Origin of the sequence: Streptomyces enissocaesilis, assembly GCF_039533765.1 — a bacterium.
Taxonomy (GTDB): domain Bacteria; phylum Actinomycetota; class Actinomycetes; order Streptomycetales; family Streptomycetaceae; genus Streptomyces; species Streptomyces enissocaesilis.
Genome location: NZ_BAAAUD010000039.1, coordinates 230,163 through 287,833, shown reverse-complemented (window position 1 = coordinate 287,833; position 57,671 = coordinate 230,163). Strand labels below are relative to the sequence as shown.

Here is a 57,671-nt window from a genome sequence, read left to right as displayed (position 1 = left end):
GGTGGCGGGCGTGACGTCCACGCCGACGGTCCCGGGAACGGCGAGAAGGTTCATCAGGGCGAGGCCGCCGGCCCGGTAGACGACGTCCTGGGCGGCCAGCGAGGAGTGACCCGCGCCGAAGGCGAACAGCCGGCGCCCCGCGGCCACGGCGTCGGCGATGGCGGCGCCGGCGGCCGAGATGCTCTCGGCCTCCTCGTCGCGGACCCGGTGCAGCAGCCCGATCGCGGCGTCGAAGAACTGACCGGCCAGTTTGCTTTCGCTCATCGCGGATGAGCCCCTTCCAGCGGTACGTCGTGCGACGGTGGCGCGGATCACGTTGCGGTCTGGACCAGCGCCCTGTCAATACGGCTTCCACCGGCGCGACACGGTTGTCGGTGCTATGCGTCAGAATTGGGTCAGGGCCAGCGCACGAGTAATCGAGGGGCACGTATGTCCGGACTGATCGACACAACGGAGATGTATCTCCGCACCATCCTCGAGCTCGAGGAAGAAGGCGTGGTCCCCATGCGCGCCCGTATCGCCGAGCGGCTCGACCAGAGCGGACCGACGGTGAGTCAGACCGTGGCGCGCATGGAGCGCGACGGTCTGGTGACGGTGGCGGGCGACCGCCATCTGGAGCTGACCGGCGAGGGCCGGATGCTCGCCACCCGCGTGATGCGCAAGCACCGGCTCGCCGAGTGCCTGCTCGTCGACGTGATCGGCCTGGAGTGGGAGCAGGTCCACGCGGAGGCATGCCGCTGGGAGCACGTGATGAGCGAGGCGGTGGAGCGGCGCGTCCTGGAGCTGCTGCGCCACCCGACGGAGTCCCCGTACGGGAACCCGATCCCGGGCCTGGAGGAACTGGGCGAGAAGGCCGAGGCCGATCCCTTCCTGGACGACAACATGGTCAGCCTGAACGACCTGGCGCCGGGCCCGGAGGGCAAGACCGTGGTCGTACGCCGGATCGGGGAGCCGATTCAGACGGACGCCCAGCTGATGTACACGCTGCGCCGTGCGGGTGTGCAGCCCGGATCGGTCGTGAGCGTGACGGAGTCGCCCGGCGGGGTGCTCGTCGGCAGCAGCGGTGAGGCCGCGGAGCTCGGCGCCGAGGTGGCCTCGCACGTTTTCGTCGCCAAGCGCTGACACCGGCGCCCCCGGCGGCAAGGTTCCGTGGTCCGGCGGTGGTTGGGGCCGGTCCGGCGATCCTCCGGAATCCCAGCGACCGGGCGGATCGCGTGCCAGGCTGTGACGGAGGCACATGACGTGAGGGCCGTCGGCCGGTCGGCTCGGGTCAGGCCCGGTCGGCCCGGTTCAGTCGTCCGGTTCGGTGGGGAGGGGCAGGGATGCGCCCGTCGCACCGGCACCCGCTGGGTGCCGCTCGTGTTCACGCTGTCCGCCGGGAAGGGGATGGCTCCGGCGCCCTGAGGCGCCGGAGCCCGTCCTCCCCTGTGCCGACCCGGAGCCCCGAGCTCCCAGGGTCGGCCCCCGCGGTCCGTCTTCCCCGAGCGGCCCGCCTCCCGTTGAAGATCTCCCCTCGGCAGCGGGAGCCAATCCTTGAGAGTGGTCACTCGAACGAGGGGTGTTGCGCGCCAAAACCGTGTTTTCGAATGCGGGTTCGATAGTCTCGCCGAGCTCGACCACTCATCAATGGACCACCCGGGGGACGAAGGGGGTGCCAGGACATATGGTGCGGCGCATCGATGTGACCGGAGCCGACGGTGTACGCCTCGCGGCCTGGGAGTTCGCCGACCCGCCCAAGGGGAGCGGAGAAACCGACCGCGCCTCCGGGGTCTTACTGCTCCACGGGCTGATGGGCCGTGCCGCGCACTGGGCGGGCACCGCGCGCTGGCTCTCCGAGCGCTACCGCGCCGTCGCCCTCGACCAGCGCGGACACGGCCGCAGCGAGAAGCCGGCCGACGGCCCGTACACGCGCGAGGCGTACGTCGCCGACGCCGAAGCCGCGGTCGAGCAGCTGGGTCTCGCGCCCGTCACCCTCATCGGCCATTCCATGGGCGCTCTCACCGCCTGGCAGCTCGCCGCCAAGCGCCCCGATCTCGTCCGCGCCGTCGTCATCTGCGACATGCGGGCCAGCGCGCTCGGCGCCGCTTCGCAGCGCGGGTGGGAGGACTGGTTCAGGTCCTGGCCCGTCCCGTTCGCCACACTGGCCGACGTCCGCAAGTGGTTCGGTGAGGACGACCCCTGGGTGGAGCGGCCGAGCCCGGCCCGCGGAGAGTTCTTCGCCGAGGTCATGGTCGAGCGCGCCGACGGCTGGCACCCGCTCTTCTCCCGCCGCCAGATGCTCACTTCCCGCGAGACCTGGGTGTACGAAGCCCACTGGGAGGAGCTCGCGCTGGTCCAGTGCCCCACCCTGGTGGTCCGCGGCCTCGACGGCGAACTGGGCCGCGCGGAGGCCCAGGAGATGGTCAGGGTCCTGCCGCGCGGGCAGTACGCCGAGGTGGTGGACGCGGGACACCTCATCCACTACGACCGGCCGGACGGCTGGCGCGCCGCGATCGAGCCGTTCCTGGAGGCGACCGCCGAGGAGACCGTCACCCCGCCCCTGAGCCGCCCCTGAGCCGTCTGCGAGCCGCCCCTGAGCCACCTCCGCTCCGAGCCGCCCTTGAGTCACCTCCGAGCCCCTTCGCGCTCCCGGCCCGGCGCGGCCGTCCGGCCGTCCTGTCCGGCGCGGCGGTCAGCCCTTGCTGACCGCCGTCAGGATCTCCGGCAGCCGCGCCGCCGCCTGCGGCGCCGCCCAGCGCACGCCCGCCCACGAGATCAGCGCGCCGTACGCCGCACCCAGCGGCAGCACCAGCCACAGCCAGCCCTGCCCGTCCGCCACGTGCAGCCAGATCGTCAGCGCGATCAGCGGGGCGCACAGCAGTGCCGCCGCGACCATGCCGCCGAGGATCGAGATCCAGGCGAGGCCCGCCTGCCCCGGAGCGACGTTCTTGTGCGCGCTGTCCTGCGGAATCGAGTACGGGAAGCGCACCGAAGTCACCGCTCCCGTCGCCAGCATCGCGCCCAGCAGCGCGAAGGACAGCCCGAGCGCCTCGGGAAGGGCCCGCCAGTTCCCCACCAGCGCCGCCGTGACCACGGTGACCAGCACGGTGTACGGAAGTGTGATCACCAGCAGCGCCAGGGCGCGTGCCCGCAGTTCCTCGTACGCGTCCCGCGTGGTGGAGATCGTCGTCGCGACCATCCAGAAGGCGGACGTGTCCTGCCCGAACTGGTTGTACATCTGGATGCCGAGCATCCCGGCCGCGAAGCACGCGAAGTAGATGGTGCCCGTTCCCTGGAGCGCGTTGAACACCGGGACGATCAGCCCGATCGCCAGCGAAGTCACCCACGCGGCCTTGGTCTTGGGGTCCCGCCGCACGTACCGCAGACTGCGCTCGATCACCGTGCCCGTACGCCCCTCGGGCAGGAACCGGCCGCCGAACCCCGGCGACGGCTCCTTGCCGGCCGGTTCGGCGGCCTGGAGCGTCGAGCCGTCCGGGGACGTCATCAGCCTGACCAGACTGCGCTCCCAGGACCACAGCAGCGCGGCCAGCGCCGCCGCGGCCAGCAGCAGCTGGGCCGCCCCACGGCCGTACGCCCCCTCGCTCACCGCGTCCACGGCGCCGATCGCCGACGCCGGCGGCACCCAGCCCAGTACGTCCGCGACCGGGTCGAGCCTCGCGAGCCCGCCCGCGCCGGAGAGCCGCTGCGCGCCGAAGTTGACCACCTGGATGCCGACGGCGATCACCAGGCCGCTCAGCACGGCCAGATCGCGCCCCTTGCGGCTGGTCAGCAACCGCACGTTCGCCGCCGCCACGGCCCGCGCCAGCGCCACGCACAGGAGCAGCGTCAGCGCCACGGCGAGGACACCGACGGCGACGGCCGCCGCGCCGCGCGCCACGGCGATCACCGACCCCAGCGCCAGACAGAACGTGAACAGCGGCCCGATCCCCACGAGTGACGCCGTCAGCAGCGCCCGGATCAGCGGCCGGGGCCGCAGCGGCAGCATGACCAGGCGGGACGGGTCGAGCGTCTCGTCACCGCTGGGGAAGAACAGCGGCATCACCGCCCAGCCGACCCCGACAAGCGCCGTCAGCAGCACCACGACGGTCACCGCGTGCTCGTTCCCGCGCAGCACGATCAGACCGGTCAGCTGGAGCGCCGCGAAGAGCAGCGCGAACACCGCGGACACGATGTACGCGGCCCTGCGGCCGGACGACTGCCGCAGCCCGTTGCGCAGCAGCGACAGCTTCAGCCGTACGAAGACGGAGGTGATCCCGGGAACGGCCGGCGTGCCCTTCCCGGGAACGGCCGGTCCGCTCCTCCCGGGGACAGCCGTGGCGCCCGCGCTCACCGGGCGCCGCCGCCCAGCCAGTCGAGGCTCTCCCCGCTGTCCCGCCCCTTCGCGCCGACCAGTTCGAGGAAGGCCCTCTGGAGGGAGGGCGCGTCGCCCCGTACCTCCGCGAGCGTTCCCTGGGCGCGGATCTGCCCTCCCGCCATCACCGCGACCCAGTCGCACAGCGACTCGACGAGCTCCATCACATGGCTGGAGAAGACGACGGTCGCGCCGGACGCCGTGTACCGCTCCAGCACGCCGCGGATGGTCTGCGCCGACACGGGATCGACGCCCTCGAAGGGCTCGTCCAGGAACAGCACTTCGGGGTTGTGCAGCAGGGCGGCGGCGAGGCCGATCTTCTTGCGCATGCCGGTCGAGTAGTCGACGACCAGTTTGTGCTGCGCGCCCGCCAGGTCGAGTACGTCGAGCAGTTGCGTCGTCCGCTTGTCGGCCTCGTCGCCGGGCAGCCCCCGCAGCCGGCCGGAGTACGCGAGGAGTTCACGCCCCGACAGCCGCTCGAAGAGCCGCAGTCCTTCCGGCAGTACGCCGATCCTGGCCTTGACCGCGACCGGGTCCCGCCACACGTCGTGCCCGCCGATCAGGACCGTTCCCGCGTCGGGGCGCAGCAGCCCCGTGACCATCGACAAGGTGGTGGTCTTGCCCGCCCCGTTCGGTCCGACCAGACCGACGAACCTGCCCGCGGGCAGCTCCAGATCGATGCCGGCGACGGCGATCTGTTCGCCGAACCGCTTCCACAGGCCCTCTGCACGTACGGCGGCGGGCGGCGCAGTGTGCGCTCCGCCCGCCTCTTCTGGTCCCACTGTCCGGTCACGCATGCAGCACAGCCTCCAAGTGTCCCCGTCCCGCTACGGGGAACACCCTACGGTCGGCGTGTGCGCGCCGCGGCTGCCTCTCGTCCGCAGGAGTAGGCGAGGGGGCTGATCAGTTCCTCCACGTCCGGCAGCCACCGGTTGGCCGGTGTGGGGCGGCGCGCCCACTGCACCGCGCCCATCCCGCCGAGCCGGGTCGGTGGCGCCGCGACGTAATCGCCCTCGCCCCGCGTCGTCAGGTCGATCGCGCTCGGTGTCCAGCCCAGCTTGCGTACCAGGTCGGGCACCTTGGCACCGGCTCCCGGCAGGACGAAGAACAGCATCCTGCGGTCGGGGGTGCAGGTCACGGGGCCGAGCGTCAGCTCCATGCGCTCCATCCGGGCCAGCGCCAGGAACCCGGCCGACTCGGGTACGTCCAGGGCGTCGAAGGAGCGGCCCGTCGGCAGCAGGATCGACGCTCTCGGCTGTTGCGACCACAGGCGGCGTGCCGCGGTGGCGCTGCCCGTCGCCTGGGCCGCCCAGTCGGCGGTGGCGGGGTGCGCGCCGGGCGAGGCGCAGGAGGGGACGCCGCACGAGCAGCGCTCGGCGCCCTCGTCCGCCTCCAGCCAGGTGCCGGGGAACACGTCCCAGTGCCGTTCTTCCGCGTACCGCACGGCGCTGTCCAGCATGTGATCGCCGCGCTGATGGGGGATCTGGGCGGCGTCCGTGACTCCGATGGTCTCTTCCACGAACAGCTCAACTCCCGCCGTCACCTCGGGTTACGGGCGTGCGCCGCCTTGCGGGAGGAGCATCGATCCTGCACACGGGGCGCACCGGTGCATGGCCGGGGGCGCGCATGCGGCAGGGCGGCCGCATGCGGGTAACCACATGTACGGAAGCCCGGGAATGACGGCCAAAACGCCGTCAATACCGTTCTCTTCCGGCATGTTCCGCATTCTCTGCATATCTGCCGGGCAGTGATCAGCGTGATTCAGTCCGTGATTCACGGACCACTGCGGCATCAGGGGGTAGTCAATGGCAGCCAGGCCTCTCGTCGCCCGCCAGCCCAACGAACGGTTGCAGGCGCTCATTCAGGAAGCCGGGTGCTCCAACGCCGGGCTCGCCCGCCGCGTCAACATGTGCGGCGCCGAACACGGTCTCGACCTGAGGTACGACAAGACGTCGGTCGCCCGCTGGCTGCGCGGACAGCAGCCGCGCGGGCGCGCCCCCGGCATCATCGCCGAAGCGATCGGGCGCAAGATCGGCCGTACGGTCACGATCGACGACATCGGCATGGCCAACGGCAAGAACCTGGCCTCCGGGATCGGCCTGCAGTTCGCGCCGACCGTGCCCGGCGCGATCGAGCAGGTCTGCGAACTGTGGCGCAGCGACGTGGGGCGCCGCGACTTCCTGTCGGGCTCGACGGTCGCCGCGTCGGCGCTCGTCGAACCGAGCCGCGACTGGCTGATCACCGGCTCGGACACCCAGGTGGCCAGGACGGCGGTCGGCGGCCGGGTCGGCGCGTCGGACGTGGCGGCGGTACGGGCGACCACGGACGCCCTCGTGGAGCTGGACCACCGCTTCGGCAGCGGACACGTCAGGCCGGTCGTCGTGCACTACCTCAACAGCGTCGTGTCCGGGCTGCTCTCCGGTTCGTACCGCGAATCGGTCGGCCGGGACCTCTTCGCGACGGTGGCACGGCTGACGGAACTGGCCGGCTACATGGCCGTCGACACCGGCCAGCCGGGACTCGCGCAGCGCTACTACATCCAGGCGCTGCGGCTCGCCCAGGCGGCGGGCGACCGGGGCTACGGCGGGTACGTACTGGCCGCGTCCATGAGCCACCTGGCCGCCCAGCTCGGGAACCCGCGCGAGATCGCGCAGTTGGCGCGGGCGGCGCAGGAGGGGGCCCGGGGGCGGGTGACACCGCGCGCGGAGGCGATGTTCTGCGCGGCCGAGGCGCGCGGGCACGCGCTGATGGGCGACGCGCGGGCCTGCGAGGCGATGGCGGCCAAGGCGCTGGGCGCGCTGGAGCGTTCCGGGGACGGCACGGGCGACGACCCCGTGTGGATCGCGCACTTCGACCACGCGTACCTCTGCGACGAGCTGGCGCACTGCCACCGCGACCTGGGGCAGGGGGAAGCGGCGGCGCGCCGGGCCCGGGAGGCCCTGGACGGCCATCCGGACGCGCGGGTGCGGCGCCGGGCGATCGGCCTGGTCGTGCTGGCCGCGGCGCAGGTGCAGCAGCGCGAGATCGAGCAGGCCTGCGACACGGGCACGCGCGCGGTGGAGCTGCTGGGCACGGTGCGGTCGAACCGGGGAGCGGAGTACCTGGAGGACTTCCAGCAGCGGCTGGTGCCGTACCGCGACGAGCCCGCGGTGCGGGAATTCGGCGCCCGGCTGGAGATGCAGGCGGCGTAGGGACCTGTGACGGGGCTCCGAGGGAGATTCCTGGCGGGGCCCTGACGGGGTCCTCAACAGGTCCTTAAGGGCACAACCTGTCACAGGACTCCCCGCTGGGCCTTCGGCGGTATGTGCGGGGACGGTGGGCGCGTGGCAGAGGCGCGGTGTCACCCGGTAGCGTGAACCGACGGTTCCGTAGATCCATACATACGTCCACACGTAGGAGTCCCGGTGACGCAGAGCGGACAGGGTGACGAGTCGCGGCTTCCCGCTGCGCGGCCGCCCGCGCACGAGGGTGTCGTGCTGCCCGCGGACGGCAGTGGTCCCTGGGTACCCGGGGCACCCGAGGAGCGGGTGGCTCCGGCGGGTGGACAGCCGTGGGGCGAGCCATGGGGCCCTCAGCAGCCCGGTGCCGCCCAGCCGCAGCCGCAGCAGTACGGCGCGCCGCAGCCGCAACCGCAGTACGGGACGCAGCAGTACGGCGCGCCGCAGCCCGGCGCTCTGCCGCAGCCGCAGCCGGGGACGCAGCCGCAGTACGGCGCGCAGCCGCAGTACGGCGCCCAGCAGCAGCCGCAGTACGGTTCCCAGCCCGTGCCGCAGCCGCCTGTGCAGCAGCAGTACGGTGCCCAGCAGCCGCACCCGCAGCCCCTGCCCCCGGAGGCCCCCGCCGGAGCCCCGGCGGGCGACGCGGACGCCACGCAGTACCTCCCGCCCGTGCCGCCGGCCGGCCCCGGCGCCCTGCCGCCCGAGAACCCGGCGGACTCGACGCGGTTCCTCGGCCGGCACCAGAACGCGCCCGCGCCCGGCGGAGCCCCGGCGGGCGACGCGGACGCCACGCAGTACCTCCCGCCCGTGCCGAACGCCCAGGGCGTTCCCCAGGCGCCCTCCGGCGCTCCCTACGGCATCCGCCCCGGCGGCCCCGAAGACCGGCAGCCGCCCGCCGAGTTCGACAGCCTCTTCCGGGGCGGCGCCGGGCCGCAGGCGGCGGAGTCCACCCGGCAGATGCCGCACTTCGACGGACAGTCCCAGGCGCAGCCTCAGCAGCAACCGCCCCACCAGCAGCCGCCGTTCGGGGCCGCCCCCCAGGGCCGTGCCGCACGCCGTAACGCCGCCGCGCAGGCTCCGGCCGCGATGCCCGCGCCTTCCGCGGCCCCCGCCACCCCCGCAGGGGGCGCAGGGGCTGCCCCGCGCCGGCGCAACTCGCCCCTGGTGCTGATCGCCGCGGTCGTCGTCGGCTGTTCCGCGCTCGGTCTCGGGGCGGGCGCGCTGCTCAGCGGCGGCGAAAAGGAGAAGCCCGAGGACAAGAAGCCGGTCGCCGCGGTGAGTTCACCGGCGGGCGCGACCTCGCCGCAGGCCGCCCCCGACCCGGCCGAGCCGCAGGCCGAGTCGCTCGACGCGCTGCTCGCCGACAGCAACGACAGCCGCGCCTCCGTCATCAGCGCGGTCCAGTCCATCGGAGCCTGCAAGAACCTGCCGAAGGCGGCGAGCGACCTGCGTGCCGCCGCCAAGCAGCGCAGCGAACTGGTGACCCGCCTCCAGGGCCTGGCCGTCGACAAGCTGCCGAACCACGCCGAGCTTTCGGCCTCGCTCACCAGCGCGTGGAAGGCGTCGGAAGCGGCCGACAACCACTACGCCGCCTGGGCCGACCAGGTCGCGGACAAGAAGGGCTGCAAGAAGGGGCACGCGCGGTCGACGCCGCAGCAGCAGGCGGGCAACCGCGAGAGCGGCAAGGCGTCGCAGGCGAAGAAGGAAGCCGTCGGCATCTGGAACGAGATAGCGAAGCGCTACGGCTTGACGGAGCGCGACGCCACACAGCTCTGACCGCGACCGACAACAGGCGGCAGGACGGCAGGGCGACGAGACGGCAGGACGGCAGGAACAGGGAGGGGGCCGGACGCCCGGATCGGGCGTCCCGCCCCCTCCTCCCGTCTCCCCGTGAGTCAGCCCGCGGAAGGCGCCTGTACCAGCGTCTCGCCCACGTCCACGAAGCCCTCCTTCACCGACACCAGCCGCCCCCGGCGCACCACTTGGAACGTCACGTACCTGTTGACGATGCGCGGAAAGTCCCGCGCCGCCAGCAGGTGCTCCAGGCGCCAGCTGAGCGTGGGGGTGAGGCCGCCCGTCTCCACTCCCTCGCTCTGGTTGAGGGCACCGACCACGTCGGACGCCGCAACGCCGTCCGTGCCGTTCTCCACGAGCGATTCGAGGATCTCCTTGAGCACGGTGTACGCGATCCAGGTGGTCTGCACCCCGGTGTCGGCCGGGTCGATCCGGTTGTCCGCGAAGGCGTGCTCCCGGATCACCCGGCGCATCGGCCCCCAGCGCGCGTCGCTCGCCACCGGGTACCAGCCCGTGACGTACGCGCCCTCGAAGGGCCCGTCCTTGCCGCCCGTGCGGTCGAGGAGCGGCTGACCGACGCTGCCGAGCACCGACGCGACCCGGACGCTCCCGTGGACCTCCGGCTCCAGCCTCCGGAACGAGTCGAAGAACGTCTCCGTACGGTCGCCGAGCACCGCCGTGACGCAGCCGGTTCCGGTCCCGTACGCGTCGAAGGCCCCCGCGCTGCTGAGCGCCTCCCGTGCCTGCGCGGTGTAGTCGTTCGCGTCCTCCGCCGCCAGGATGTCGGTGGCCGCCCCGCGGTCGCCCTCCGCGAGGCCCGAACCGAGGAGCGTCGCCAGGTCGTCACCGGCGACCGTGTCGGGGCGTACCAGGGACACGCGGTCGCAGTCGCGGGCGAGCTGCCTGCCGTTGCCCGCGAGGAGGGCCGCCTGGCCTCCGTTGACGGGGTAGGAGAGCGGGCTGTTGAACTCCTTGTCGGAGGCGCCGTAGCCGCCGAGGTAGGGGATGCCGGCGGTCTCCAGCGGCGCCATGAAGGCCCGGCCGTGCTGGCTGTACGAGCCGACGACCGCGATCACGCCCTGCCGCACGGCCTGTTTGGCGCACTGGGAGGCGCCGACGGTGGTGTTGTGCTCGTTGCAGGTGACGACCTTGAGCTCGTGGCCCGCGAGACCGCCGTTCGCGTTGGCCCAGCGGGCGTAGGCCTTCGCCATGGCGGGCATCCCCGGCATGTTCGTGGCCGGGGTCCCCTCGGGGGCCCACGTCATGACGGTCACGGGCTCCCTGGAGTCCCCCGAGGCCCCGGGAAGCACCGCGCAGCCGGCGAGCAGCGACGCCCCGACCGCCGTCGCCGTACCCGCGGCCATGGACGCTGCGGCCTTCGAGAGGAATGTGCGGGGGGAGGAGGGGCTTCGCCGTCCGGTCATGTGCGTACACACTTCCGCCCCATGGGTAACGGAGGAGTGAGCATGCCTCAACGAAGGGTGACGGTGAAGTGAATTGAGGGGGGTCGTACGCCCGTGCCGTCAGGGAACGTACGATTTGCAACCGTGCAAGGTTCGGTGAACTCTTCCCGTCGCGGCCGTCGCTCCCCCACCATGGGCGGCATGCCGCTCAATGACATGCCGTGGTGGCGCTGGCGCACCAACGTGCGATCCGCGCTGCACATGCTCTCCGACCCCCTCTTCCAGCAGCAGTGCTGGCTGGCGGGCGTCGAGGGCTACGGAGACGTGACAGATGCCGTGTACCGGCTGGTCGAGGACACCTGGCTGGACAACTGGTCGGCCGAGAAGTACGTCGGCACGATCTTCCGGGACTCCCAGGAGGCATCGCTCGTCGATGTCGCCGTCCTGCGGGTGCTGAAGATCATGCACCAGGTGGGCGCGGACGCCCCCGTGTCGGCGTACCTGGAGCACCATGCCTGGCCGGAGGCGGTACGGGCGGCGCGCGAGGCGCACGTACAGCTGGCGGCGAACGACGGGGACGACCCGGACACCGAGCCGCGCACGCTGGAGGTCATCCGCATCCTGACCGGGTCGGCCTGACCTCCGCCGGATATGGAATCCTCGGAGTCATGAGCGCCCCGCAGCCCGCCCCCTCCCTCCTGCCCCCGTCGGACCGGCCCTCCTCGGACCAGTACGTCCTCACCCTCTCGTGCCCGGACAAACAGGGCATCGTGCACGCCGTGTCGAGCTACCTCTTCATGACCGGATGCAACATCGAGGACAGCCAGCAGTTCGGCGACCACGACACGGGTCTGTTCTTCATGCGGGTCCACTTCTCGGCGGACGCTCCGGTGACCGTGGAGAAGCTGCGGGCCAGCTTCGCCGCGATCGGGGACTCCTTCCGGATGGACTGGCAGATCCACCGCCCCGAGGAGCGGATGCGGATCCTGCTGATGGTCAGCAAGTTCGGCCACTGCCTGAACGACCTGCTCTTCCGGTCGCGGACCGGCGCCCTGCCGGTGGAGATCGCGGCGGTTGTCTCGAACCACACGGACTTCGCCGAGCTGGTCGGCTCGTACGACATCCCCTTCCACCACATTCCGGTGACGCGGGACAACAAGGCGGACGCGGAGGCGCGGCTCCTCGAACTCGTACGCTCCGAGAACGTCGAGCTGGTCGTCCTGGCCCGCTACATGCAGGTCCTCTCGGACGACCTGTGCAAGGAGCTGAGCGGCCGGATCATCAACATCCATCACTCCTTCCTGCCGAGCTTCAAGGGCGCCAAGCCCTACCACCAGGCGCACGCGCGCGGAGTGAAGCTCATCGGCGCCACGGCGCACTATGTGACGGCCGACCTCGACGAGGGCCCGATCATCGAGCAGGAGGTCGAGCGGGTGGGCCACGACGTGACGCCGGAGCAGCTGGTGGCGATCGGCCGCGACGTGGAGTGCCAGGCGCTGGCGCGGGCGGTGAAGTGGCACAGCGAGCACCGCGTCCTGCTCAACGGCCGCCGCACGGTGGTCTTCGCGTAGGCCCGTGGGGCGCAGCTCCACAGGTCTGCGGACGGGCCTACCGGCCTACAGGCGGCTCAGGGACGCCGCCGCGAAGAGCACGTCGCGGATCGCCTCCCGGTCGCCGTTCTGCCCCGCCGCCGCGTCCTGCGGCGGTACGTGGCCCGAGGCCAGCTGGCAGAACTCGACGCCGTCCAGAGCGACATGGGCCACCTTGTGCGCGGCCGAGCCGACCGCCGCCGGGGAGTCCAGCGGGATGTACCAGTCGCCGCCGCCCGCGCCCTCGATCTCCAGGTGGAGCGAGCGGCCGGGCGAGCCCGGCGTCACCAGACACCGCGCCGGGGCCGCGAGACCGGCTCTGCGGCGGGCGGCGAGGGTCGCCGGAATCAGCCGGGCGGCCAGGTCGATCATGCGGTTGAGATGCGCGGCGGCCGGCGGTTCGTACGGATAGTGCACCGCGTCCGCGATGTCCTCGGCGTGCACCCAGCACTCGAAGGCACGGTCCAGCAGCGCGTCGCGCAGGGGCAGGGCGAAGTCGCCGTACGAGACGGAGAGCTCGGCCGCGCCGCGGTCAGCGAAGGACACCGTGCGGATGAGGGCGTGGCTCTGCTCGCGCCACGGTTCGCGGACGGTGCGGGTCGGCGGGAAGCGGGAGGAGTGCCAGTACGACTCGGTGCGGTCCGACGGCGATTCCGGTCCTGCCGAGCCCATCGGGTCGTCGAGGCCGAGCGCCTTGGCGACCAGGCCGTCGACGGTCATCAGGTGGCCGATGACCCCGGCGACGGTCGTCTTACGGGTCGTCGCCTCCTCGTCGGCGAACCACTTCAGGCGCACCGGCGCGTGCCACTCCGAGTCGCCGATGTCCCGCAGCAGGGCGTCCAGGCGCGCCGTCTCGGCGTCGTACGGCGTGGCCCAGCCGGGGACGGGGACGCGCGCGGGCCGGCGGCCCAGGCAGCCGTCGAGCACGCGGTTGCGCAGCAGCGGGTCGAGGTCCAGGCTGCGCTCGGTGTGGAGCAGGCCGACCGCGTCCCGCAGCCGCAGGGCCTCCTCCGCGCAGGGGGCGCACTCGGTGAGGTGGTCCTCGACCGCCTTGGTCTCGTCGGCCGCGCACGCGGACAGCGCCCAGGCGCCCAGCAGCGACTTGAGCACGTCGTGGGAGAGGGCCTCGGGGAACTCCGGGACCTCCAGGACCTCAGGAACCTCGGGCGGTGGGGGCGGGGCTGCCGCCTCCAGCACCTCGCGGTCGTCCGCCGCCGCTCTCGGCGCCGGGATGCGCGGAGTCCGGTCCCGCGGCCGCTCCCGTCCGTCCCGGCCGCCGTCCCCGTCCCCGCCTCCGTGCCCATGCCCGTTCGGCTCCCCGGCCCCGTCCGGAGCGTGTTCCCCGCTCATCCGTGCTGTCCGTATCCGGGCGGGGACCACAGGCCGTCCTGGTGACGCGGGTTCGCCGTGGACAGCAGTTGCAGCCCGAGCCGCAGCCGCCTGCGCGCCTCGTCCTCCGTGACCCCCAGGTCGGCCGCCGTCTGCCGGTAGTCCCTGCGCTGGAAGTACGCGAGCTCCAGCGCGGCCCGCAGCGGCGCCGGCATCGACGTCACGATGTAGTCCGCGCGGGCGGCGGCCGAGGCCCTGCGGACCTTCTGCTCCAGCTCCTCCGAGGTGCCCTCGCCGCCGTCCGTCAGCGCCGCGGCCCCGGTCCGCCGCAGCCGCTGCACGGCCTGCCGGTGCGTGAGCCCGGCCACCCAGGACCTCATCGAGCCCTGTCTGGGGTCGTACGCGTCCGGCTTCTCCCAGACGTGACCGAAGACCTCGCGCGTGATCTGGTCGGCCGCCGCGTCGTCGTCGAGCACCCGGTGGGCGATGCTGTGCACCAGCGAGGCGAACCTGTCGTACAGCTCGCCGAGCGCCGCCGCCTCGCCGCGCGCGAGCCGCTGCTGCATCCTGCGGTCCCAGCGAGGCGGTGCGTCCTTCGCCATGCGGCCCCCAGCCCTGTGAGTCTGCCCACCACGTGCCCTGTGCCCCTCGTCACTTCCTTCGAATGTAGTGCGAGCCGCTGACAACGCATGCCCCTTTACGGTAAGTGTGTCCACGTCCCGGTCCGGGATGATAATGATCCCGTCCCCCGATCCGGTCCTCCCGGGACCGTGGTGTTTCGTGGGAGGGCGGCAGGGCAGCCGCGAGGGGAAGGACTACTTCCGCATCGGCAGAACGAAAGGTCCGGACGCGTGACGCTGAAGGTGATCGAGGCCGAGCACAACGCCTGGGCCGTACTGCACGTCTCCGGAGAGCTGGATCTGGTGACCTCGCCCGCCGTCCGCCAGCACGTGCACGAGGCCGTCGCGCACGGCCGCCACCGCGTGGTGCTGGACCTGTCCGAGGTTCTCTTCTGCGATTCCAGCGGGGTCGGCGTCATGATCGCCGCCCGCCGTCTGATGCACTCCTGCGGCGGCGACCTGCGGCTGATCCTGCCCGCCCGCGGCGCGGTCGACGGTTCGCACGTCAACCGCGTCCTCGCGGCCCTGGGCGTACGCCGCCTCTTCGAGGTCTTCCCCGACGTGGCCACGGCCGCCGACGACGAGGCACAGGCCCTCTCCGCCTGAGAGGACGCCGGTCCGCCCGCCCACGCCGTACCCTCCCTCCCATGGACAGCTCAGAGTACGAGCGCAAGACGGCCGCCCGCTTCGCGAGCTTCGACCAGGACGGCAACGGATACATCGACCGCGAGGACTTCAGCGCCGCCGCCGCGGCGCTGCTGGCCGAGTTCGGCACGACGGCCCGTTGCGACAGGGGACAGGCGCTCTACACGGGCGCCGAGGCCTTCTGGCAGGGCATGGCCGGCATCGCCGACGTGGACGGGGACCAGCGGGTCAGCCGTGAGGAGTTCGTCACGGGGGCGGTGAAGCGGCTGGGGGACAGCCCGCAGCGGTTCGCCGAGATCGCCCGCCCGTTCCTGCGCGCGGTGATCGCCGTCGCGGCCGAGGAGGACGGCTCGGGAGTCGCCCCGCAGGCCGCGGCCCGGGCCCTGCGCGTGCTGGGCGTGGCCGAGGACACGGCGCGGGACGTCGCCACCGCGCTCGACGCGGACGGTGACGGTCTGATCAGCGAGGAGGAGATCCTCTCCGCCTTCGCCCGCTACTACTGCACGGCGGCCGGACCCGACGGCCCCGCGGCCCCCGGCACCCCTGCCGCTCCCGGCGCCTAGGACGCGCGGTCCCGCCGCGGCCGCCGGGTCGGTCCGGCGGCTGGTCCTGCGACTGGTGAGCGATTACCGTGCGTCGATATCGGGTTGTGTCCTTCGCGTGACTCGTCACGGCCCGGAGTCGGCGTGTGCTCCGGTACGCTCCGTGGGATGCGAGTGGTTGTGATGCCCAGCTGTCCCGGCGTCGCCCGTGTGGCGACTCCGGGCCGCGGGATGTGCGCCGCTCGCGCCGTGCGGGGGCGCCGTGCGTGCCCCTGTTCGATTCCCCGCAACGTGCGTCGCACAGTATGCATCACGCGTACTCCTTCGCGCTGGAATATGCCTGAAGCGCTTGTTGCGGTGACTGTACGTCAACCATGCTGTCTCGTAAGGGAATCACGTTCCGTGACCCTGTGGAGACGCAAGGCGATGTGTCCGCCGGTTCGGATGGTGTGAGCGGTGCAGGTGCTTCAAGTGCAGTTGGAGGTAGGGGCCGACCCTGCCGAGGTGGGACGGGCCCGGAGGTGGGCGCGCTCGCGGCTCGTCGGTTCCGGGATAAGGGCCGACGAGCCGCTGGCCGAGACCCTGCTCCTGCTCATCTCGGAGCTGGTCACCAACGCGGTCGTGCATACGGGCTGCCCGGCCGTACTGCGGGTGCTCTTCGGCGTCGCCGACGACCGCACGGTCCGGGTCGAGGTCGCCGACACCAGTGCCTGCCCGCCGAAGCCCCGGCACGCGGAGGGCGACGACACCAACGGACGGGGGCTCGAACTGGTCGACGGGCTCGCCGACCGGTGGGGCTGGCAGTCCGAGGGCGCCGGCAAGCGGATCTGGTGCGAGGTCGACCGGGGGGCGCCCGTGGTGACGGCAGGGGCGTACGAGGCGGTCGCGTACGAGCCGCCGCGCGCTGTCACGCGCAGTGCATGACCCGCAGACCACCGAACGGGTGTTGACGACTCGTCAGGCCCTGATGACCCTGGGGCGAGGCGGCCCGTCGTGAGGGGACGTCGAGGATCCGAGGCGTGCTGCACGGCCCGTCCTCGGCGAGTACGGGCCGTGGTGCGGCGCCGGCCCCTCCTGGACGGGAGGGGCCGGGCCTGTGCGCCGGAACCGGGTGGCGGCCCTGGCGCCGCGTTCGGGGCGTGCGGGGGTACGCCGCCACCCGGCTGCTCGAAGCGGACGCGCATCGAGGGGGCGGCGGTGCGCCCCGCGTCACGGCCGGCTCCGTGGCGTACCGTCGGCCGGTCTCAGACGCCGGTGAGGGGGTGCCCGGTCGCGGAGCCTCCGGTGCCGGGGCTCTCGGCGGCGGGGCTTGCGGTGGCGGAGCTTTCGGCGGTGGCGCGGAAAGTGCGGCGGTAGACGGTCGGCGGGACACCGAGAGCCGCCTGTAGGTGCTGGCGCAGCGACGTCGCCGTACCGAAGCCGGAGTCGCGCGCGATCCGGTCGACGGACAGGTCGCTGGATTCGAGGAGCTGGCGGGCCCGCTCGACGCGCTGCTGGGTCAGCCACTGGCCCGGGCTGATCCCGGCCTCCTCGCGGAACCGGCGCGTGAACGTCCGTACCGACATCGATTCCTGCTCGGCCATGTCGCGCAGCTGGATCGGTTCGTGGAGCCGGCGGAGCGCCCACGCCCGGGCGGTGGCCGTGGTCGACAGCCGGGGTTCGGGGACGGGGCGGTGGATGTACTGCGCCTGGCCGCCGTCCCGGTGCGGGGGTACGACGGTGCTGCGGGCCACCTCGTTGGCGGTCCGGCTGCCGTGGTCGCGCCGCACGATGTGCAGGCAGAGGTCGAGCCCGGCGGCGACCCCGGCGGAGGTCAGGACGTCGCCGTCGTCGATGAACAGGACGTCCGCGTCGACCTTGACGGACGGGAACAGCCGCTGGAAGTGCTCGGCGGCCGACCAGTGGGTGGTGGCGGGGCGGCCGTCGAGGTAGCCCGCCGCGGCCAGGACGTAGCCGCCGGTGCAGATGGAGACCATGCGGGTGCCGGGGCGTACGAGGGCGAAGGCGGCCTTGAGGTCCTCGGTCAGCAGGCCCTCTTCGTAGACGCGGCCGAGTTCGTACGAGGCGGGGACCACGACCGTGTCGGCGGTGGCCAGCGCCTCGGGGCCGTGCTCGACGTCGATGGAGAAGTCGGCGTCGGTGCGGACGGGGCCCGGCGGCCGGACGGAACACGTCACGATCTCGTAGAGGCACCTGCCCGACGCGTCCTTCGTACGCCCGAAGATGCGGTGCGGTATGCCGAGTTCGAAGGGGAGCAGCCCGTCGAGTGCGAGGACGACGACGCGGTGCGGCATGGCGTACTCCTGTGCGCGTGCGCTGAATTAAACACTGGCTGGTATAGACCTCTACCTGATACATCTCTGCGCTGTGACGGACAAGCGCGCAAGGTTCCAGGACATTCCCGAGGAGGCCCCGGAGAGGGCGCCAGGGCCGCGAGCGGCCTCCGGAGGTCTCTGGAACCACAACTTCCGGCTCTTCTTCGTGGCCCGTACGGTCGCCGTCTTCGGCGACGGCATGGTCCCCGTCGCCCTCGCGGCGGGACTGCTCGGCGCGGGCCGCCCCGGCTCGACCGTCGGTTACGCCCTCGCCGCGTGGATCGGCCCCTTCGCGGTGCTGGTCCTCTTCGGCGGCGTACTCGCGGACCGCTTCACGCCCCGCCGGATGATGATCCTCGCGGACGGGCTGCGGCTGGTCGGCGCCTCGGTGCTCGCCCTCTCCTTCGCGGCCGGTGATCCGTCGGTGTGGGTGGTCTACGGGCTGAGCGCGGTCAGCGGCATCGGCGCCGCGCTCTTCCAGCCCGGGGTCGCTTCGATCGTCCCGCGCGTCGCGCACGACGTGCAGAAGGCGAACGCGGTCCTGCGCGTCTGCGAGGCGCTGATGACCATGGCGGGGCCGGCCTTCGCGGGGCTCGTGGTCGGTCTCTCCGGTGGCGCGGGCGCGGTCTTCGCCGCGAACGCCGCGACCTTCGGGGTGAGCGGGGTCTGCATGTTCCTGCTGCGGCTCTTCCCGGAGGGCGACCCGGTGAAGCGCGGCTCTCTGCTGGCCGAACTGGTCGACGGCTGGCACGAGTTCACGGCGCGCAGCTGGCTGTGGGGAGTCATCGCGATCTGGACGGTGTACGGACTGACCGTGGCGGGCCCGATGATGCCGCTGACGGCGGTCCTGGTGACCGAGGGGCACGGTGCGGGAACGTACGGCGCGCTGATGGCGGTCAATGGCGCGGGCAGCGTGGCGGGCGGCCTGCTGGCGCTGCGCCTGCGGCCGGGGCGTCCGCTGGCGGCGGGGGCGGTGGCGCTGCTCGGGGTCGTGGTGAACCTGGTGGTCCTGGGGCTCGGCATGTCCGTACCCGCCCTGGGAGCAGGTCAGTTCGTCGGCGGAGCGGCCTTCGCGTTCTGGCTGGTGATGTGGTCGACGACGGTCCAGACGCACGTCCCGGCCGACGCGCTGAACCGGCTGCACGCCTACGACGTGTCCGGGTCGCTGCTGATGATGGCGGCGGGACGGGCGCTGGCCGGTCCGGTGGCGGAGCGGGTGGGCGCGGAGCAGGTGCTGCTGGCGGGGGTGGGGGTCATGGTGGCGGTGGTCGGGGTGCTGCTGGGGGCCCGGCCGATCCGGGAGCTGCGGCGGGTGGAGTGAGGCGTGCGGGGCCCGGCGGGTGGGGTGTTCCGGCCGTGTTCCGGACGTGATGCCTCCCGCTCTTGGTGTCTTCCGCTCTTGGTGTCTCCCGGCCTTGACGTCTCCCGTTCCGCTTCTGCCTCCCGTCCTGCCCTGTCCCGCTGTCCTGCCCTGCCCTGCCCTGTCCTGCGGTCCTGCCCTGTCTCGCTGATCCGCCCTGTGGTCTGTCGCGTGTCCCGATCCTTTCGAACCCTGACCGTCGGGCCACTCGTCCGCTCTCCCCGCGCGCTCGAAGCTGAGTGACGTGACCCAGACAACCGAAGCCGCCCAGGACGCCGTACCGGCTCCCGCGGCCCCCCGCCGCCCCGCTCGCATCCACCGTGCGTGGTTCGTCGCCGCGGTGGCCTTTGTGACGATCATCGGCGGGGCGGCGTTCAACTCCCTGCCGGGCCTGCTGATGGACCCGCTCCACGAGGAGTTCGGCTGGTCGCGCGGCGAGATCGGGGTCGCCGTCGCCATCGACATGGCGCTGTACGGCCTCACCGCGCCGTTCGCCGCCGCGCTCATGGACCGCTTCGGCATCCGCCGGGTGGTGGCCGTGGCGCTGAGCATGGTCGCCGCGGGCGCCCTGCTCAGCGTCTGGATGACGGCCGTCTGGCAGCTGATGCTCTACTGGGGCCTGCTCGTCGGCCTCGGTACGGGCTCGATGGCGCTGGCCTTCGCGGCGACGGTCACCAACCGCTGGTTCGTGGCGCGCCGGGGCCTGGTCACCGGCGTCCTCACGGCCGCGGGGGCGTCCGGCCAGCTGGTCTTCCTCCCGCTCTGCGCCTGGATCGTCGAGCACCACGGCTGGCGGCCCGCCTCCGTCACGGTCGCGCTCGCCGCACTGGTCGTCGTCCCGTTCGTGTGGCTGCTGCTGCGCGACCACCCGGCGGACGTCGGGCTCGCTCCGTACGGCGGGAAGTTCGTCCCGAAGCCGACGCCTCAGCGGGGCGCGGCGAAGCGGACGGTCACGGTCCTCTCCGAGGCGGCGAAGACCGGTCCCTTCTGGCTGCTGGCGGGCACCTTCGCCATCTGCGGCGCTTCGACGAACGGCCTCGTCCGCACCCACTTCGTGCCCTCGGCCCACGACCACGGCATGCCGATCACAGCGGCCGCCTCCCTCCTGGCCGTCATCGGTGTCTTCGACGTCATCGGCACGGTCGCCTCGGGCTGGCTCACCGACCGCTTCGAGGCGCGCCGCCTGCTGGCGGTCTACTACGCACTGCGCGGCGTCTCGCTGCTCTTCCTGCCGATGCTGATGGCCCCGGCCGTCCACCCGCCGATGATCTTCTTCATCGTCTTCTACGGCCTCGACTGGGTGGCGACGGTCCCGCCGACCCTGGCCCTGTGCCGGGAGCAGTACGGCGAGGACTCGGCGATCGTCTTCGGCTGGGTGCTCGCGTCGCACCAGGTGGGCGCGGCGGTGGTGGCCTTCGCGGGGGGTGTGGCGCGGGACGTGTTCGGTTCGTACGACGTGGTCTGGTACGCGGCGGGGGCACTGTGCGCGGCGGCGGCCCTGATGGCCCTGGTGATCCGCCGGAGGCCGGACGACACGTCCGATGACACGTCCGACGCCGCCCCGGTTCCCGCCTGATCCCACCGGGAGAGGTGGCGGAGCCGGCGGGCCCGGGCGACTACGGGGGTGTCGTCACCCGGGGCGCCTACGGCCAGAGCAGTTCCCGCGCCCACTCCCCGCCACCGTCCCGCCGGTACCGCAGCCGCACGTGCCGGCGCCTGGTGTCCCCCTGGAAGAACTCCACCTCGGCGGGGACCACGACGTACAGCGTCCAGGTCGGTACGCCGGCCTCCGGCTCGGCCTGCGCCCGTTCCCACGCCGACTCCGACACCCGCACCAACTCCTCGTACTCCGCCAGGACTTCGCTCTGCCGCCCCACCAGTGCGGAGGCGAGCGCACCCGTCGACCGCGCGTGCAGATCGGTCCGGCTCTCGTCCGGCGTTCCGGTGGTCACCGCGCCCCTGACCCGCACCTGCCTGCCCTGCGCCGCCCAGTAGAACCCGAGCGCCGCGTGCGGGTGCGCGGCCAGTTGGCGGCCCTTGGCGCTGGTGGAGTGGGAGGCGAAGTGCCAGCCGCGGTCGTCCGCGCCGTGCAGCATCACGGTGCGTACGTCGGGGAGCCCGTCCCCGTCCACGGTCGCCAGGCTCATCGTGTGCGGTTCGGGCTGCCCGGCGGCGACGGCCTCGGCGAACCAACGGTGGAACAGGGGGAGCGGCTCGGGCGGTGCGGCGGCCGGATCGAACGCGGGGAGTTCCGTGTCCCATACGCGCTGGGAGCGGAGCAGGTCCTTGAAGGTCATCCGGCCATCTCACACCATGCGTGGCGGCGCGGGCGGAGAATGCCGCAGCGGCGGACCGTGGCGCGGTCCGCCGCTGCGTAGACAGGACTGGGGTCAGGGCCCGGGGCCCAGTGGCTCAGGGGTTCTCGTACTCCGGGGTTCGAGAGCTCGGGGGCTCGGGGGTTCGAAGGTTCGGGGGGCTCGGGTTCTGCTTCGTGTGCTACTTCGTGGGCTTCTTGCCGGTGATGCCCAGATGCACCAACAGGGCCAGATGGGGCTTGAGTTCGTTCTGCTTCACACCCCAGGACTGGAAGCCCTTCTGGTGCGAGGCGACCGCCGCCAGCATCGCGACGAGCGAGCCGGCCATCGCGGCCGGGTTGATGTCCTGGTCGACCTTGCCCTTGGACTGGAGCTCCTTCACCGCGTCGGTAAGGGAGTTGGTCACGGAGCTCAGGATTTTCATGCGGATCTTGTGGAACCGCTTGTCGCCCTCTGCCGCGCCGAGGTCGACCACCCGGAGGATGGCGTCGTTCCTGCGCCAGAAGTCGAGAAAACCCTCGACGAGATCTTCGGAGGTCGCCCAGCCGGCCTTTCCGACCCAGGAACGGCCGGAGGCGAGTTCGGCCAATCCGGCGCCTTCTTTGGCCATTTCTTCCGCGATCTCGAGGACAGCGCCCTCCACATCGGGGAAGTACTGGTAGAACGTCGCCGGTGAAGTACCCGCTTTCCGGGCCACATCGATGACTTTGACGTCCCGGTAGGGTGAGGAGCTGAGCATCTCACTGAGGCAGTCGAGCAGCTTCTGCCGCGTCGCCTGACCACGTCGTCCGGCCACACGGCCATCGACGGTGCGCACTTGTCCTGTCATGCCGTCAGCTTACCGACGGGTGATCGGAGCGCGATTTGGCCGACTGCAAATGGGGAATCGGCCTGCTGCCGCGGCCTGCCGCGGCCTGCCGCACCGGTCCGTCCGCGGGGCGTCCGCGCTCTGTCCGCGGTCTGCCCGTGGCCCGCCTCCGGCCCGTCCGTGAACCGTCGCCGGGGTCCGCGGGCCGCCTTCGACCCGAATAGTCTTATCAACAGCCTGTGGACAACTCTGGTGGACAAGTCATGTGCCCCAAGGCGAATGCCCTCGCGGCCGGCCAATTGTTCGATTCCCTTTCCTGCGCGAAGAGCGGCGGCCCGTTAGTTTTGCGGTGATGGGCGCCACGCATTGCCCCGCCCTGTGTGACGGAAGGATCCGGGCTCATGGCCGTATATGCAGAAGGCATGCCGTGCTGGGTGGATGTGACGCTTGCCGACGTCGAAGCGGGCAAGCGCTTTTACGGTGCGCTGTTCGGCTGGACCTTCGAGGATCCGGGCATCGAAGACCGGGGAAGGGCTGGGCGGGTCAGGTTCGTCGACGCCCTCAGTGACGGCAAGAAGGTCGCCGCCCTCGCGCCCAAACGCGACGGACGCATGCCCACCGCCTGGGGCGTCTACTTCGCCACCGGCGACGCCGTGGCGCTCGCCCGGAGGATCAGGGACGCGGGCGGCCAGCTGGTGACGGATCCGCTGCCCGTTCCCCCGCTCGGCACGATGGCCGTGGCCGCCGACCCGGGCGGCGCCGTCTTCGGGCTCTGGCAGGCGGGCAGCCACGCCGGTTTCGAGAAGCGGGACCTGCCCGGCTCCTTCTGCTGGACCGAGGTCTATACGCGCGACAAGGAACGGACCGACCCCTTCTACGAGACCGTCTTCGGCTTCCAGGGCCACGACCTCGAAGAAGCGGGCCAGGACTTCAGGACGTGGTCGCCCGCCGGTGCCGACCCCGGCCCCGACACCGCCATCGGTGGCCGCAGTGTCATAGGAGACGCCTTCCCGGCCGAGATGCCCGACCATTTCATGATCTATTTCGTGGTCGACGACTGCGACGAGGCCGCGTCGCGGACCGTCGGTCTCGGTGGCCGTGTCCAGGCGCCGCCCTTCGACACGCCCTACGGGCGGATCGCGGTTCTCACCGACGACCAGGGCGCCACCTTCGCCGTACTCGCCGAGCAGACCGAACAGACCGGGCACGCCGAGGCCACGGAGCGCGCCGAGACCAGGGAGCGCGCCGAGGCCGCAGAGGTCACTGGGGCTGACAGGGCCGCAGAGCCCGCCGGGGCTGCCGAGGCCCCCGAGGCCGCCGGGTCCCGAGAGGCCCGGGAAGCCGGAACCGGGGCGTAACGGGCCGGCGCGGAGCGGACCGTCGCGGTTGTGGTGCGCGTGCGCGACCTGTCCGAATCAGGGTGAGACACCCCGTTCCGCCCCCGGGTTCGCCACCGCCGCTCCGGACAGGAAGAATCAGGGTGCGCACCGCTGGGTGGTGCCCAGGGGTGAGACGCTTCACGGGGCTGTGTTTGCGGCCTCGTACGGGGAGGTGGCAGGCAAGTTATGGATCAGCTGACGCAGCACGACCCGCGGCGGATCGGCCCGTTCGAGGTGCTGGCACGGCTCGGGGCCGGCGGCATGGGGCTGGTCTATCTCGCGCGGTCGGCGTCGGGCCGGCGCGTGGCGATCAAGACGGTGAGGACCGAACTCGCCGAGGACCAGCTGTTCCGCGTCCGCTTCACGCGCGAGGTGGAGGCCGCACGGGCCGTCAGCGGTTTCTACACGGCCGCCGTCGTGGACGCCGATCCGCGGGCGGCGGTGCCGTGGCTGGCCACCGCGTACGTCCCCGCGCCCTCCCTCGAAGAAATAGTGAATGAATGCGGGCCGATGCCGGCCCAGGCGGTGCGCTGGCTGGCGGCCGGCATCGCCGAGGCGCTCCAGTCCATCCACGGGGCGGGCCTGGTCCACCGCGACCTCAAGCCGTCGAACGTCCTGGTGGTGGAGGACGGACCGCGCGTCATCGACTTCGGCATCGCGTCCGGCGTCTCGAACACCCGGCTGACCATGACCAACGTCGCCGTCGGTACGCCCGCCTACATGTCGCCCGAGCAGGCGCGCGACTCGCGCAGCGTGACGGGCGCCAGCGACATCTTCTCGCTCGGCTCGACGCTGGTCTTCGCGGCGACCGGGCACGCGCCCTTCCACGGGGCGAACCCGGTGGAAACGGTCTTCATGCTGCTGCGGGAGGGCCCGGACACCGAGGGGCTGCCCGACGAACTGCGTCCGCTGATCGAGTCGTGCATGCAGCGGGAGGCCGTACGGCGGCCCAGCCCGGCCGACCTCCAGGCGCAGCTCTCGCCGCACCTCTTCGCCTCCGGCCAGGACGACAGCGGTACGGCGTCCGCGTGGCTGCCGGCGCGGGCCACCGCGATGATCGAGGAGCGGCGGGGCGGCCGCCCGGCGCTGCCGAGCACACCGAGTACGCCGCCGTCCCGGGCGCACTCCACGCCGCCGAGGCCGCCGGGACCGCCGCCGTTCGCCCCCGCGGCGTCCCGGGTCCAGCCCCAGCCCCAGGCTCATCCCCAGTCCCAGGTGCCGGTCGCTCCGTCTCAGGCGTCTTCCGCCTCCTCCGCCGCTCCGACCTCTCCGGTCCCTTCCGCCTCTCCGGCGCAGGCGTACACCGGTGGTCACGCGGCTCGTCCCCCGCAGCACGCCGTACGGCTGCCCGGGGCCAAGGTGCCGATCGGGCCGGGCCCCCGCGTGGCCGACGGCCGCACCGCCGCGGTCCAGGTGCCGGGCGAGCAGGCCACCGGATGGATCAGGCCCCCGGCCGGGCTCGCCCCGGTGAACGGCGCGGACGCCGTCACCGGCGTCGTACCTCCGTCCGTGTCGTCCGCGCCCCTGCCCCCGCCCCCGCCCATTCCGCCGCCCTCGCCGTCGGTGGACGGCGCCGGTCCCTCCGAAGGGTGGCGGCCGTGGCGGTTCCGCATGTCCAACGACGTGTGGGGGACGCCCGCCGTCGCGGACGACCTCGTCTACGTCACCTCCTTCGAGGTGCACGCCCTCGACGTGGCCAGCGGCCGGCGGAAGTTCAAGACGCGTGACGTCGCCTGGGCGATGGCGGTCGCGAGCGGGCGCATCCACGCCTCCGACGGCCCCACGCTGTACGCCCTCGACGCGGCCGACGGCCAGGAGCGGTGGCGGCTTCAGACCGACGCGTGGGTGTACTCCCTCAAGGTCGACCGCGGCACGGTGGTGACCGGCACGCGGGGCGGCGGCGTCCAGGCCTGGGAGGCGTCCAACGGCCAGAAGCTGTGGGAGCTCACGGGCGCGCAGACCGACTTCGAGACCCCGGAGGCCGGTCCCGCCGTACACGACGACACGGTGTACGTGTGGCAGGACGCGAGGCTGCGCGCCCTCGACGCCCGTACCGGCCTGGAGCGCTGGTCGTACCCGGTCGGCGACGCGGCGTCCTGCGGGGGAGTCCCGCTGCGGCTGACGTCGGCGCCGGACGGCTGTGTGTACGTCGCCGCCGGCACGCGCGTCCTCGCCGTCGACGCGGCCGGCGGCCGGGTGCGGTGGCACTTCGAGGCCCCCGCGGTCTTCCTGAGCCCGCCCGCCTTCGCGCCGGGCCCGGCCGTCACGGGCGGCGGCGTCTACCTCGCCGACTACCTGGGCACGGTGTACGCCCTGGACGCCTCCACCGGCAAGGACCGCTGGCGCATCGCCACCGAGTCCCGCCAGTCCATCGACCCGGTGCTCGTCGCGGCGGGCAACATCCACGTGGGCAGCGGCAGCGCGCTCTACACCCTGGACGCGGTGACCGGCACCCCGAAGTGGCGCTTCGCGGCGGGCGGCGAGGTCGTCGGCGCCCCGGTCGTCTCCGACGGCCGCGTGCACTTCGGCTCGGCGGACCACTGCCTCTACACGCTGGACGCGAGCGGCGGCCAGCTGCGCTGGAAGCTCGCGACGGGCGGGGAGATCACCGGGTCGCCGGTGGCGCAGAACGGCGTGGTGTACGCGTGCAGCAAGGACCGGTGCGTGTACGCCCTGGACGCGGTGAAGGGCACGGCGACGGGCCGCACAGCGGGCACCCGGGCCTGACCCGGCAGCCCTCCGGCAGCCCTCCGACCGGTGGCATTACGGCGTCAACGCGCCTGCGAACACACGTTTGCGGGCGCGTCCGGCGCCGCACTAGGGTGACGTGCGCTCGTCAATCGAGCACCAGGATCCACGATTTCAACGGGGGTTGAAGCGTGCAGCTTCGTCATGTCCGCGCTGTCGCCGTTTTCGGTGTCGCCGTCTTCGCACTGACCGGGGCCCGGGGCTCCGGCGGCGGTGGCTGCGACAACAGCAGCAGCAGTTCGAGCAGCAGTGACGGTTCGAGCTACGACGACGACTACTCCACGTCGGGCGGCTCCAGTACGAGCGGCTCCTCCACGACCGGCTCCACCACTTCGGGGTCCGGTTCCAGCAGCGGCGGCAGCAGGGCCGTCAGGGACGTACGGATCGACTCCTGCCAGTACGACGTCTCCCGCGGCATCGTCGCCGCCGTCAGCGCCACCAACAGCAGCTCCTCCCGGAACTACACCTACACCTTCACGGTCTCGTTCACCGACCCGGGCGGCACGAGCCTCGGCGACCGCGCCACCACCATGCCCATGGTGCTCGCGGGGGCGACCGACAGGCTCGACGTCGCCACCCCGTACGTCCCCAAGGAGGGCGAGACCTCCGGCGGCAGGTGCACCCTGACCGACGTCAAGCGCGTCGTGTCCTGACGCTCCTGGACATGCGGCGGCCGCGGTGGCTCCCCCTCCGCGCCACCGCGGCCGCTCTGCCCCCGTCGGTCCGAAGCCTCAGACCCCCTCGGACCCCGCGTGGTTGTCCTGGGTGGTGACCGCGTCCTTGCCCGTGCCCTCGGACCCCGCGTGGTTGTCCAGGGTGGTGACCGTGCCCCCCGTGCCCTCGGACCCCGCGTGGTTGTCCTGGGTGGTGATCTTTTCGGTCTTCTTGGCGTCGCTCATTGTCGGTGTCTCCCGTTTCGGTGGCGGTTCTCAAGGTGACCAACGCCCGTTCGGCAACTCCCCCGAGGGTCGCCGAACGGGCGTGTCAGGGCCGTTCACCTTAGCGGTGAGGCCCGCGGCGAACCGTCTGCCCCCCGACGCGACGGATCGCTGAACAAGAGAGTGCCGGGCGGTGATAAACGATTGATGAACGTGCCGGTGGGTGGGTTCAGGCGGCAGCCAACGGCGTCAGAAGGTCGCGCACTTCGTCCGCCTCCGCAGCGCCGGTCTGCTCGTAGATGCTCAGTGCCTCGCGCCAGCAGGCCCTTGCGCGGCCCGCTTGTCCGAGCTGGTCGAGAGCCCGGCCCAGGGTGGTCAGGACATTGCCGCGCATCCAGTCGCCACCGATGCAGTGCAGGGCGAGCGCCTGCTCCGCGTGCTGCGCGGCCTGGGCGGGGCGGCGGGCGACGAGGTGTGCCTGGGCGATCCGGAAGTGCGTCGTTCCCTCCCACAGCCGCTGACGGTTGTCCTGGAAGACGAGCAGGGCCTCGCCGAGCTGATCGAGCGCCTCCGCCGGGCGCCCTGCCTGAGTCAGGGCGATACCCAGGGCGAACCGGCCGTTGGCGAGGCGCAGCGTGAGGCCCAGCTCGTCGTATATGTCAATGCCTTGCTGGGCGAGTTCGACCGCGCTGGAGGTCCGGTCCATGGCGACGTGGATACGGGACAGATTGCACAGGGCACTGGCTTCGCCGGGGCGGCTTCCACAGGCACGGAAGTTGTCGATGGCGTCCTGGAGGTAACGCTCGCCGTCCGCGTGGCGGTTCTGGTAGAGAGCGATGATGCCGCGGTCGTTCGACGCCCATGCGACAGGGACCGGGTCCCCGGCCGCGCGTGCGTGGATGGTCGCCAGCCTCGCCTCCTCGTCCGCCGCATCGAAGCGGCCGGACACGAGAAGAGCGGTGGTGAGCGTCGTGCGGGCACGCCCCTCCGCCCGCGTGTCACCAACGGCGCGAGCCGCATCACGCAGGGCCACGGCGGTCGTCTCGTACTGGTGCGAGTTGGCCCCCGACTCGGCGAGGTCCTTCGCTGCCCAGAGCAGGTCGACGGCGCGCCTCAGCGTGTCGCCCGTGGCGGACTGCCGCACACATGCCAGCAGGCAGTCGGCCTCGACGTACAGCCAGTCGACGGCCGCGTGGCGGTCGGTGAAGCGCAGGCCCGGGTGGTGCGCGGGCTCCAGGTGGTCCACCAGCCGGTCCCCCGGCCGCTCCAGCGCGTACACCGCCGCCGCCGTGGCCAGGTAGAAGTCCAGCAGCCGGGACAGCGCCCGCTCGCGCTCCGCCGGGCGCTGTTCGTCGCGTTCCGCGCAGGCGCGGGCGTAGAGGCGGACCAGGTCGTGGTAGCGGTAGCGGCCGGGGGCCGCCGATTCCAGGAGGGACGCGTCGACCAGGGATTCCAGGAGGTCCTCCGTGTCCTGGAGGGGCTGGTCCAGTACGGCCGCCGCCGCGGCCAGGGAGATGTCCGGGCCGTCCGCCAGGCCCAGGAGGCGGAAGGCGCGGGCCTGCTGCGGTTCCAGCTGGCCGTAGCCGAGCTCGAAGGTGGCCTTCACGGCCAGGTCGCCGGCCTGGAGTTCGTCGAGGCGGCGGCGTTCGTCCGCCAGTTTCGCCGCCAGGACCGAGACCGTCCAGGTGCGGCGGGCCGCCAGGCGGGCGGCCGCGATGCGGATGGCCAGGGGGAGGAAGCCGCAGGCGCCGACGACGTCCAGGGCCGCCTCGCGCTCGGAGGCGACCCGTTCCTCTCCCACGATCTTCGTGAAGAGCTGGAGGGCCTCCTCGGGGGACATGACGTCCAGGTCGATCAGGTGCGCCCCCGCCAGGTCCACCATCCGCGCCCGGCTCGTCACCAGCGCCGCGCTCCCCGTCGTGCCGGGGAGCAGGGGGCGGATCTGCGAGGCGTCCCGGGCGTTGTCCAGGAGGACCAGGACGCGGCGGCCGTCGAGGGTCGAGCGGTAGAGGGCGGCGCGTTCGTCCAGGGTGTCGGGGATGGCGGTGTCGGGGGTGCCCAGGGCGCGCAGGAACGCGCCCAGGACCGTTTCCGGTTCCGCCGCGCGCGAGCCCGCGCCCTGGAGGTCGACGTACAGCTGGCCGTCCGGGAAGTGCGGGCGGGCCGCGTGAGCCACGTGCACCGCGAGGGTCGTCTTGCCCACGCCGCCGATGCCGGCCACCGCCGACACCGCCATGACGCTGCTCTCGGCCGCGGCCAGGCGGTCGCCCAGTTCGCGTACGAAGGACAGGCGGCCGGTGAAGTCGGGCACGGTGGCCGGCAGCTGCGCGGGGTGTACGACCGCCGGAGCGGCCGACGGCGGCGGTTCCACCGGGCGGGCCAGGTCCGCGTCGGCCGCCAGGATGCGCTGCTGGAGGTGCGAGAGCTCGGGGCGCGGGTCCACACCCAGCTCGTCGGCGAGCAGGCGGCGGGTGTCGGCGTACACCGCCAGGGCCTCCGCCTGGCGGCCGCTGCGGTAGAGGGCGAGCATCAGCAGCTCGCGCAGGCGCTCGCGCAAGGGGTGCGCGGCCGTCAGCGCGGTCAGCTCCGAGATGGCCTCCGCGTGGCAGCCGACCTCCAGGTCCAGGTCGAGGCGGGTCTCGGTGAGCTGGAGCCGCCACTCCTCCAGCCGGGCGCGCTGGGTCTCGGCGTACGGGCCCGGGACCGAGGCCAGCGGTTCGCCGTCCCACAGGCCGAGCGCCTTGTTGATCAGGGTCCGGGCCTGGCAGCGGTCGCCGGAGGCGCGGCACTTCTCGGCGTCGGCGGCCAGCTCCTGCGCGACGGCCAGGTCGAGGGTGCCGGCGCCCGCCCTTATCGCGTATCCGCCGGACTCGCTGACCAGGACCTCCGGGTCCAGTGCCTTGCGCAGCCTGGAGGCGTACGTCCGTACCGCCGCCAGCGCCTGTGACGGCGGCTCCTCGCCCCAGATGCCGTCGATCAGCTCGGACGCGGTCGCGGTGCGGCCGTCGCGGAGCAGGAGGGCGGCCAGCAGGGCGCGCTGCTGCGGCGACCCGGTGCTGAGGGGTTCGCCGCCGCGCCAGGCGCGGACGGGCCCGAGAACGCTGAAGCGCACGGCGTCGCGCTGTGGAGGGTGCTGCGGGAACTGCTGCGGGGGCCGGTCCTGGTGCCGGCTCCGGGGCCGGCCCTGCTGCGGGGGCCGGTCCTGGTTCTCGTGCTGGTTCTCGTGCCGGGTGCCCTCGCCGGGCTGCGGACCGGATGCCGGAGCCCGCTGCTCCGGTACCCGAGGTACGCCGTCCATCGCACTCCCCCTGCCTCTGCTGCCGCCGACGGTCTGCCCCACCGCCCAGTCGCAACAGTCAGTTTGCCTTGTCCATGGCGAATGCGGCAGCACCGGAAGGTGCCTCCCCATTACCTCCCCACCGCCGGCCACCCGGACCGGACGAGCCCTCCGGAAACGCGTACGGGAAACTTTCGAATGGGGCAAAATGGACAGTGTTGCGGTTTCCGTACTTCGGGAGTTCCTTCGATGGCCTGCAAATGTTCACCTTTTGATCTTCATGGCCTTGGATCCGTAACCGATAAGGCGCCGAGCACCATCAATCACAAGGATCTTTGGAGCGGAGTGAAGTGCTCCGGATGTGGAAAACGCACCGGTTAACGTCGCGTTCATGACTCAGGCAGGTACGCGGCCCCAGGCCGGAGACACGGTAAGCGGCGCCCACCCGGTGGAGGGTGGCGTACGCGAGAAGGGCCTGGGCGGGAATTCCGTCGGCCTCATGGGCAACGCCGTCATCGGCATCTCCACCGTCGCCCCCGTCTACTGCCTGACGGCCACACTGGGCCCCACGGTCAGTGAGGTCGGTCTGCAGATGCCCGCGATCTTCCTCGCCGGCTTCCTGCCGATGCTGCTGGTGGCCTTCGCGTACCGCGAGCTGAACAAGGCCGTGCCCGACTGCGGCACCTCCTTCACCTGGTCGGTGAAGGCCTTCGGCCCCCGCATCGGCTGGATGTGCGGCTGGGGTCTGCTGGTCGCCACCATCGTGGTGCTCTCCAACCTCGCCGGCGTCGCGACCTCCTTCTTCTACCTGCTCCTCGGTGAACTGACCGGCAGCGCGGACGTGGCCGCACTGGACGACAACAAGGCCGCGCACATCCTCACCACGCTGGCCTTCATCGCCGTCGCCACCGCGATCAGCTACCGGGGCATCACCGCCACCAAGTGGGTCCAGTACGCCCTGGTGGGCCTCCAGCTCGCCGTACTCGTGATGTTCGTCTGCATGGCGCTCACCAAGTCCGACGAGGTCGCGAACTCGCTCGACTTCTCCTGGTCCTGGATGAACCCCTTCGGCGTCGAGTCCTTCGCCGCCTTCACCGCCGGTCTGTCCCTCTCGATCTTCATCTACTGGGGCTGGGACGCCTGCCTGTCGGTCAACGAGGAGAGCACCGGCAGCGCCAAGACGCCCGGCCGCGCCGCGATGCTCGCCATGGTCGTGATCGTCGTCTCGTACCTGATGGTCGCCATCGCCGCGCAGATGTACGCCGGTGTCGGCGAGAAGGGCACCGGCCTCGGCAACGAGGACACCGCCGACAACGTCTTCGCCGTACTCGCGGAGCCGATCATGGGCTCGGGGCTGGGCATCCTGCTCTTCATCGCCGTCCTCGCCTCCGCCGCCGCGAGCCTGCAGACCACCTTCATTCCGGTGGCGCGCACCGCCCTGGCGATGAGCACCTACCAGGCCATGCCGGCCTCCTTCGCGAAGGTCCACCCGCGCTTCAAGACGCCGGGCCGTGCCACCGTCGTCGCGGGCGTCGCCACCGGTGTCTTCTACTCGGTGATGACCCTGGTCAGCGAGAACGTCCTCGTCGACACGATCTACGCGCTGGGCCTGATGATCTGCTTCTACTACGCGATCACCGCCTTCGCCTGCGTCTGGTACTTCCGCCGCGAGATGCGCCGCTCGGTGTGCAGCCTGATGGTCAAGGGCGTCTTCCCGGGCGTCGGCGCCCTGATGCTCACCGCCGTCTTCGGCCAGACCCTGTACGACATGTGGGACCCGGCATACGGCAGCGGCAGCTCGCTGTTCGGCGTCGGTTCGGTCTTCGTGATCGGCGTCGGCCTGCTGCTGCTCGGCGTGGCGATCATGCTGGTCATGCAGCGCCGCAGCCCGGCGTTCTTCCGTGGCGAAGTACTGACGCAGGACACGCCGGCGCTGGTAGTCGAGGACTGACCCCGCGGAGTCCGCCCGGCCGGGCGGCGCACCGACGACGTACCCGAGTCATGACAGGCCCGGGGGAGCCGCACACGGCTCCCCCGGGCCTGTCCTCATGGGCCGCCGCGCACTCCGGCGGACAGGGCGCGGAGGCGGCGCACCGGATCGGGGGCGGGAGCCGTGGATCACCGCGCTCGTCGGTGCCGTCGGCCCTCTCGGCCCCGGGCGTGGCAGGACGTAGGTTTGGCGCCCACCAGCCGGTCCACAGGACGACGAGGAGCTCCCGTATGCGGATCGCCACCACGATCTTTCTGACCGACGAGACGATCGCCCCGGTACGGCTCGCACGCGAGCTGGAGCAGCGGGGGTTCGCCGGCCTGTACCTGCCCGAGCACACCCACATCCCGGTGTCCCGCGAGTCCCCGTACCCGGCGGGCGGCGAACTCCCGCGCGAGTACGGCCGTACGCTCGACCCCTTCGTCGCCCTCGGCCAGGCCGCCGCGGTCACCGAACGGCTCGGTCTGGGCACCGGCATCACGCTGGTCGCCCAGCACGACCCGATCGACCTGGCCAAGCAGATCGCGACCCTGGACCACCTCTCCGGCGGCCGTTTCACGCTCGGCGTCGGCTACGGCTGGAACCGGGAGGAGGCCGCGGACCACGGCGTCGAGTGGCGCACGCGCCGCGAGCGGACCCGGGACCGGATGGCGCTGATGCGGGCGCTGTGGGCGGCGGAGCCGACGGCGTACACGGGTGGGACGGCGTCCGTACGGGCGTCCCACGCCTACCCGAAGCCGGCCGGCGCCGCACCCCGCACGCTGATCGGCGGCGGCGCGGGTCCCCAGCTGTTCGCGCACATCGCCGAGTACGCGGACGGGTGGCTTCCGATCGGCGGCCGGGGCCTGAGGGAGTCGGTGCCGGTACTGCGCGAGGTGTGGGAGAGGGCGGGCAGGTCCCCGGAGGAGCTCCAGGTGGTCCCGTACGCGGTGGTTCCCACTCCGGGCAAGCTGGCGCACTACGCGGACCTGGGCATCACGGAGGTGGTGCTGCAACTGCCGTCCGCGGCCGGGCCGGAGATCCTCCGCGTGCTCGACGAGTACGCCGCGTTCATCTGAGCGACGCCGCACTTTTCGGCGCAAACCCCCTGTGCCCGGAGGTCGGTCGCCGCTACCTTGGCCTCTTCGGCATGGACCGCGCCCGGCCGTACGGCCGGACCTCGGGGGAGAGGCAACGCACATGCAGAGAAGCCCGTTCAGCATCGTCGCGATCGTTTTCGGCGCGGTGGCACTGTTCTTCTGCCCGCCGCTGTTCGGCATCCTCGGCCTGGTCTTCGGCGGGATAGCCAAGTCCAAGGACGAGCCGCTCGCCGTGACGGGTCTGATCGTCGCGGCGGTCGGACTGGTCGTCGGCATGATCCTGGGAGTCGTCGTCTTCAGCTCGATGTCGGCCCCCTGAGCCCCCGTTCCCGTCCCCGCCTCCACGCCCGCCCCACCGCCCCGCCCGGCATGATCCGGACGCGACCGGTGAGACCTCGCGGCCCGGCATGACCCGTGGGGGGAGTGAACACACCTGTGGCCGTGGACGGGGTGCACCGCCACTTCAGGGACCCGCGGGAAGCGGCCCACGACATCGCCGCCTCCGCGGCCGGCGCCGGGTCCGGACGCAACGGTCCGTGCCGGTGCGCGCTCGTATGCTCGGACGCATGACGACGAGCGCACCGCAGGGAAACGGGCACGGGCACGAGGGCGGGAGCGGTCCCGGGAACGCTCCCGTGCACGAGGGGGGGAGCGGTACCGGGAACGGTCGCGGTACCGGGTCGGGGCCCACCGCCAACGGCATGCGGCGCGCGCTCAGGCGTGCGCGGGACGGGGTCGCGCTCGACGTCGCCGAGGCCGCCGTACTGCTCCAGGCGCGCGGTGACGACCTCGAGGACCTCGCCGCCTCCGCCGCGCGGGTGCGCGACGCGGGGCTGGAGGCCGTCGGGAGGGCCGGGGTCATCACGTACTCGCGCAAGGTGTTCATCCCGCTGACGCGACTGTGCCGCGACACGTGCCACTACTGCACCTTCGTGACCGTTCCCGGGAAGCTGCGGCGCGCGGGGCACGGGATGTTCCTGTCGCCCGACGAGGTGCTGGACATCGCGCGCCGCGGCGCCGAAACGGGCTGCAAGGAAGCCCTGTTCACGCTCGGCGACCGGCCCGAGGAGCGGTGGCCCGAGGCGCGGGAGTGGCTGGAGGCCGAAGGGTACGACGACACCCTGGCGTACGTGCGGGCCATGGCGATCCGGGTACTCGAGGAGACGGGACTGCTGCCCCACCTCAACCCCGGTGTCCTGTCGTGGACCGACCTCCAGCGGCTCAAGCCCGTCGCCCCCTCCATGGGCATGATGCTGGAGACGACCGCGACCCGCCTGTGGTCCGAACCCGGTGGCCCGCACCACGGCTCCCCGGACAAGGAGCCCGCCGTACGGCTGCGCGTGCTGGAGGACGCCGGACGCTCCAATGTCCCCTTCACGACCGGGCTCCTGATCGGGATCGGCGAGACGTACGAGGAGCGGGCCGACGCGCTCTTCGCGCTCCGCAGGACCGCCCGCGCCTACCACGGCATCCAGGAGGTCATCGTCCAGAACTTCCGCGCCAAGCCGGACACCGCCATGCGCGGCATGCCCGACGCCGAGCTGGAGGAACTGGCCGCCGCCGTCGCCGTGGCCCGCCACATCCTGGGGCCGGGCGCCCGCATCCAGGCACCGCCCAACCTCGTCGACGCCGAGTACGCGCTCCTCATCGGCGCCGGCATCGACGACTGGGGCGGCGTCTCGCCGCTCACCCCCGACCACGTCAACCCCGAGCGCCCCTGGCCGCACATCGACGAGCTGGCCGCGAAGACCGCCGCCGCCGGCTTCGAGCTGCGCGAACGGCTCACCATCTACCCGGAGTTCGTCCGGCGCGGCGAGCCCTGGCTCGACCCCCGGCTGGTCCCGCACGTACGCGCGCTCGCCGATCCGGAGACCGGGCTGGCGCGCGAGGGCGTACGGCCGGAGGGCCTGCCGTGGCAGGAGCCCGACGAGGGCTTCACCGCGACCGGCCGCACCGACCTGCACCGCACCATCGACACCGACGGGCGCACCGGCGACCGCCGCGACGACTTCGACGACGTGTACGGCGACTGGGACGCGCTGCGCGAGGCCGCCGCCCCCGGCATGGTGGCGCAGCGCATCGACACCGACGTACGGCAGGCGCTGCGGCAGGCCGCGGACGACCCGACGAAGCTCGGCGACGACGAGGCGCTGGCGCTGCTCCACGCGGACGGCCCGGCGCTGGACGCCCTGACCCGGATCGCCGACGAGCTGCGCCGCGACGTCGTGGGCGACGACGTCACGTACGTCGTCACGCGCAACATCAACTTCACCAACGTCTGCTACACCGGCTGCCGTTTCTGCGCCTTCGCCCAGCGGCGCACGGACGCCGACGCCTACACGCTGTCGCTGGACCAGGTCGCCGACCGGGCCCAGCAGGCGTGGGAGGTCGGCGCGGTCGAGGTGTGCATGCAGGGCGGCATCCATCCCGACCTGCCGGGCACGGCGTACTTCGACATCGCGCGCGCCGTGAAGGAGCGCGTCCCGGACCTGCACGTGCACGCGTTCTCGCCGATGGAGGTCGTCAACGGCGCCACCCGCACCGGCCTGTCGGTCCGGGACTGGCTGACGGCGGCGAAGGAGGCCGGGCTCGGTTCGATCCCCGGGACCGCCGCCGAGATCCTCGACGACGAGGTGCGCTGGGTCCTCACCAAGGGCAAGCTGCCGACCGCGACCTGGATCGAGGTCGTGAGGACCGCGCACGAACTGGGCATCAGGTCCTCGTCGACCATGATGTACGGGCACGTCGACCAGCCCAGGCACTGGCTCGGCCACCTGCGCACCCTGGCCGCCGTCCAGCAGGAGACCGGGGGCTTCACGGAGTTCGTGACGCTGCCCTTCATCCACACCAACGCGCCCGTCTACCTGGCCGGCATCGCCCGGCCCGGCCCGACCGACCGCGACAACCGCGCCGTCACCGCCATGGCCCGCCTCCTCCTGCACCCCCACATCACCAACATCCAGACCAGTTGGGTGAAGCTGGGTGCGGAGGGCGCGGCCGAGATGCTGCGCTCCGGCGCCAACGACCTCGGCGGGACGCTGATGGAGGAGACCATCTCGCGGATGGCGGGCTCCAGTTACGGTTCGTACCGCTCCGTCCAGGACCTCGTCGCGATCGCGGACGCCGCGGGCCGCCCCTCGAAGCCGCGCACGACGCTGTACGGCGACGTACCGCAGGAGCGGCAGCGGGCGGCGGCCGCGTCGGACGGGCACCTTCCGGAGCTGCTTCCGGTGCTGGAGTGAAGCGGCATTAAGGGAGCGTGAACATTGCCGGAACCCGGCAATGTTTTCTTCCGGTCATGCGTGAGACGATCCCTTCTGTCCAACAGATCGGCGCACCCGGGGGAGAGCGGCGGATGACTGTTTTTCTTGGTCTCGGCATTGCGGGAATCGTGCTGCTGGCCCTCTCGCTGATCTTCGACGGGATTCTCGAAGGGCTGTTCGGGGGAGTCCTCGACGGCCTCTTCGACGGTCTGCTCTCGCTGCCCGTGATCGCCGGATTCCTCTCGATGTTCGGCTTCGGCGGCGCCATCGTGCTCGGCGCCACGGGGCTCGGAGCCGGTGCCGCCACGGGGGTCGGGGTGGTGGCGGGGGTCGCGGCGGGCTGGCTCGCGTGGAGGTTCAGCCGGGCGCTGATGCGCGACCAGACCGACGCCACCCCGCGCGGCACCGACCTCGTCGGCACGGCCGGATCCGTCGTGACCGCGATTCCCGCCGACGGGTACGGCGAGGTGATGCTGCGGCTCGGCGGCCAGCCGGTCAAGCTCGCGGCCAGGAGCACGGTGCCCGTCGCGCGGGGCGCCGAGATCTGGGTGGAGGCGACCCTGTCGAGCACCTCGGTCGCGGTGCGCCCCGTCGAACGCTGACACCGCTTCGCGCCGCCCCACAGCCCTGCGCACCACTTCCGGCACACCACTTCCCGCGCACCACTTCCCACTTCCCGCGTACCACTCCAACTGCTGCCGTCCCCCGGGGAGGCAGGGGGGAATTCCTCATGAGTCCAGTCATCGTCGCTGTCGTCGGAGTCGTCGTACTCCTCGTCCTGCTGGCCCTTGTCGTCATCACGCGCTACAAGGTCGCCGGCCCCAGCGAGGCCTTCATCATCACCGGCCGTCGCGGCAAGACGTCCGTCGACCCGGTCACCGGTCAGACCTCCACCGACAACAGCGGCCAGAAGGTCGTCGTCGGCGGCGGCGTCTTCGTCGTGCCGTTCGTCCAGCAGAAGTTCACCCTCGACCTGTCCAGCCGGCACATCCCGATCTCCGTGCGCGGCGCCGTCACCCTGCGCGGTGTGAAGGCCAACCTCGAGGGCGTCGCGATCGTCAAGGTCGGCGGCAGCGAGGACGCGATCCGGGCCGCCGCCCAGCGTTTCCTCCAGCAGCAGGACGGCATCGTCGGCTTCACGCAGGAAGTGCTGTCCGGTGCGCTGCGCGCCATCGTCGGCCGGATGTCGGTCGAGGACATCATCCGTGACCGGGCCGCCTTCGCCGGACAGGTCGCCGAGGAGGCCGAGGCGAGCCTCTCCGGGCAGGGCCTGATCCTCGACGCCTTCCAGATACAGGACATCACCACCGAGGGCTCCTACCTGGAGGACCTGGGCCGCCCCGAGGCCGCCCGTGCCCGCCAGGAGGCCGACATCGCCGAGGCCATCGCCAAGCGGGCCTCGGAGCAGGCCCGGCTGAAGGCGGCCGAGGAGATCGCCATCGCGGAACGGACCTTCTACCTCAAGCAGGCCGAGATCCGCGTCGAGACCGAGGCCGCGGCCGCCAAGGCCAACGCCGCCGGTCCGCTCGCCGACGCCGCGCGCCAGCAGGAAGTCCTCGCCGAGCAGGAGAAGGTCGCCGAGCGCCAGGCGGCCCTGACCGACCGCGAGCTCGACACGAAGGTCCGCAAGCCCGCCGACGCCGCCCGTTACCAGGCGGAGCAGGAGGCCGAGGCCCGTCGTATCGCGCAGGTCAAGGAGGCCGAGGCGGACGCCGAGCGCTCCCGCCTCACCGGTGAGGGCGAGAAGCTGCACCGCGCGGCGCTCGCCGAGGCCGTACGGATCGAGGGCGAGTCGGAGGCCGCCGCCATCGCCGCCAAGGGTTCGGCGGAGGCCGAGGCGATGCGCAAGAAGGCCGACGCGTTCGCGCAGTACGGCGACGCGGCCGTCCTCCAGATGCTCGTCGAGGTGCTGCCGCAGGTCGTCGCCAAGGCGGCCGAGCCGATGAGCGCCATCGACAAGATGACCGTGATCTCCACGGACGGCGCGAGCCGGCTGTCCCGTACGGTCACCGACAACGTCGCCCAGGGCATGGAGCTGCTCAGCTCCACCACCGGAGTCGACCTCGCCGAGCTGCTCAAGGGCATCACGCAGCGGGGAGCGAAGCCGGCCGCCCCCGAGCAGACCGAGGCGAACGGCACGATCCGGATCACGGACTGAGCCGGATCACGGACTGAGCCGTGCGGACGGTCTCTCGTCTCTCCGCGCGCCACGGTCTCCCTCGCCGGAGGGCTCGAACCGAGCCCTCCGGCGAGGGGAGCCATGCGGCGGAGCCGTGGAACCGCTGCCCCCTGAACACCTTCTTCCCCTTCGGTTACAGTGCTGCGCCGGACAGCGGACGGCAGGCGTCGGCCGCACAGGCGTCGCCCGCACAGGCGCCGGCCACAGGGGAAGGGCAGAAGCCGTGAGCGCACCAGTCACATCCGTATGGGGCCGTGCCGAGCAGCAGGACTTCCGCAGCCGGGTGCGCGGTTGTCTGCTCGGCGGCGCCGTGGGCGACGCGCTCGGCGCCGGCGTGAGCGCCCTGAGCCTGGACGAGATACGCGCGGCCCACGGCGCCGACGCCGTCACCGACCTCGTCCCCGCCTACGGAAGACGCGGCGCCGTCACCGCCGGCACCCAGCTGACGCTCTTCACGGTCGACGGCCTCATACGGGCCCAGGTGCGCCGCGACACCGGTGCCTGGCACCCGCCCACCGACATCCACCGCGCGCATCTGCGGTGGGCCGCCACCCAGCGCGACTGGGGCCCGGACGAACGGCGCGAGGACAGCGGCTGGCTCGCCCTCGAGGAGTGGCTGTACGCCCGCCGCGGCCCCTCCCGCGAGTGCCTGACCGGACTCGCCGACGCGACCATGGGGACCCTCGAACGCCCCAGGAACCCCACGGCCCGTGACTTCGGCGCCGTCACCCGCTCCGCGCCCTTCGGGCTCCTCGTCGGGTGGGACCCTCAGCTCGTCCTCCAGCTCGCCGTCGAGTGCGCCGCCCAGACCCACGGCCATCCCGCCGCGTACCTCTCGGCCGGGGCGTTCGCCGTCGTCGTGCACGGCCTGGCACGCGGCGAGAGCCTCGACGCGGCCGTCCAGCGCGCCCTCGCCCTGCTCGCCGCGCGCCCGGGGCACCAGCCCGTCACCGACGCCCTCAAGCACGCCCTCGGCGCCGTACGCCAGGGGATACCCTCCCCGGCGCGGGTCGAGTCCCTCGGCGGGGGCCGCACCGCCGAGGACGTCCTCGGCGTCGCCGTCTACTGCGCCCTCGTCGGCGAGGACGTCCGCCACGGCCTGTGCCTCGCCGTCAACCACGGCGGAGCCTCCGAGGCGACCGGCGCGCTGTGCGGCAGCCTGCTCGGCGCCCTGCACGGCGAGACCGCGCTGCCGCCGGGGTGGCTCGCCGAGCTGGAGGGGCGCGGCACGGTCCTCGAACTCGCCGACGACTTCGCGATGGAGATGACCCAGGGCCCCGCCCTGCACGGCCCCGCGGTCAGCGCCCCCGGCTGGCTGACCCGCTACCCGAGGGCCTGAGCACGTCCGTACTCCGGCCCCCGCGCCGCGCCCCGTCCCGCACCCTGCCCGCGCCATGCCCCGCCCTCAGTCGGCCGCGCCTTCGCGCGCCTTCACCTCCCCGGCCGCCGCCGGAGCCGGGACCGCCGCGCCGGCGCCCGCGGCCGGTCCGTCGCCGTCCGAGTTGATGCGCGCGAGCACCGCGTCGCGCTCGGGGGTGTCCTCCGGCTTGACGAAGCCGACCAGGACGTACAGCACCAGGGAGACCGCGAGGGGCACCGACACCTGGTACTGCGTCGCGACGCCGTCCATCCCGTAGTTCAGCAGCCAGAAGGCGAACAGCCCGCACGCCCAGGAGACCAGCGCCGCCGTCGGCCCGGACCTGCGGAACCGGGGCAGCAGCCCCAGCATGAACGGGATCGCGATCGGCCCCATCAGCCCCGCGACCCACTTGATGACGACCGTGATGATGTCCTTGAACGCCGGCGAGTTCACCTGTGTCGCGATCGCCATCGACAGGGCCAGGAACGCCACGGTCGACAGCCGCGCGGCCACCAGGCCGGCCCGCTGCGACCAGCCGCGCGCCTTCCGGGACAGGGCGGGCGCGATGTCGCGGGTGAAGACCGCCGCGATGGCGTTGGCGTCCGAGGAGCACATGGCCATGGTGTGCGAGAAGAAACCGACGATGACCAGGCCCAGCAGGCCGTGCGGGAGCAGCTGTTCGGTCATCAGGGCGTACGAGTCGGACGCGTCCGGCTTCTGCGCCTCGACCAGCAGCGGCGCGCACCACATGGGGAAGAAGAGGACCAGCGGCCACACCAGCCACAGGACGGCGGAGAGCCGGGCGGAGCGAGTGGCCTCCCGGGCGGTCGCCGTGGCCATGTAGCGCTGGGCCTGGTTCCACATGCCGCCCGAGTACTCGAAGGTCTTGATGAAGAGGTAGGCCAGCAGGAACATCAGGGTGAAGTCGCCGGTCAGCGGGTCGTTGTGGCTCTCGGGGAGCTTGTCCCACACCGTCCACAGCGAGCTGAACCCGCCGAGCTCGGCCATCACCGCGAACAGCATCGCGAGACCGGCGAAGAGCTGGATGACGAACTGCCCGAGCTCGGTGAGGGCGTCGGCCCACAACCCGCCCACGGTGCAGTAGACGCCGGTGACGACGCCGGTGATGAGGATGCCCTGGTTGAGCGAGAGGCCGGTGAAGACCGACAGGAGGGTGGCGATCGCCGCCCACTTGGCGCCCACGTCGACGATCTTCAGCAGGACGCCGGACCAGGCGAGGGCCTGCTGGGTCGAGATGTTGTAACGGGTCTTGAGGTACTCCAGCGGCGAGGCGACGTGCAGCTTCGACCTGAGCCGGTTGAGCCGGGGAGCGAACAGGCTCGACCCGATCGCGATGCCGATCGCGATGGGGAACGACCACGTCACGAAGGACGTGACGCCGTACTTGTACGCGATGCCCGCGTAGCCGGTGAACATGACCGCGCTGTAGCCGGACATGTGGTGCGAGATGCCGGAGAGCCACCACGGCATCTTTCCGCCGGCGGTGAAGAAGTCGCTGACGGTCTCCACGCGTTTGTGGGACCAGACACCGATCGCGACCATGACGCCGAAGTAGCCGATGAGCACGGCCCAGTCGAGACTGTTCATGCCCCCTCCAGGGGTCCGCCTTATGCTGCTTGCTGCGTTCAACCGAGTGAACCGGATCGTGCTTCGTCAGTACGTTCCAATGGCGGAGTCCCCGTGCGGGAGCGGGGACTTCGGGGATTGAACCGCTCGCTGCGGGGGCCGGTCAAGACTTTTACCGGTCAGGGATGTGAACGCAGGACACAAAGCAGAACGTCTTTACCTTCCCTTGAACCTCCGGACCGTTGTCGTGAAGGCGAGGGCGGCCCCACCATGGGCGGGCGCTTCGTCAGGCGCCGTACACAGAACCCGGATACGCGAACGACCGCACGGGATGCGGGTCCCGTGCGGTCGGATGAGCGGGGAGAGGGAGGGATGCGCGACTGCGCGCTTCAGCGTGCCCGGACCGGCGCGGGCGGGTACGCCGAAGCCCCCTCGGCCAGGACGGCGAACCGGTCGAGAGGGCTCATTGCGGTCGTGCTGCGCGCGTCGTGCTCCGCGCGTCGTGCTCCGCGCGGGGCCGGTCAGCCGAGGTCGAACGTCCCCTGGCCGACGCCACCCACGAACGTGCTCCAGGACCCGGGAGCGAAGGTGATCGAAGGGCCCTCGGGCACCTTCGAGTCCCGCACCGCGACGACGTGCGTGACGGGGGACTTGACCTCTACACACGCGCCGTTGCCCCCGGAGTACGAGGACTTCGTCCAGGTGTCCGTAGCGCCCTGATGGATTGCCATGTTCGCTCCGATTTTGCTGGTCGTGGAGTGAGACGCCAGCGTTCTTGCCGGCGGGAGCGACGCTACTCGCGAACGCCCCCGCCCGAAGCGGCCGTTCACTCGACCGGATGGCATATTCCATGAGGGTCTTCCGCTGCGGGACGGCCACGGTGTACCGTTCCGGTTCCTCCGGCGGGCCCCCTGGTTCAGCGGGCGTAATCCTTCGCGATGTCCGCGATGAACTGGCGCGAGGCCTCGACGTTCAGCGCCTGGGCGCGCAGATGCTCGTACATCACGCTGTACTTCTGGACGTCGTTCGCCTTCTCCAGGTAGAGGTCGCTCGTGACCCCCTCGATGTAGACCACGCTGGAGTCCGCCGCGTCGGGGAACTCCAGGATCGCGTAGTGGCCGCTGATGCCGGGGTGCGCGCCCATGTCGAACGGGAGTATCTGGACCGTCACGTGGGGGAGCTGGGACTGCTCCACCAGGTGCTCGAGCTGCTCCCGCATCAGCTGTCTGTCCCCGACGACCCGGCGCAGCGCGGCCTCGTCGATGACGGCCCACAGGCGCAGCGGCTGCTCGGCCGAGAGGATGCGCTCCTGCCGGCGCAGTCTGACGTTGACCCGCTTCTCGACGTCGTTGACCGCCGTCTCGGGCAGTGCGCCGGTGATGAGCGCCTCGGCGTACCGCGGGGTCTGGAGCAGGCCGGGGACGATCTGGGGGTCGTACACGCGCAGTGAGGCGGCGTCCGTCTCCAGGCCGATGTAGACGCTGTACGGGATGTCGCCGAAGGCGTGCCACCAGCCCTGCTGGCGGGAGTCCTTGGCCATCTGCATCAGCGAGTCGACGATCCGGTGGTCCTCGACCTCGTACACCCCGCACAGGTCGCGCACGTCGCGCTGGCTGATGGAGCGGCGGCCGTTCTCGAGGCGGCTGATCTTCGACTGGGAGACCAGCAGGCGCTCCGCGACCTCCTCGGCCGTCATGCCCTTGAGCTCGCGGAGCCGGCGGAGCTCCTGGCCCAATCGGCGTCGCCTGACGGTGGGATTGACGTTGGACGCCACGGGAACTGCACCTCCGGCTGAGTGCGTCGTGCGTATGTACGGCTGTACCGCTTGCACGCTCTACTGCTCAGCAGACTGCCACCATTGTTCGCCGCCGCGCTGGAAAACGACCACACGCGGTACCGGCGCGAGTGCGCGGGGTGGCGGTCCGGTCCGGTCCAGGAAGGTCTGGACGGCCGGCCCACCACCCCGCGCGCTTCGGTGCGGCTCCCGAACCGGGTCCCGGGGACGGCGGTGCGGTATCGGCGCTGGTCCTGCGGATGTTGCCCGGGCGGTGCTGGTACTGCGGCCCGGCTCAGTGCGCCGCGAGGCGCGTCATGCCGTCGCGGTGCGACTGCGCCTGCGGCGGAGATTGCGATTGCATCGGTACGGACGGCTGCGGCCGGCCTCCCGCTGCGGGTGTCCGGCGGGGCTGTGCGGCCACACCGTTCTGGACGTCCATCACGGCGTGCGCCACGAGACCGCCCATGGGGTCGTGCCTGATCAGATCCCGGAGGCGGGAGCGTGATGAGCGCCCCTCGTTGCCGGGGTAGAGATGCTTGCCGAGCCCCACTGCGTGAGCGAGCGCGGCGAGCGCCGCGGTCCGCGGGTCCGGCGGTACGCCGGTGCGGATCGCGTTGTCCAGCCGGGTCCTGATCTCCCGGCAGATCACCGATTCCGTCGCCTGGTAGCGAGTCGTCGGCAGCACCCCGCACATCTGCCCCGCCACGGCATGCACCATGCCGCACCGTTCCAGATGCGAGAGATACGTCTGGCGGAGCCCCAGCCGGGGCCCGCCTATCCAGTGGACCGCCCGGACCGGGCTGCCGCGCCTGCGCAGCAGTTCCAGTGCGGAGTCCAGTGTCGGATCTCCTGTCGGCCGTGCCATCACCACGGCGATACGATCCCCGTCTGGGGCTATCCGTCCTGCCAGAGCCAGCTCTACTAGCTGTGCCCCGGCCAGGCCGAGGTCGAGCGACTGCGGCTGCGCTGTGGTACCCGTTGCCGGGTCCAGAGCGAGCAGCAGAAGCTCCTCCGGAAGTGTTCTGCGGCTCCTGCCCATCCATGCCTCCCCGCGTGGATGAGTGACAGGGTGACCCCTCTCACATTCATCTGTCGAGAGCGCCTGGGCGCTTTGCGAGGGAACCGGCAGGTATGTCGTTCTCGTCTAGCGAGGAAGTCCGGGTCTCAGACAGGACACTGGTACATGGTTCGGACATCGGACAGCGGGCGTATGCGCAAGCGCGTATGAAGGAGGCATCGGTGGCGGGCGAGTCCCCCGACAAGTCGGAGCAGCGGAAGTCGTCCGGGGGGACGGCCCCGGGTGAACGCGATCCGCGGCTCGCCGTTCTCCGGGAACCGGCCGGTTCGGCCGAACCGGCCGCGGAGCCGGAGCCGGAAGGCCGCGTCCGCGTGGACCAGCCGACGGCGGTCTTCAAGATGCCCACGAAAACGGAACCGGAGGAGCCGCAGGCTCCCGAGGAGGCCGGGGAAGTCTCCGCGGAGGCCGAGGAGACCCCCGGGAAGGGCCCGGGCGAGGCCCTGGAGGCGCCGGAGAGCGCGCCGGACGCGCCGGGCGCCCCTGAGGGGCCGGGCGCCCCGCCGGGCGCGCCGGAAGGCGACGCACGCCTTCGGGCGGCGGTGGCGGCGTGGGTGGCGACCGGGGACCCGGGCGACCGGGACCCGTCGGGTGCGGCTCCGGCCGCCGACGGGGACGCGGCTGAGGGCAAGGACGAGGGCAAGGACAAGACTGAGGCAGGAGCCGAGGCTCGGGACGGAGCCGAGGCCGAGGTCGAGGTCGAGGCCGGGGCCGGGGTTCACGACGCCGAGGCTGTCGAAGCAGAAGAAGCAGAAGAAGCAGAAGAAGCGGGAAAGGCCGAAAAGGCGGAGGAAGCGGTTGCGGCACCCGACGCCGACGAGCCGTCGGCGGAAGGGGACGCACCGGTCGGGGCCGACGGCGACGGGCCCACGGCGGACTCCCCCGAATCCGGCAAGTCCGATACGCCAGTAAAGCCTGATGAGGCAGGTGCATCCGAACCGGTCGAGCGGGACCGGGCACCCGAGGGGGCCAAGGGCGGCTCCGACGGCGGGGTGGACCAGGCGACGGCGGTGTTCAAGGCCGTGCGGCCGCGCCAGGCCGTGGACCAGCCGACCACCGCGCTGAAGACCGTGAGCAGGCCCGAGTCCGCCACCGAGCGCACCAGCCAGTTCGTGCCGCTGAAGCCGGACACCGTCCGGCCGCCGGCCGGAAAGCCGCGCAGCGCCCCGGCCGCGCCGGCTGCCTCCGCCGCCTCCGCCGCGCCTGCCGCGTCCACCGCACCCGCCCCCCTCCCGGAGGCCGAGCGCACCCGGCAGCAGCCGTTGCCGCCCCGGCCGCCGCTCGATCTGCTCGCCGAGCTGACGAACACCCCGCCACCGCCGGAGACCCCGGTCAGGACCGCCGTGCGGCGGGTCAAGATCTGGACCCCGCTGCTCCTGCTCGTAGTGATCGTCTTTGCGACTGTGCAGGCCGTGCGCCCGCTTCCCGCGCCCGCCCTGGTGCTCTCCGCGGAGCCCACGTACACCTTCGGGGGCGGGAGGATCGACATGCCGTGGCCGGCCGAGGGGCAGGGCGCGGTCGAGGTCGAGGGCGTCGGGACCATCGGCACGTACGGCAGGACGAAGGTCGCACCGATCGCGAGCATGGCGAAGGTGATGACCGCGTACGTGATCCTCAAGAACCACCCGATCACCGGTGACCAGGTGGGCGAGAAGATCGAGGTCGACAAGCGGGCGGCCGACGAGGCCGCCCTCGTGAACGAGTCGAAGGTCCCGGTCAAGGAGGGGCAGAAGTACACGCAGCGCGAGATGCTGATGATGCTCATGATCCCGTCGGGGAACAACGCGGCGCGGCTGCTCGCCCGCTGGGACGCCTCGACCGAGGATGCCTTCGTCGACAAGATGAACGCGGCCGCCAAGGACCTCGGCATGACGAATTCGACGTACACGGACCCGAGCGGTCTCAAGGCCTCGACCGTGTCCACGCCCGCCGATCAGCTCAAGCTGGCCAAGGCGGTCATGCAGAACGACGTCTTCCGCGAGGTCGTGAACATGCCGCAGGCCGACATCCCGACCCTCGGCGAGACCATCTACAACAACAACCACATCCTGCTGGAGCCCGGCGTGAGCGGGATCAAGACCGGCTCCTCGACCCCGGCCGGCGGCAACCTGGTCTGGACGGCCGACACGATCGTCGACGGCAAGAGCCGGCGGATCATCGGTGTGGTGATGGGCGCCGACGCGGGCGGCACGCTGGACGAGAAGCTGGAGCGGGCGCGGCAGAACAGCCTCAAGCTGATCCAGGCGGCCCAGAAGGGTGTCGAGTCCGCCACCGTCGTCAAGAAGGGCGACGTCGTCGGTTACGTCGATGACGGGCTCGGCGGCAGGACCCCCGTGGTCTCCACCAAGGACCTCAAGCCGGTCGGGTGGGGCGGCCTTCGGGTGGAGCTCGACCTCGGCGACGGCGGCGAGCCGGTTCCGCACTCGGCGAAGGCGGGCACGGTGGTCGGCGAGGTGACGGTCGGCACCGGCACCGGAAAGGTCACGGCTCCCGTCGCGCTTCGGGGCGAACTGACGGAGCCGGCTTTCGGCGACAAGCTGACCCGCGTCGGCTGACGCCCGGGCGTTGAGCGAAGTGCTGCCGCCGGTCGCGGGAACCGGCGGCAGTGCCACGTGCGCTCCGTGTTAGCGTCCGGGCAACTGCGGGACGCGGGAACGGCGTCCTTGTACACGTCGGGGGGTTTGTCGGTACCCGGGGAAGACGGGGAGAGCAGTAATGACCACCGCTGGGCCCACGCGCGCCAAGGGCGCGGACGAGGGCGAGGACAACAGCAGCTCCGGCACCCGGAGCGGCACACGGGGCAGTACGCCGAGCGGCACACCGGACGGCGCGGCGCCACGTCGCACACCCGTGGCCACGCCCCGGCGCACCGGCCCCGGACCCGCCTCCCCCGCCCGGGACGGCGGCCGCCTCCGCCACGTCCTCCGGCACCCCGTGACGGTCGCGACGGCCGCCGCGGCGGCGGCCCACGTCGTCTGGTTCTTCTTCTTCGCGAACAGCGGCGGCGACCTCGCCGCGCAGGACGCCTGGGCCGAGTTCGTCGGCCGCCACCCCGACTCCGCGTACAACCTCGCCTGGTACGGCGGGATGCACCCCGTCTCGTACAGCGTGGTCTCGCCGTACCTGATGTCGGTCCTCGGCGTCCGTACGACGATGATGATCGTCGGCACCGCGTCGGCCGCCCTGACCGCGCTGATCCTGGTCCGCGTCAAGGCGGTCCGCAATCCCCTGTGGTGCTCGCTCGCCGGGGTCTTCGCCTTCCTCTGCAACGCCCTGTCGGGGCGCGTCACCTTCGGCCTCGGCATGATGTTCGCGCTCGGCGCGGTCGCCGCGGTGTTCTGCTGGCCGCGCCGCTGGGCCGCGAACCGGTGGGCGAAGGCGGCCGTCGCCGCGCCGCTGGCCGGCCTCGCGACGGCGAGCAGCCCGGTCGCGGGCCTGTTCCTCGGCGTCGTCGCGGCGGCGCTGTTCCTGAACAAGCGGCGCCCCGGCGCCTACGCGCTCGGCCTCGCGCCGGTCCTCGTCGTCGCCGTGTCCTCCTGGCTGTTCCCGTTCTCCGGTACGCAGCCGATGTCCTTCGGGACGGCTTCGCTGCCGTTCCTGTGCGGCGTACTGGTCCTCGTGCTCGTCCCCGAGGACTGGAAGACGGTGCGGACGGGAGCCGCCGTCTACTCCGTCGGGGTGCTCCTGACCTGGCTGATCGACTCGCAGATCGGCAGCAACGTGTCCCGTCTGGCGATGGTGTTCGGGGGTGTCGTCCTGCTGGCGGCGCTGCCGTTCACCGCGCCCCGGACCGTCAAGTGGTACGCCGTCGTGGTCGCCTTCCTCGGCTTCCACGCCTGGATCGGCGTCAAGAGCGTCGACGACATCGTCCGTACCGCCCCGACGGCGTCGTGGGCGCGTGAACTGGCGCCGCTGGTCAACCAGTTGCAGGAGGTCGGCGCGGAGAAGGGCCGGGTCGAGGTGGTCCCGGCCAGCAGCCACCGGGAAGCCTCGGCGCTCGCCCCGTACGTCAATCTCGCGCGCGGCTGGAACCGGCAGGCCGACATGGAGCGCAACCCCCTCTTCTACGACGACACGCTCCGCTCCGACACCTACCGGGAGTGGCTGTACCGCTGGGCCGTGCACTACGTCGTACTGCCCACGGGCGATCCGGACCCGAGCGGAGCCACCCAGGAGTACGAGCTCGTGCGCTCCGGCCTGCCCTACCTGGAGCAGGTCTGGGGCGACGCCAACTGGCGGCTCTTCCGGGTCGACGACCCGACGCCGCTGGCCGACCCGCCCGCGACGGTGGACCGCGCGGGCGCGGGCGAGCTGACGATCCGGGTGAAGAGCGCGGGCCGGGTGCTGATCCGCATCCCGTACTCGCCGTGGCTGGGCCTGGTCGACGCCGAGGGCGAGCGCGTCGAACCGCCGGCCGAGACCCCGGAGTCGAAGGCCCGGGGGGAGGCGGCGGACCGGACGTTCACCAACCCCAACGGCTGCCTGATGAAGGCGGACGAGGACGCGGCGGGAGACGAGTGGACGCAACTGCTCGCCCCCGCGCCCGGCGTGTACCGGCTGGCGGCCCCCTACGGTCTGACGCGGGGCACGGCCTGCCCGGAAGAGCTGCGCTGAGCGCGGGAAGAGCTGCGCCGGGCGCCGGAGATGCTGCGCCGGGTGCCGCCGGAAGGGCTGCGCCGGGCGTCGAGCGGGATCGTCCCTAGAAGCGCTTCGCGCTGCGCAGCGTGCTCGCGTAGTAGCCGTTGCCGTCCAGGCGTGACGTGCCGCCCTTGTCGCCGATGGTCGGCCCGTTGACCTCTTCGCGGCTCGACACGAAGATCTTGTGCCCGTCGGTGTCGTGGCCCATGAAGATGCCGACGTGGTCGAGCCGGTCCTTGGTGCGCTCGTCGAGCTTGAAGAAGACCAGGTCGCCCGGTTGCAGTACGTCGATGGACTTCGGCCGGGACTCGGCGCCCACCCCCTTCAGCTCGATGACGTCCGAGCCCAGCTTGGAGCGCGCCATGCCGTTGGCGGTGCGCGGCAGGCCGTCGCCGAGTTTGTCGGTGGCCATCAGCGGGAAACGGCCCCGGTAGCCCAGGACGGTACGGATGAAGCCCGAGCAGTCCATGGAACGGGCGCGCATCGCCTCGGGCTGCATCGTGGTGCCGTTGCGGAAGGTGTACGGGATGCCGAGGTAGTCGTAGAAGTCGGACTCCTCCAGGCGGTAGTCGTTGCCCGGGGTGCCTTCGGGGTTGATCGGGCCGAAGTCGGCGTCACCGGCGTACGAGATGCCCTCGGAGTCCTTCTTCACGGGGGCCTGGTCGACGTACTGGAAGGCGATCGCGAAGAGGTCGTCCTCCTTGCTGCCGAAGAACTCCTTGAACCAGTCCTTGAACCACTGCTCCTTCTCGGCGCCCTTGTGCCACGGCTCCGGCATCAGCCGCACCCAGTCCTCGGTGACGACCCGGGACTTGGTGGTCGTGGGCTCGGTGAAGGTGCGGCTGGGGCCGGTGAGCGTGGCGGTGCGGGCGTCGTCGGTGAAGGTGGCCAGGACCGCGCCGGCCTCTCCGCGCAGGACCGTGCGCGCGGGGCTCTGCAGCCGTTCCCAGCTCTGCTTGCCCGACGACGTCAGGCCCGCGCCCGACGACTTCAGCGCCGGGGTGTCGGTGACCGCCTGGATGGCGGGGGCCTTGGCCTGCTCCTCCTTGCGGAGCTCCACGGTGAGGTACGCGCTGCCGGCGAGCAGCGCGATCACGGTGGCGGCGTGCAGCACCCGACGGGGGCCGCGCTTGGTCTTGGCACTCATGAGGTTCAGCTCCGAAGGGGGCGAGGGCGGCGGTCAGACGGACGGCAGCGCGCCGAGGAGGATTCCGGCGGTGAGGACGACGTACGCCATGAGCGTCACCGAACCGGTGGCGAGCAGGGTCGCGCCCTTGGGCTGGCGGACGAGCTGGTAGGCGATCAGGCCGGGAACGATGAAGCCGAGGGTCTGATTGGTGTACATCAGCGGGAATTCCATCGACAGGATGATCATCAAGGTGCCCTGGAAGAGGACACCGGTGAGGACGACGGTGGAGAACAGCCGCTTTCCGTAGAGGATGACGACGCGCTGGACACCGAGGGTGGCGACGTACGTCAGGACGGTGACGCCGACGACCATGGCCGCGCGCTGGAGGTCCTCGACGAGCGTCAGGGCCAGCCAGCCCGGGGTGATCATGCCACCGGGGGAGAGGTTGGTCGTCAGGTAGCAGACCAGCGAGAACATCAGGCCCAGCGCGATGCCGATCGCGGCGATCTCAGGCGTGAGTACGGACGGGATCAACGGGGTTCTCCTGGGTTCTGCTGCTGGGCCTCAGTCACCGGCCGGACCGGCTCGAACATGCCGCGCTGGGGTTGTGGCCGCGGTGCGGTGGGTGGTGCGGACTGGTACAGGGCGGACTGCTGCGGCTCGGACGGATGCGGCCCGTCCGAGGGGTACTGGTCCGGCCGGTACTGCTCGGGCCGGTACTGCTCCGGCTCGGACCGGTACTGCTCCGGCGGATACGGCTCCGACGCGTACTGCTCGGACTGGTACGGGACAGGCGGCAGCTGCTGCTGCTGATAGCGCGCCTCGTACGCCTCCGGATAGGGCTGATAGGGGTCGATGTACGGCTGGTACTGCTGGAGGGCCAGCGTCTCGTCGTCCCGGACCGGGTGCTGCTGCGCGGGCGCCTGAGCGGCGGCGGGCGCACCGGCGGACCTGTCGGCGGCAGGATCGGCCGGCGTCTCGTCCGCCGGGAGCTCGGCGAGGTGCTCCAGGAGCACCTCGCCCTGCCCGTGGATGTTGCCGATCGCGACCAGCGACGAATCCGGGCCGAGCTCACCGAGCAGCCGGCCCATGAAGTCGTCCGCCGCGCGCCGGTCACCACCGAGGTCGACCGCCCGGTCGCGCCACTCCGCGGGGATCGCGTCGATGGCGCTCTTCGCCGGGTGGCCGATCACGAAGACCTTGTCCGGCTGGAGGTCCGGGATGATCGCGCCCATCTGGCCGTTGCGCTCGACCCGGTCGGGCCGGCAGTTGATGACCACGTTCAGCGGCCGGCTGATGGCGTCGAGGTCCAGCAGCTGGTTGATGTTCATCAGCGTCGACTCGGGGTCGTTCGCCGCGAAGACGTTCGCGAACCGCAGCCGCTTGCCGTCGGGGGTGGTGTACCGCTCGACGGAGAGGACACCCGGGTCCGGCGGCGCGTCGTACATGCCCCTGAGCGCCGTCTCGCGCTCCACGCCCAGCAGTTCGGCGACGGTCAGCGCGATCGCGACGTTCTCCTTGAAGGTGAACCAGCTGAAGCCGCGCAGCTCCTCGTCGGAGACCGTCTCCGGGTCGGCGTAGACCAGCTTGCAGTCACGCGCGTCCGCCTCCTCCTGGAGGATGTGGAAGCGGTCCTGCTCGGCCGTGACGCAGATGCCGCCCTCCGGCATGGAGCGCGACAGCGAGCGCGCCACGTCGTCGAGGGTGGGGCCCATCTCGGCCAGGTGGTCCTCACGGACGTTGCACAGCACGCCGATGGTGGACCGGATCAGCTTGGACTGGTTGATCTCCTGGAGGGCCGGCATGACGGCCATGCACTCGATGACCAGGGCGTCCGGGTTGTACGCCGCGGCGCGCCGCACGATGCCGATCTGCTCCACCACGTTCGCGATCCCGAACTTGCGATAGACGGGCTCCTCGGTGGCGTCCGGGTGGATGAACCGGGCCGCGGTGCCGGTGGTCTTGGCGACGGTGACGAGGTCACCGCCGCGCAGGGCGCCCGCGCACAGGCGGGTGATGGAGCTCTTGCCGCGGATGCCGTTGACCAGCACCCGGGACGGTATGCGCTCCAGGTTGATGAAGTGGCGCCGCTGCTCGACGATGCCGGCGACCAGCAGGACGCCGCAGCACACCAGCAGGACGGTGTAGAGGAAGAGCACGCCGATCAGTTCCTTCCGGCGGTGGTGGTCGCGGTCGCCGTGGTGGCGCCCGGTGCGGCGGCGCCGTCCCGCTTGCGCTGTTCCTGGAGCTGCTGGCGAAGGAGTTCCAGGCTGCGGACGACCGCGCCCACCTCGTCGTGGTGGCGCGGGTACAGGACGGTGCGGCGGTCCCCGCCGGCGAGCGCCTCGGACTGCCGGGCGAGCTCCCGCAGCGGCCGTACGACCACGATGTGCAGCCAGCCCAGGCAGGCCGCGGCCGCGGTGATGCCGAGCAGCCCGGCCAGGACGGTGCGGTTCTGGAGGCTGTACTCGGGGATGGCCAGGCCGGAGGCGGGCTGCCAGCTGACGACGGTCCAGCCGAGCGACTTCGCCGCTCCGCCGCCCACGAACGGCGCGGCCGCGGCGAGCTCCACGCCGTCACGGCCGCCGTCGCGGAAGAGGACACCGCTGGCACGGGCGCTCAGCCCGGCCTTCTGGTTGGCGCCCGCCACGAACGAGTCGAGCCGCTCCTCGGGGAGCCCCTCGAAGGCGCGGTACCCGGTGTTGCCACCGATGATCCGCCGCTCCTCGTCGACGACCCGGACCTGGCCGAGGCCGGGCCGCTTGAGCAGGGAGTTGAGGAAGTCGATACGGAACTCGCCGACCAGGCGCGCGCCGTCACGGCCCGGGATCTCGGCCTGCCCGGCGATGACGGGTTCCTTGCCCGAGTCGTTGAGGACGCCGAGCTGCCGCTCGGCGAGGTCCTCGGTGGACTCCTCCCGCGGCTCCTCGCCGGCGCCGGCGAGGACCTGGCCGTCGGAGGACAGGACGTACAGCGACTGGTAACGAAGGTGCTCGGTGCGGGTGCGCTCCAGGACCTTCTTCATGTCGTCGGGCGAGGTGCGGTCGCCGATCAGGGACGCCACGGACACGAGGTCCGCGTGGCCCTCGTTGAGCGCGCGCCGCACCCGGTCGGTCAGGGTCTCGGTGCGCTCGCGCTGGTCGCTGACCATCTGCTCGGGTACGACGACGGTGGGACCGGCGCGGTTGAGCAGCAGCAGCATCGGGCCGGACCAGACCAGCAGCAGCACGGCGCAGACGGCGATGAGCGCCCGGCTGCCGACCCGGCCGCGCCTGCCCGGGCGCTGGTCGGCGGTGGAGTCGGCGGACTCGCCGAGGAGCTGGCGGCGTATCCGCTCCAGGGAGTGGCCGATGCGGGCGGCCTCGCCGTGCGACGGGACGGTCACCGGCCGGGTCAGGTCGCCGCGCGTCAGGCGGCGGCTCTCCAGGAACAGCCGGATCAGGGGCCGCTGGACCGTACCGAGGAGAAGGGCCACCGCCAGGGCGCCGATCAGGAACAACGCGCCGGCGGCGAGCAGGCCGAACAGCGGCCCGGCGGAACGGGTCGGGTCCTCGGCCACCTCGACCATGGCGACGACGGTGAGGCCCAGGCCGGTGGCGACGGTGCTCTCACCGGCCTCGGGGCCGGCGAGCGTGGCGTACCCGGCCACGGCGCGTTCGCCCTGGAAGGCCGAGCCGCTCATGCTGCCGCTGACACCGAGGAAGCCCCCGGTACCGGGCTCCTTGGACTTGAGCGGATGCTGCGCCGAGCGGAGGGCGGCGGTCTTCGCGAAGGACTCCAGCTGGTTGTTGGACCGCTTCACGCCGTCGCGCTGGAGGTCGGTCAGGACCTGCTCGGGCTCCGGGATGCCGTCGCTGCTGAGGATGCGGCCCTCGGTGTCCACGACGGCGATGGCGCGGAACTGGCCGAGCGCGATGCCGGGGAAGCGCAGGCTGTTGGAGGCGATCAGCAGTTGCTGGGGCTTGCCCTCCCAGGACAGCAGCGCGAAGGAGAGCAGCCGCGTCTCGCCGTTGCGCAGCCGGATCATGCGGGGGCTGAGCCCGTCCTCCTCGCGGAGCTTGGACGTGTCGATCGCGGTGACCGGCACGTTCTCACCGCGGGCGGCGAGCAGCTTGCCGGACTTGATCTCCAGTACGGCCGTGCCCGTCCACTTCTGGTAGACGTTGCCGATCTTGTCGAGTACGGCGTCGGGCGAGACCGGCTCCGAGGCGCTGAAGAGACCGGCGGTCCGGTTGAGGTCCGTGACACTCTCGTCGATCGAGGCGCGCAGTGCGACGGCGCCGTCCTCGGCGAAGTGTTTCTGGGACGTCAGCACGGCCTTGGGCACATGGTCCTGGTCGGTGTTGCCGAGACCCAGGGCGGTGATGCCCGCCAAGGTGAGCAGCAGGGCCGAGAGGGCCGCGATGGGTGGGCGGATGCCTCCCAGGAGCGACATGTCGGCCCGGCGACGGACCTTGCGCCGCCGCGTCGCGGGCGAAGCGGCCATGAGTGTTCACCTTCAGATTCTGGGCAACAGCGGGTAAGCGGGTGAGCTGGGTCTGCTGGGCACGACACGTGGGTCGGGCGTGACGCCGTACAAGTCCAGCCGAAGCGTCATGACTCATGAGCGCGTGCGGATGGTTGTACGAAAACCGACCACTGTGATGCGCGTTACGCCGGTGCTCCGTCAGTCGGGCAGGTTCTGGAGCGCCCTCAGCCCGTCCTTCGCGGCGCCCCGGTTGAGCATGGTGCCCTGGGTGCGTTCGAACGCGAGCCGGTAGCGGGCCCGTTCCTCGTCCGACAGGTCCTTGGCGTCGCGCAGCGCCCCGGCGACGTCGACCAGGCGGTGGTCCTCCACGCCGGGGATCTCACCGGCGCCGTCGGCCGGCTCCGTGCCGGCCGCGGCCGACTCGTCGGGGTCCGGCGGGATGGTCACGAACGTCGGCACGTAGCGGGCCTGTACGTCCCACGCGCCGTCCTTCTTGCGGAACTCGAACCAGCCGATGACGCCTTCCTCGGTGAGACCGCTGGGCACGTCGTGGCGCGCGAGCTGGTTGCCGAGGCCGTACGCGACCCAGGTGCCGTCGACCTTCTCCATCGGCTGCACCACGTGCGCGTGGTGGCCGATGACGAGGTTGATGCCGGTCTCCTGGGCGAGCCTGCGGGCCAGCTTCAGCTGCGGGGCGCTCGGGTCCGGGTGGTGCTCACGGCCCCAGTGGATGCTGAGGATCACCACCTCGGCGCCGGCCTCGCGGGCCGCCTTCTCCGCGGCCGCGATCTCCTCGAACGAGTTCTGGTTGACGATCCACGGCTTGCCCGCGGGCACTTCACGGCCGTTGAAGCCGAACGCGTACGACAGCTGCGCGACCTTGACGCCCTTCACGTCGAGGACGAGGGGCTTCTCGCCCTCCGCGCGGTTGCGCGCGGAGCCGGTGTGCTTGAGGCCGGCCGCGTCGAGAGCGTCCAGTGTGCGCTTCACGCCGGCGGGGCCGTGGTCGAGCGTGTGGTTCGAGGCGGTCGAGCAGGTGTCGTACCCGACGTTCTTGACCGCGGTGGTGATCTGCGGCGGTACGAGGAAGTCCGGGTAGCTCTGGAACGGGCCTTCCGGCTTGCTCACGACGGGTTCGAAGTGGCAGATGCCCAGGTCGGCCTTGCTGATGACGGGCTTGATCCCGGCCATGATCGGGCCGAAGTCGATGCTGTCGCCGCCCCCCGCCTCCTTGGCGTCCTTGCGGGCCTGGTCCGTCAGCTGCGGGTGGATGAGGATGTCACCCGCCGCGGCGACGGTGAACGCGGGCGGGCCCGCCGGCCCGGCGGCGTCGCCCGTGTCCAGGAGGCCGCACCCTGCCGCTGTCGCCGCCAGGAGGCCGAGGGCGACAGCGCGGGTTATGCCGGGCAAGTGGGGATGTCTCATCACGATGGTATTTTCGCCGCCCTATGACACGGATCCCGACCATGAAGCTAACGATTCTGGTAACTCTGCTGGTCGCAGCCGTCGCTGTGACGGTTGTCACCATGAACACGTCCTCGCAAAAGGACAATTCCGGCGCGGTCGAAAAGGATTCCTCCCGGCCCTCGCGCTCCCCGCGGACCGGGATCGACCTGGAGCGGCGGATCAGCGCCTTCGCCTCGGACGTCGTCGCGGACTCGGGCTACCGCCCGCCGAGCCGTGCGGAGCGGCGCACCGTGGCCGAGGGCGTCGGCCTCCTCGTCGACGGGCGGCGCGCGGAGGCGGACCGCAAGCTCGCCGAGGTCGACTTCGGGGTCCGCACGCTCACCGACGGGGCCACCGGGCGGCGGTACGCCGAGGTCGCGGACGCGGCGGGGGAGGCGAACCGGGGCTGGGGCCGCGTGTACGTCGGCCTCGGCGCCCCGGTCCGCTGGTCGGTGCAGGTTCCGCACCCCGTGGCGGACGTGGGCACCGAGCGGCTCGGGGCGGCCGTGCTGACCGGGCAGCCCGGCGGCGTACTCGTGGTCGCGGGTACGCACCGGGACGCTGGCCGGGGCGACGCGGCGGACGTCGCGCACCGGCGGGACACGGTCTTCCACGCGGTCTGCGCCGAGCTCGTGGAGCGCCGCCTGCCGGGCGTCCAGCTGCACGGCTTCGCGGACAGCACGGAACCGGACTACGACGTGATCGTCTCCACGGGCCGGGGCACGGACCGGGGGGACCGCGAGACCGGACGCCGCCTGGCGCGGGCGCTGGGCGGCCGGGACTTCGAGGTGTGCCGGGCGTGGGCGCGCACGTGCGTGCTGGAGGGCCGGACGAACATGCAGGGGCGCGAGGCGGGCGAACTGGACGTGCCGTTCCTGCACGTGGAGTTCGCCCGCTCGGTACGGTCCGACGCGGCGAGGGCGGGCCGGGCGGTGGCGGCGGTGCGCGGCACGGTGGCGGCCTGGCGGTAGGGCCGCCCCTGCGGCGGGCCCGTCTCCCCGGGCCTTCCGGCCCCTTCTCGTCCCTTCCGGATCCTTCTGGCCCTTTCCGGGCCGGGGTCAGGAACCGCCGCCCACCGGCGCCGCGCACACCGACGGGACCCAGGGGGC

The 57,671-nt window shown here is 71.9% G+C and carries 46 protein-coding genes (2 of these 46 cut by a window edge); 24 read left to right on the top strand and 22 right to left on the bottom strand.

What is annotated here, in order from left to right:
* Positions 1–264 carry the 5' end (the start) of an SIS domain-containing protein gene (locus tag ABD374_RS19665; RefSeq protein WP_344496861.1) on the bottom strand. The gene continues 492 nt to the left of window position 1, outside the view, so the window shows 264 of its 756 coding nt (coding positions 1–264); it begins with the start codon at positions 262–264; its stop codon lies off the left edge, out of view.
* A 165-nt stretch (positions 265–429) separates the two neighbouring features.
* Between ABD374_RS19665 and ABD374_RS19660 the strand changes: the two genes are divergently transcribed.
* Together ABD374_RS19660 and ABD374_RS19655 are read left to right on the top strand one after the other, a co-directional pair.
* Positions 430–1,122 carry an iron-dependent transcriptional repressor DtxR gene (locus tag ABD374_RS19660; RefSeq protein ID WP_344496860.1) on the top strand — a complete coding sequence of 231 codons (693 nt, stop codon included), beginning with the start codon at positions 430–432 and terminating at the stop codon, positions 1,120–1,122.
* A gap of 541 nt (positions 1,123–1,663) precedes the next feature.
* A complete protein-coding gene (locus tag ABD374_RS19655) occupies positions 1,664–2,554 on the top strand; it encodes an alpha/beta fold hydrolase (RefSeq protein WP_344496859.1) in 891 nt (296 codons plus the stop codon).
* A 117-nt stretch (positions 2,555–2,671) separates the two neighbouring features.
* Here ABD374_RS19655 and ABD374_RS19650 read toward each other — a convergent pair whose 3' ends face one another.
* From ABD374_RS19650 to ABD374_RS19640, 3 genes are read right to left on the bottom strand one after another with little or no spacing between them, the layout of a single operon-like run.
* Entirely contained in the window at positions 2,672–4,330 is a 1,659-nt protein-coding gene (locus ABD374_RS19650; protein ID WP_425577273.1) for a transporter, read from the bottom strand.
* Positions 4,327–5,148, bottom strand: coding sequence for an ABC transporter ATP-binding protein (locus ABD374_RS19645; RefSeq protein WP_344496858.1), 822 nt, complete (start codon positions 5,146–5,148; stop codon positions 4,327–4,329). The genes ABD374_RS19650 and ABD374_RS19645 overlap by 4 nt, the downstream gene beginning before the upstream one ends.
* 44 nt (positions 5,149–5,192) lie before the next feature.
* The gene (locus ABD374_RS19640) at positions 5,193–5,870 is read right to left on the bottom strand and encodes a bifunctional DNA primase/polymerase (protein WP_344496857.1); all 678 of its coding nucleotides are present in this window, start codon (positions 5,868–5,870) and stop codon (positions 5,193–5,195) included.
* A 286-nt stretch (positions 5,871–6,156) separates the two neighbouring features.
* On the opposite strand from ABD374_RS19640, the gene ABD374_RS19635 reads away from it, so the two are divergent.
* Both ABD374_RS19635 and ABD374_RS19630 read left to right on the top strand, forming a co-directional pair.
* Complete coding sequence (locus ABD374_RS19635; RefSeq protein WP_344496856.1) at positions 6,157–7,542, top strand: NsdA family TPR-like regulatory protein; 1,386 nt, start codon at positions 6,157–6,159, stop codon at positions 7,540–7,542.
* Positions 7,543–7,755: 213 nt separating this feature from the next.
* Positions 7,756–9,345, top strand: coding sequence for a hypothetical protein (locus ABD374_RS19630; RefSeq protein WP_344496855.1), 1,590 nt, complete (start codon positions 7,756–7,758; stop codon positions 9,343–9,345).
* A 119-nt stretch (positions 9,346–9,464) separates the two neighbouring features.
* On the opposite strand, the gene ABD374_RS19625 is transcribed toward ABD374_RS19630, so the two are convergent.
* Positions 9,465–10,787: an ABC transporter substrate-binding protein gene (locus ABD374_RS19625; RefSeq protein WP_425577272.1), complete on the bottom strand. Its 1,323-nt coding sequence runs from the start codon at positions 10,785–10,787 to the stop codon at positions 9,465–9,467.
* Positions 10,788–10,958: 171 nt separating this feature from the next.
* Between ABD374_RS19625 and ABD374_RS19620 the strand changes: the two genes are divergently transcribed.
* Positions 10,959–11,405 carry an SCO4402 family protein gene (locus tag ABD374_RS19620; protein ID WP_344496941.1) on the top strand — a complete coding sequence of 149 codons (447 nt, stop codon included), beginning with the start codon at positions 10,959–10,961 and terminating at the stop codon, positions 11,403–11,405.
* A 29-nt stretch (positions 11,406–11,434) separates the two neighbouring features.
* Complete coding sequence (gene purU / locus ABD374_RS19615) at positions 11,435–12,337, top strand: formyltetrahydrofolate deformylase (RefSeq protein ID WP_344496853.1); 903 nt, start codon at positions 11,435–11,437, stop codon at positions 12,335–12,337.
* Between the two features lie 45 nt (positions 12,338–12,382).
* Here the strand turns inward: purU and ABD374_RS19610 are convergent, their stop codons facing one another.
* Both ABD374_RS19610 and ABD374_RS19605 read right to left on the bottom strand, forming a co-directional pair.
* Positions 12,383–13,705 (bottom strand): maleylpyruvate isomerase N-terminal domain-containing protein, encoded by a 1,323-nt coding sequence (locus ABD374_RS19610; protein WP_344496852.1) that lies wholly within the window; start codon positions 13,703–13,705, stop codon positions 12,383–12,385.
* On the bottom strand, positions 13,702–14,286 hold the full coding sequence (locus tag ABD374_RS19605) for a sigma-70 family RNA polymerase sigma factor (RefSeq protein ID WP_344496851.1): 585 nt from the start codon (positions 14,284–14,286) through the stop codon (positions 13,702–13,704). The genes ABD374_RS19610 and ABD374_RS19605 overlap by 4 nt, the downstream gene beginning before the upstream one ends.
* A 249-nt stretch (positions 14,287–14,535) precedes the next feature.
* Here ABD374_RS19605 and ABD374_RS19600 point away from each other — a divergent pair, with 249 nt between their 5' ends.
* From ABD374_RS19600 to ABD374_RS19590, 3 genes are all read left to right on the top strand, one after another.
* On the top strand, positions 14,536–14,910 hold the full coding sequence (locus ABD374_RS19600; protein WP_093800374.1) for an STAS domain-containing protein: 375 nt from the start codon (positions 14,536–14,538) through the stop codon (positions 14,908–14,910).
* A 41-nt stretch (positions 14,911–14,951) separates the two neighbouring features.
* Positions 14,952–15,512, top strand: a complete 561-nt coding sequence (locus ABD374_RS19595) for an EF-hand domain-containing protein (protein ID WP_344496850.1) — start codon at positions 14,952–14,954, stop codon at positions 15,510–15,512.
* 435 nt (positions 15,513–15,947) lie between these two features.
* Positions 15,948–16,415 (top strand): ATP-binding protein, encoded by a 468-nt coding sequence (locus ABD374_RS19590; protein WP_344496849.1) that lies wholly within the window; start codon positions 15,948–15,950, stop codon positions 16,413–16,415.
* 320 nt (positions 16,416–16,735) lie between these two features.
* Here the strand turns inward: ABD374_RS19590 and ABD374_RS19585 are convergent, their stop codons facing one another.
* Positions 16,736–17,785, bottom strand: a complete 1,050-nt coding sequence (locus tag ABD374_RS19585) for a GlxA family transcriptional regulator (protein WP_344496848.1) — start codon at positions 17,783–17,785, stop codon at positions 16,736–16,738.
* Positions 17,786–17,888: 103 nt separating this feature from the next.
* Here ABD374_RS19585 and ABD374_RS19580 point away from each other — a divergent pair, with 103 nt between their 5' ends.
* Positions 17,889–19,127, top strand: coding sequence for an MFS transporter (locus tag ABD374_RS19580; protein ID WP_344496940.1), 1,239 nt, complete (start codon positions 17,889–17,891; stop codon positions 19,125–19,127).
* Positions 19,128–19,410: 283 nt separating this feature from the next.
* Positions 19,411–20,742, top strand: a complete 1,332-nt coding sequence (locus tag ABD374_RS19575; RefSeq protein ID WP_344496847.1) for an MFS transporter — start codon at positions 19,411–19,413, stop codon at positions 20,740–20,742.
* A 67-nt stretch (positions 20,743–20,809) separates the two neighbouring features.
* Here the strand turns inward: ABD374_RS19575 and ABD374_RS19570 are convergent, their stop codons facing one another.
* Both ABD374_RS19570 and ABD374_RS19565 read right to left on the bottom strand, forming a co-directional pair.
* The gene (locus ABD374_RS19570; RefSeq protein WP_344496846.1) at positions 20,810–21,463 is read right to left on the bottom strand and encodes a pyridoxine/pyridoxamine 5'-phosphate oxidase; all 654 of its coding nucleotides are present in this window, start codon (positions 21,461–21,463) and stop codon (positions 20,810–20,812) included.
* 199 nt (positions 21,464–21,662) lie between these two features.
* Positions 21,663–22,310 carry a TetR family transcriptional regulator gene (locus ABD374_RS19565; protein WP_344496845.1) on the bottom strand — a complete coding sequence of 216 codons (648 nt, stop codon included), beginning with the start codon at positions 22,308–22,310 and terminating at the stop codon, positions 21,663–21,665.
* Positions 22,311–22,690: 380 nt separating this feature from the next.
* Between ABD374_RS19565 and kbpA the strand changes: the two genes are divergently transcribed.
* The 3 genes from kbpA to ABD374_RS19550 all read left to right on the top strand — a co-directional run bounded on the left by kbpA (position 22,691) and on the right by ABD374_RS19550 (position 27,069).
* Positions 22,691–23,647, top strand: a complete 957-nt coding sequence (kbpA, locus tag ABD374_RS19560) for an AfsK-binding protein KbpA (RefSeq protein ID WP_344496844.1) — start codon at positions 22,691–22,693, stop codon at positions 23,645–23,647.
* A 207-nt stretch (positions 23,648–23,854) separates the two neighbouring features.
* The gene (afsK, locus tag ABD374_RS19555; protein ID WP_344496843.1) at positions 23,855–26,395 is read left to right on the top strand and encodes a protein serine/threonine kinase AfsK; all 2,541 of its coding nucleotides are present in this window, start codon (positions 23,855–23,857) and stop codon (positions 26,393–26,395) included.
* A 152-nt stretch (positions 26,396–26,547) separates the two neighbouring features.
* A complete protein-coding gene (locus ABD374_RS19550) occupies positions 26,548–27,069 on the top strand; it encodes a hypothetical protein (protein ID WP_344496842.1) in 522 nt (173 codons plus the stop codon).
* Between the two features lie 78 nt (positions 27,070–27,147).
* Here ABD374_RS19550 and ABD374_RS19545 read toward each other — a convergent pair whose 3' ends face one another.
* Positions 27,148–27,315, bottom strand: coding sequence for a hypothetical protein (locus tag ABD374_RS19545; protein WP_344496841.1), 168 nt, complete (start codon positions 27,313–27,315; stop codon positions 27,148–27,150).
* 208 nt (positions 27,316–27,523) lie between these two features.
* Complete coding sequence (gene afsR, locus ABD374_RS19540) at positions 27,524–30,592, bottom strand: SARP-family global regulator AfsR (RefSeq protein ID WP_344496840.1); 3,069 nt, start codon at positions 30,590–30,592, stop codon at positions 27,524–27,526.
* Between the two features lie 370 nt (positions 30,593–30,962).
* Here afsR and ABD374_RS19535 point away from each other — a divergent pair, with 370 nt between their 5' ends.
* The 7 genes from ABD374_RS19535 to ABD374_RS19505 all read left to right on the top strand — a co-directional run bounded on the left by ABD374_RS19535 (position 30,963) and on the right by ABD374_RS19505 (position 40,421).
* Positions 30,963–32,522, top strand: a complete 1,560-nt coding sequence (locus ABD374_RS19535) for an APC family permease (protein ID WP_344496839.1) — start codon at positions 30,963–30,965, stop codon at positions 32,520–32,522.
* A gap of 269 nt (positions 32,523–32,791) precedes the next feature.
* Positions 32,792–33,619 (top strand): TIGR03619 family F420-dependent LLM class oxidoreductase, encoded by an 828-nt coding sequence (locus ABD374_RS19530; RefSeq protein ID WP_344496838.1) that lies wholly within the window; start codon positions 32,792–32,794, stop codon positions 33,617–33,619.
* A gap of 121 nt (positions 33,620–33,740) precedes the next feature.
* Positions 33,741–33,959: a hypothetical protein gene (locus tag ABD374_RS19525; protein ID WP_344496837.1), complete on the top strand. Its 219-nt coding sequence runs from the start codon at positions 33,741–33,743 to the stop codon at positions 33,957–33,959.
* A 247-nt stretch (positions 33,960–34,206) separates the two neighbouring features.
* Positions 34,207–36,882, top strand: a complete 2,676-nt coding sequence (locus tag ABD374_RS19520; RefSeq protein WP_344496836.1) for a bifunctional FO biosynthesis protein CofGH — start codon at positions 34,207–34,209, stop codon at positions 36,880–36,882.
* A 113-nt stretch (positions 36,883–36,995) separates the two neighbouring features.
* Positions 36,996–37,505, top strand: coding sequence for a hypothetical protein (locus ABD374_RS19515; RefSeq protein WP_344496835.1), 510 nt, complete (start codon positions 36,996–36,998; stop codon positions 37,503–37,505).
* 128 nt (positions 37,506–37,633) lie between these two features.
* Positions 37,634–39,061, top strand: a complete 1,428-nt coding sequence (locus tag ABD374_RS19510) for a flotillin family protein (RefSeq protein WP_344496834.1) — start codon at positions 37,634–37,636, stop codon at positions 39,059–39,061.
* Between the two features lie 244 nt (positions 39,062–39,305).
* A complete protein-coding gene (locus ABD374_RS19505; protein WP_344496833.1) occupies positions 39,306–40,421 on the top strand; it encodes an ADP-ribosylglycohydrolase family protein in 1,116 nt (371 codons plus the stop codon).
* A 66-nt stretch (positions 40,422–40,487) separates the two neighbouring features.
* On the opposite strand, the gene ABD374_RS19500 is transcribed toward ABD374_RS19505, so the two are convergent.
* The 4 genes from ABD374_RS19500 to ABD374_RS19485 all read right to left on the bottom strand — a co-directional run bounded on the left by ABD374_RS19500 (position 40,488) and on the right by ABD374_RS19485 (position 44,845).
* Positions 40,488–42,050, bottom strand: coding sequence for a sodium:solute symporter family protein (locus ABD374_RS19500; protein ID WP_344496832.1), 1,563 nt, complete (start codon positions 42,048–42,050; stop codon positions 40,488–40,490).
* Positions 42,051–42,550: 500 nt separating this feature from the next.
* Entirely contained in the window at positions 42,551–42,760 is a 210-nt protein-coding gene (locus ABD374_RS19495) for a DUF397 domain-containing protein (RefSeq protein ID WP_344496831.1), read from the bottom strand.
* A 185-nt stretch (positions 42,761–42,945) separates the two neighbouring features.
* The gene (locus ABD374_RS19490) at positions 42,946–43,803 is read right to left on the bottom strand and encodes a helix-turn-helix domain-containing protein (protein WP_344496830.1); all 858 of its coding nucleotides are present in this window, start codon (positions 43,801–43,803) and stop codon (positions 42,946–42,948) included.
* 295 nt (positions 43,804–44,098) lie between these two features.
* Complete coding sequence (locus tag ABD374_RS19485) at positions 44,099–44,845, bottom strand: GOLPH3/VPS74 family protein (RefSeq protein ID WP_344496829.1); 747 nt, start codon at positions 44,843–44,845, stop codon at positions 44,099–44,101.
* Between the two features lie 185 nt (positions 44,846–45,030).
* On the opposite strand from ABD374_RS19485, the gene ABD374_RS19480 reads away from it, so the two are divergent.
* Together ABD374_RS19480 and ABD374_RS19475 are read left to right on the top strand one after the other, a co-directional pair.
* Positions 45,031–47,436 (top strand): D-alanyl-D-alanine carboxypeptidase, encoded by a 2,406-nt coding sequence (locus ABD374_RS19480; RefSeq protein WP_344496828.1) that lies wholly within the window; start codon positions 45,031–45,033, stop codon positions 47,434–47,436.
* 160 nt (positions 47,437–47,596) lie between these two features.
* On the top strand, positions 47,597–49,495 hold the full coding sequence (locus ABD374_RS19475; protein ID WP_344496827.1) for an MFS transporter: 1,899 nt from the start codon (positions 47,597–47,599) through the stop codon (positions 49,493–49,495).
* 85 nt (positions 49,496–49,580) lie between these two features.
* On the opposite strand, the gene ABD374_RS19470 is transcribed toward ABD374_RS19475, so the two are convergent.
* The 5 genes from ABD374_RS19470 to ABD374_RS19450 form a co-directional block, all read right to left on the bottom strand.
* Entirely contained in the window at positions 49,581–50,666 is a 1,086-nt protein-coding gene (locus ABD374_RS19470; RefSeq protein ID WP_344496826.1) for a C40 family peptidase, read from the bottom strand.
* A gap of 33 nt (positions 50,667–50,699) precedes the next feature.
* On the bottom strand, positions 50,700–51,182 hold the full coding sequence (locus ABD374_RS19465; protein WP_344496825.1) for a poly-gamma-glutamate biosynthesis protein PgsC/CapC: 483 nt from the start codon (positions 51,180–51,182) through the stop codon (positions 50,700–50,702).
* A complete protein-coding gene (gene pgsB, locus ABD374_RS19460) occupies positions 51,179–52,807 on the bottom strand; it encodes a poly-gamma-glutamate synthase PgsB (protein WP_344496824.1) in 1,629 nt (542 codons plus the stop codon). The genes ABD374_RS19465 and pgsB overlap by 4 nt, the downstream gene beginning before the upstream one ends.
* A gap of 5 nt (positions 52,808–52,812) precedes the next feature.
* Complete coding sequence (locus ABD374_RS19455; RefSeq protein ID WP_344496823.1) at positions 52,813–55,134, bottom strand: cache domain-containing protein; 2,322 nt, start codon at positions 55,132–55,134, stop codon at positions 52,813–52,815.
* Between the two features lie 180 nt (positions 55,135–55,314).
* Positions 55,315–56,541: a CapA family protein gene (locus ABD374_RS19450; RefSeq protein ID WP_344496822.1), complete on the bottom strand. Its 1,227-nt coding sequence runs from the start codon at positions 56,539–56,541 to the stop codon at positions 55,315–55,317.
* Positions 56,542–56,642: 101 nt separating this feature from the next.
* Here ABD374_RS19450 and ABD374_RS19445 point away from each other — a divergent pair, with 101 nt between their 5' ends.
* Positions 56,643–57,533, top strand: coding sequence for a hypothetical protein (locus tag ABD374_RS19445; protein ID WP_344496821.1), 891 nt, complete (start codon positions 56,643–56,645; stop codon positions 57,531–57,533).
* 87 nt (positions 57,534–57,620) lie between these two features.
* Here ABD374_RS19445 and ABD374_RS19440 read toward each other — a convergent pair whose 3' ends face one another.
* On the bottom strand, positions 57,621–57,671 hold the final stretch of the coding sequence (locus ABD374_RS19440; protein ID WP_344496820.1) for an extracellular solute-binding protein. It continues 1,251 nt past the right edge of the window; only the last 51 of its 1,302 coding nucleotides appear in the window; the start codon falls outside the window, past its right edge; the stop codon is at positions 57,621–57,623.

Bases quoted from the DNA above. Each gene is read 5' to 3' on its own strand.
- ABD374_RS19510 (WP_344496834.1), top strand. From the start codon at position 37,634: ATGAGTCCAGTCATCGTCGCTGTCGTCGGAGTCGTCGTACTCCTCGTC.
- ABD374_RS19635 (WP_344496856.1), top strand. From the start codon at position 6,157: ATGGCAGCCAGGCCTCTCGTCGCCCGCCAGCCCAACGAACGGTTGCAG.
- purU (WP_344496853.1), top strand. From the start codon at position 11,435: ATGAGCGCCCCGCAGCCCGCCCCCTCCCTCCTGCCCCCGTCGGACCGG.
- ABD374_RS19530 (WP_344496838.1), top strand. From the start codon at position 32,792: ATGCGGATCGCCACCACGATCTTTCTGACCGACGAGACGATCGCCCCG.
- afsK (WP_344496843.1), top strand. From the start codon at position 23,855: ATGGATCAGCTGACGCAGCACGACCCGCGGCGGATCGGCCCGTTCGAG.
- ABD374_RS19450 (WP_344496822.1), bottom strand. From the start codon at position 56,541: ATGAGACATCCCCACTTGCCCGGCATAACCCGCGCTGTCGCCCTCGGC.
- ABD374_RS19445 (WP_344496821.1), top strand. From the start codon at position 56,643: ATGAACACGTCCTCGCAAAAGGACAATTCCGGCGCGGTCGAAAAGGAT.
- ABD374_RS19535 (WP_344496839.1), top strand. From the start codon at position 30,963: ATGACTCAGGCAGGTACGCGGCCCCAGGCCGGAGACACGGTAAGCGGC.
- ABD374_RS19625 (WP_425577272.1), bottom strand. From the start codon at position 10,787: ATGACCGGACGGCGAAGCCCCTCCTCCCCCCGCACATTCCTCTCGAAG.
- ABD374_RS19645 (WP_344496858.1), bottom strand. From the start codon at position 5,148: ATGCGTGACCGGACAGTGGGACCAGAAGAGGCGGGCGGAGCGCACACT.
- ABD374_RS19620 (WP_344496941.1), top strand. From the start codon at position 10,959: ATGGGCGGCATGCCGCTCAATGACATGCCGTGGTGGCGCTGGCGCACC.
- afsR (WP_344496840.1), bottom strand. From the start codon at position 30,592: ATGGACGGCGTACCTCGGGTACCGGAGCAGCGGGCTCCGGCATCCGGT.
- ABD374_RS19545 (WP_344496841.1), bottom strand. From the start codon at position 27,315: ATGAGCGACGCCAAGAAGACCGAAAAGATCACCACCCAGGACAACCAC.
- ABD374_RS19475 (WP_344496827.1), top strand. From the start codon at position 47,597: ATGACCACCGCTGGGCCCACGCGCGCCAAGGGCGCGGACGAGGGCGAG.
- ABD374_RS19660 (WP_344496860.1), top strand. From the start codon at position 430: ATGTCCGGACTGATCGACACAACGGAGATGTATCTCCGCACCATCCTC.
- ABD374_RS19565 (WP_344496845.1), bottom strand. From the start codon at position 22,310: ATGACAGGACAAGTGCGCACCGTCGATGGCCGTGTGGCCGGACGACGT.
- ABD374_RS19525 (WP_344496837.1), top strand. From the start codon at position 33,741: ATGCAGAGAAGCCCGTTCAGCATCGTCGCGATCGTTTTCGGCGCGGTG.
- ABD374_RS19485 (WP_344496829.1), bottom strand. From the start codon at position 44,845: ATGGGCAGGAGCCGCAGAACACTTCCGGAGGAGCTTCTGCTGCTCGCT.
- ABD374_RS19585 (WP_344496848.1), bottom strand. From the start codon at position 17,785: ATGCCGCACCGCGTCGTCGTCCTCGCACTCGACGGGCTGCTCCCCTTC.
- ABD374_RS19455 (WP_344496823.1), bottom strand. From the start codon at position 55,134: ATGGCCGCTTCGCCCGCGACGCGGCGGCGCAAGGTCCGTCGCCGGGCC.
- ABD374_RS19605 (WP_344496851.1), bottom strand. From the start codon at position 14,286: ATGGCGAAGGACGCACCGCCTCGCTGGGACCGCAGGATGCAGCAGCGG.
- ABD374_RS19570 (WP_344496846.1), bottom strand. From the start codon at position 21,463: ATGACCTTCAAGGACCTGCTCCGCTCCCAGCGCGTATGGGACACGGAA.
- ABD374_RS19480 (WP_344496828.1), top strand. From the start codon at position 45,031: ATGAAGGAGGCATCGGTGGCGGGCGAGTCCCCCGACAAGTCGGAGCAG.
- ABD374_RS19655 (WP_344496859.1), top strand. From the start codon at position 1,664: ATGGTGCGGCGCATCGATGTGACCGGAGCCGACGGTGTACGCCTCGCG.
- ABD374_RS19610 (WP_344496852.1), bottom strand. From the start codon at position 13,705: ATGAGCGGGGAACACGCTCCGGACGGGGCCGGGGAGCCGAACGGGCAT.
- ABD374_RS19515 (WP_344496835.1), top strand. From the start codon at position 36,996: ATGACTGTTTTTCTTGGTCTCGGCATTGCGGGAATCGTGCTGCTGGCC.
- ABD374_RS19495 (WP_344496831.1), bottom strand. From the start codon at position 42,760: ATGGCAATCCATCAGGGCGCTACGGACACCTGGACGAAGTCCTCGTAC.
- ABD374_RS19500 (WP_344496832.1), bottom strand. From the start codon at position 42,050: ATGAACAGTCTCGACTGGGCCGTGCTCATCGGCTACTTCGGCGTCATG.
- ABD374_RS19520 (WP_344496836.1), top strand. From the start codon at position 34,207: ATGACGACGAGCGCACCGCAGGGAAACGGGCACGGGCACGAGGGCGGG.
- ABD374_RS19470 (WP_344496826.1), bottom strand. From the start codon at position 50,666: ATGAGTGCCAAGACCAAGCGCGGCCCCCGTCGGGTGCTGCACGCCGCC.
- kbpA (WP_344496844.1), top strand. From the start codon at position 22,691: ATGGCCGTATATGCAGAAGGCATGCCGTGCTGGGTGGATGTGACGCTT.
- ABD374_RS19595 (WP_344496850.1), top strand. From the start codon at position 14,952: ATGGACAGCTCAGAGTACGAGCGCAAGACGGCCGCCCGCTTCGCGAGC.